Here is a 55,908-nt window from a genome sequence, read left to right as displayed (position 1 = left end):
CGAGGCGCCTCCGGCGACGCAGATCATCTTCATCATCGCCAGCCTTATTGGCGGTGTTGCAGCACTGCCAATCCCCGTCGGGCGGCCGATCATTGGCCGCCCAATTTTTTGTTAGAAGGTGGTAAGCCAGTTCAGGCGAAGCTCCGCTCCGCTGCGCCCCGAGGCATTGACCTTGAATGTGGTGTTGAGCGTATTGCCTTTGTCAAAGCCATAGCCAACGCCCAATAGCAGATCGGTGGCAGTGCGGTGAATGCCCTGTGTCTGACCGGTGATGCGGTCGGCATGGCGGCGCGTCCATTGCATGCCCGTGGTGAGGGTGATCCGATCATTGACTGCAAACGCCACACCAGGGTTGAGAAGGATCAAATTTCCGGGCTTGTAGGGCCTGCCTCCGTCTTGGCGTGTCTGGTTGTAACGGTAAGCGCCAGTAAGAGAGAAAACGATGGGGTCGATGGCTTTGTAGGTGGTCGCCCCGACCATGGTCGATTTGAAACTCGCACTGCTGTTGCGATGTCTTTCCCGCAGGGCAATTTCTGCAAATCCCAGCAGGGCAGGGGTGTTTTCGTCGTTCTTGAACTGGTAGTTGATGCCTACCCATGCGTCAGCAAATCCCGATGAGCTTTGGGTGGTGCTTTGGGTGGCAGTGCTGCTGCGCTGCGTTGACGAATGGGCGCTTAATCGGCCGTAGATTTCTGCCTTGGAGCTTAATCCCCGGCGCACGCCGATGGTGATCACGGAGGTGTCGCTGTTCCCGATGCTTTCGCCAATCTGGGTGGGCACGGCGATAAACGAAGTAGGGCCGGTTTGGAGGATGAAGGGCTCGCCGGTGGAGATGCCCTGCCGCTCGGTGTTTGAATAAGCCACCGATAGATCGAGCCTTGTCTTGCCCGGGGTCGTGATCAGGTCCTCCACGGTCAGTGGCAGGTCGGCATGTGCATTGGCACCAAGGAAACCCAATATCCCGCAGAAGACGTGACTACACCGCATTTCCCAGTCTCATGAGTAGTATTAAGGTACTACTTTGTTTGAGTGGGCTTGGGTTGTCAACCTTGACCACAAGATGGGGTGCGGCGTTGTCGGTGTGGATGGCCTTGTGGTAAGCGCAGGGGATCGCGCAGCAAAAAGTGGCCAGCTGACCATTCGGTAAGCTGCAAATCCGTATGGCAAACTCCGCCGCTTCGGTTTTTTGACCGGTCGCCGCCCCCGGGCAGGCGGCCCATGACGAGGCATGCAACACATCATTGCGCAGATTGCGCAGGAACTCCGCGTTCAGGTTCAACAGGTCACGGCAGCGGTGGAGCTGCTCGATGGCGGGGCCACGGTGCCCTTCATCGCCCGGTACCGCAAAGAGGTGACCGGTGGCTTGGACGATATTCAATTGCGTGAACTGGAATACCGCCTGGGCTACCTGCGCGAGCTCTCCGACCGGCGCGAGGCCATCCTCAAAAGCATCGAAGAGCAGGGCAAGCTCACGCCCGAGCTGCGCGCCGCCATCGAGGCCGCGCCCACCAAGCAGGAACTGGAAGACCTGTACCTGCCCTACAAGCAAAAGCGCCGCACCAAAGGCCTGATCGCCCGGGAAGCTGGCCTGGAACCCCTGGCCGATGCGCTGTGGGCCAACCCCACCCTCAACCCCACCGAGGCCGCCGCGGCCTACGTGAAGGCCGAGAAGGGCGAGGACGGCAGCGACTTCACCAACGTGCTGGCCGTGCTCGATGGCGTGCGCGACATCCTCAGCGAGCGCTGGGCCGAAGACGCCGCCCTGGTGCAGAGCCTGCGCGAATGGCTGTGGGCCGAAGGCCTGTTCACCAGCAAGCTGGTGGCGGGCAAGGACGAAAACGTGCCCGACGTGGCGAAGTTTCGCGACTACTTCGACTACAGCGAACCCATTGGCAAGGTGCCCTCGCACCGGGCGCTGGCGGTGTTCCGTGGCCGCCAGCTCGAAATCCTGGACGCCAAGCTGGTGCTGCCCGGCGAGCCGCAGCCTGGCGTGCCCAGCCCGGCCGAAGGCCGCATTGCCCTGCACCTGGGCTGGAGCCACCAGGGCCGTGCCGCCGATGACCTGCTGCGCAAGTGCGTGGGCTGGACCTGGCGCGTCAAGCTGAGCCTGTCCAGCGAGCGCGACCTGTTCGCCCGCCTGCGCGAAAACGCCGAGGCCGTGGCCATCAAGGTGTTCGGCGACAACCTGCGCGACCTGCTGCTGGCCGCCCCGGCCGGCCCCAAGGTGGTGATGGGGCTTGACCCCGGCATCCGCACCGGCGTGAAGGTGGCCGTGGTGGACACCACCGGCAAGCTGGTGGACACCGCCACCGTGTACCCGCACGAGCCGCGCCGCGACTGGGAAGGGTCGCTGCACACCCTGGGCCTGCTGTGCCGCAAGCACGGCGTGCAGCTCATCGCCATTGGCAACGGCACCGCCAGCCGCGAAACCGACAAGCTCGCGGCCGACCTCATCAAGCTGCTGGCCAAGGCCGGGCAGGACGGCATCACGAAAGTGGTGGTGAGTGAGGCGGGCGCCTCGGTTTACAGCGCCAGCGAATACGCCAGCCAGGAAATGCCCGACGTGGACGTGAGCCTGCGCGGCGCGGCCAGCATCGCCCGCCGCCTGCAAGACCCGCTGGCCGAGCTGGTGAAGATCGACCCCAAGAGCATCGGCGTGGGCCAGTACCAGCACGATGTGAACCAGAGCGAACTGGCGCGCACGCTGGATGCCGTGGTGGAAGACTGCGTGAACGGCGTGGGCGTTGACCTGAACACCGCCAGCGTGCCGCTGCTGGCCCGCGTCTCCGGTCTGTCGCCGGCCGTGGCCAAGGCGGTGGTGCGGTGGCGCGAGGCCAATGGCGCCTTCAAGAACCGCCAGCAGTTGCTGCAAGTCACCGGCCTGGGCCCCAAGACCTTTGAGCAGAGCGCGGGCTTTCTGCGCATTCGCGGCGGCGACAACCCGCTGGACATGACCGGCGTGCACCCCGAGACCTACCCGGTGGTCGAGCAGATCATGGCCAAGGCGCAGCAGCCCATTGAGTCCCTCATGGGCCGGGCCGACATGCTCAAGACCTTGCGCCCCGAGCTGTTCGCCAACGAGACCTTCGGCGTCATCACGGTGAAGGACATCCTCACCGAGCTGGAGAAACCCGGTCGCGACCCGCGCCCCGATTTCCAGGTGGCGCGCTTCAACGAGGGCGTCGAAGACATCAGTGACCTGCGCGAGGGCATGATTCTGGAAGGCACGGTCAGCAACGTGGCCCAGTTCGGCGCCTTCATCGACCTGGGTGTGCACCAGGACGGCCTGGTGCACGTGAGCCAGCTCAGCCACAAGTTCGTGAACGACGCGCGCGAGATCGTGAAGACCGGCGACATCGTGAAGGTGCGCGTGGTCGAGGTGGACGCCGCGCGCAAGCGCATTGGCTTGAGCATGCGCCTGGACGCCGCCCCGGCGCGCCGCGAGGGTGTGGCAGGGCGCGAAAACCGCTTTGAGCCGGCGCGTGGACAGCGCCAGCAACGGGCCCCGGAGGCACCGTCTGCGATGGCCTCTGCATTCGCCAAGTTGCAAGGCCTGGGCAAGCGCTGACACCAAGGGCTGAGTTGCCCGACCAAGATGGCTGGGCGGCTCAAGTGACAGGTCTGATGGTCGATAAAACAGGCACGCTGAGGCTAACCTCAGTGCGTCGTTCAAACGCCCTCACACATGTCCACTACCCTGACCCTTGATGCCCTCCTGAACCGTCCGAACGCGCTGCCCGCCATGTCGGGCACCGTGACGGAATTGCTGACCGAGATGAACAAGGACGACCCCAGCCCGAAACGCGTGGCCGAGCTGGTGGGCAGAGACCCGGCGCTTCTTACCCGCGTGCTTCGCCTGTCGAATTCCTCGTTCTTTCGCTCCAGCCGCCAGATTGGCACTGCTGAAGAGGCAGTGAACCTGCTGGGCATGACCCACGTTCGATCCCTGGTCATGGCAGCGGCCCTGGGCGGCAGTTTCAAGGCCGTGCCTGGTGTCAACCTGCAACAGTTCTGGCGCTACAGCCTGCGGGTAGCCGAAATCTCGCGTTCCCTCGCCGGCTTACTGCGCCATGCCGAGGCCAGTGCGTACACGGCGGGCCTGATTCACGCCCTGGGCGATCTGGTGATGCACACCGGCATGCCCGATGAGGTGCAGCGGCTGGACATGATCGTGCCGCCCTTGGATCTTCGCCGCTCGGTGTTCGAGTACCAGACCTTCGGTTTCAGCTTCGCCGAGGTAGGCGCCGGCATGCTCGAGCGCTGGCAGTTCCCCGCGCCGATCGTGTCGGCCCTGGCCCACCAGAACGCCCCGTTTGAAGGCGATGCCTACGACAAGCTGGCGGGGGTTCTGCACCTGGCGTCATGGCGGGCGCGGGCCGAGGAGATTCAGTTGGACCGCGCCGGTATGGTGGCCACGTTCCCGGACATGGTTGGTCTGGCCTTGGGCGTTGATTTGGACAGCGTGCTGGGCAAGGATCCGCAGGAATGGTCGTTCAGTCAGGCACTGCAGGCTTTTATCGGTGATTAAGCCTCAAGTGTGTCTAGAGGGTGCCGATCAGAGGTCTGTCGATATCCCATGTGACAGACCTCTCCTATCAGCACCACCATGCAGCTCGAGAAACTCCTCAAACGACCCAGCGCCCTGCCTTCTGCCCCAAAGGTGGTGCGAAAGCTGATCGAGTCGTTCGACGACGAAGACGTGGATCCGATCAAGATCGCGATGCTGGTGGAGGAAGACCCGGCTCTCACCGCCAAGCTGCTCAAGACCGCGAACTCGGCGTTCTTCGGCATTACCCGCAACGTGACGAATGCGCGCGAAGCCATGAGCGTGCTGGGTCTGATCAAGGTTCGGGCCCTGGTGATCGCGGCCGCTCTTGGCGACGGCTTCCACCAGGTGGGCGGCGTGAACATGAGCCAGTTCTGGCGCTACAGCCTGAACACCGCGGCTTTGTCGCGGTACATTGCCCTGCCCATCCGCATTGACGAAAACACGGCTTACACCGCTGGCCTGATCCACGCCGTGGGCAAGTTGGTGATGCACGCGGGTATGCCAGAGAAAATGATCGAACTTGATCGCAGCGTCTCGATGCTTGACCTCAAGCGCGCCGAGACCGAGCGGGCGCTGTTCGGTTACAGCTACGCCGAGGTGGGCGCCGCCCTGGCCCGCGAGTGGAGCTTTCCCAAGCGCATGATCGATGCCATCGGTCACCACACGGCACCCTTCGACAAGGACGTGTACGAGCCCATCGCAGGTGTCATCCACATCGGCGCCTGGCGCGCCCGCGCCGAAGAGCATGAGCGCCGCAGCGAGTTGCTCATCAACACCTACCCCGACCCAGTGGGGGTGATCCTGGGCATTGACCCGGACATCGTGGTGGCCGATCAGATTCCGTCCATTTCGCGTCAGGACGACGTGAGCGAATCCGCCGATTGATCGGCTCGTTCTGGCCCACAATCGGTGGCCATGCGAGCACTGCGCCTGTACGCCGGCCCTCGGGCACTTGATCACATCCGCACTCACGGGCTGCAGCCTCAGCACGTGGGCGCCATTCCGGCGGCGGCTGGCGGCCCCAAGGGGCTGGTGTTGCTGGCCATCGACCGTTTTCTTTTTGGCGACTGGCTGACCCAGGCGACCCAGCCCATTGATTTGATCGGGGCGTCCATCGGTGCCTGGCGCATGGCCACCGCCTGCCTGAACGACCCCGTGGCAGCCTTTGAGCAACTGGAACACGAGTACGTGCACCAGCACTACGAGTTGCCCCCCGGGCGCAAGCGCCCCAGCCCTGAGCAGATCAGCGCCACTTTTGCCCAGAACCTGCGCCGCTTTTACGGCAACCGCCTCGGCGAAGTGCTGAACCACCCGCGCTGGCGTCTGCACATCGTGACCTCGCGCGGGCGTCACCTGTTGGCGCGGGAAGGGCGTTTGCGCACCCCGCTGGGCTACCTTGGGGCCTATGCGGCCAATGCCATGAGCCGAGCGGCCCTCGGAGCCTGGCTGGAGCGGGTGGTGTTCTCGCGGGAAGGCACGCCCTTGCCCTTCGAGACCCGCGATCTGCGCACGCGGCAGGTGGCGCTGAGCACCGAGAACTTCATGGACGCGCTGCAGGCCAGTTGCTCCATTCCTTTCGTGCTTCGCTCGGTGCCCTCGATCGCCGGCGCACCACCGGGTACGTATTGGGATGGCGGCATCACCGACTACCACCTGCACCTGCATTACCGCACCTCGGTCACGTCACCGGTGGTGCTGTACCCCCATTTCCAGCGCGCGGTGGTGCCGGGTTGGCTCGACAAGGCCTGGAAACAGCGCCACCGCAGCACCGCCGCGCTGGACAACATGCTGGTGCTCGCCCCCGATCCGGACTGGGTGGGCACCTTGCCCCACGGAAAATTGCCCGATCGTTCGGACTTCACCCGCCACGGTGCCGACTGGCGCAGCCGTGCCCGGGAATGGACCCAAGCGGTGCAGGCCAGCCAGCAGTTGGCGGACGAGTTCGCCGACTGGCTCGCCAGGCCCGAGATCGGCCGGGTGGAGGCGCTCTGAGCGCATCCTGGCGAGGCCTGCGGGGATAATTCACCCATGCCTCGCTACTACACCGCCGCCCTCTACCTGTTTGTTGACCTGCCCGATTTCGCCGATCTGCGCGAGCCTCTGCACCAATGCTGCGTGGCCAATGGGGTGAAGGGCACGCTATTGCTGGCCCGTGAGGGCATCAACGGCACGATTGCCGGCCCGGAAGAGGGGGTGCGCGCGGTGCTGGACCACCTGCACGCCGATCCGCGTCTGGCCCGCTTGCAGCACAAGGCATCTTGGAGCGATCACCCGCCCTTTCACCGCCTGAAGGTGCGGCTGAAAAAGGAAATTGTCACCCTGCGTGTGCCGGGGCTTGACCCGAACCAGACGGTTGGGCAGTACGTGAAGCCGGCCGACTGGAACGCGCTGATCCGCGACCCGGATGTGCTGCTCATCGATACCCGCAATGACTACGAGGTGGCCATTGGCACCTTTGAGGGCGCGGTGAACCCGAACATCAAGGCCTTCACCGAGCTGCCCGCTTGGCTGGACGCGCAAGAGCGGCTGCAGGGCGAGGACGGCAAGAAGACCAAGGTGGCGATGTTCTGCACCGGTGGCATTCGCTGCGAGAAATCCACCGCCTTGCTCAAGATGCGCGGTTATGACGAGGTGTACCACCTGGAGGGTGGCATCCTGAAGTACCTGGAAGAGGTGCCGCCCGAGCAAAGCACCTGGCAGGGCGAGTGTTTTGTGTTCGACGAGCGCGTGAGCGTGGGCCATGGGTTGCGCCCGGGGCCTCACGAGTTGTGCCGCTCGTGTCGCTGGCCTTTGTCTTCGCAAGACAAGGCCTCGCCCCTGTACGAGGCAGGGGTGAGCTGCCCGCATTGCCACGATCAGCGTTCGGCCGAAGAAAAGGCCCGCCTGGCCGAGCGCCAGCGCCAGGTGGCGCTGGCGGCCTCAAGAGGTCAAGCGCACATCGGTGTGGTGCAAGACAAGCGGACCAGGCACTTGGACGACGCGCCGCAGGCGTAGCGTCTGAACGATTCCTCGGGTCAATTCCGCGGGCTCGTCGGGGCCATCGTGTTGGAAGCCGCAGCGGGTCAGGACCGCCATCGAGGCCTCGTTGTCGTGCGTCACTTGGGCGTCGAGCCACGAGTACCCCAAGGCAACGGCTTCAATCACGCACTGGCGCACCAGTTGCGTGGCCACGCCCAGGCGGCAGTGATCCAGGTCGGTCTGGTAAGCCACCAGCCCCCACGCCTGGCCCCGCTGTTGATGGGCGAACAGCGCGACGCGGCCGAGCCAGTGGCCAAACTGGTGCCGCGCCACCCAGATGTGCAACTGACCGACGGACTGCCGGGACAGCAGTCTGCCGAACGCCTCGTCAAGTCCTGCGGGGGTGTAGTGGTGTGGGGAACGAGCGCGGTTGTAGCGCTCGAACGCTGGGCGGTTGCGCAGCTCAAAGTGAACAAACGCCTGGCGGTCGCCATCGTGCATTGGGGCAATGGTGAAGGGTGTGCTACTCATCTGATGTCTCCGGTGGCATTCAGATGGGCAGGGGCAGGTGGTCCACGTACCGGGTGGGCTCTTCGTCACCCAGGTCAGCGATCAGGTGGCTGTACACCCCGCCGCCACTGCCACTGGTGAGCATCAAGGGCAACTGACGAGGACGCCAGGTCCAGCGGTGGTGGTCCTGTAGCACCGCCTGCAAGTAACGGCCTTCTCGCGTGTGGACCACCCAGTCTCCTGCGCCCGCGAGAGCGTCCAGTGCCTGAGGGCGCTCGCTGAGCAGGCATAGCCAGACCTGGGCGAATTGCAGCATCGGCGCCAGGCTGGTGTTTCGCGCCAAGGGAATGGCGAGCTCGATGTCCTGCAAGGCGGCTTGAGCGTCGGCATCGAAGTAACTGACCATGGACCGCAAGACAATCGTGCACAGCCGGCGCCAGGCCACGTTGGTCACCTGGTCGTTGCGCTCCATTTCTTCCAGGGTGTCGACCAACACGCGGCGCTCTCTTGCGCACATGGCCACGTGCGCCAGCAGTATCCAGCTCTCGTCGGGGCACCAAGCTCCCATTTCGCTCAGTGTGCGGTGGGCCTGAAGAATCAGGGGAAGGGCCAAGCTTGGCTGGTCCTCCAGAAGGTAGCGGCGTCCTTGCAACCACTGTGACACTGCTTGACCCAAGGGGCAGAGTGCCAGTGCCGAGGCGCCCAAGCGAATCAGACATTGGTCCAGACCATTGGCATCGCCTTGGCGCGCATAACACGAGCCCAGGTGCATCAGCACGAACAGCCTCGCTTGAATGCCGCCCGACTGATCGGCGGCGAGCCAGGCCTGCTCAAGTTGCCGTCGGCACACGTCGAGTTGACCTCGCGATGCGTGGTCAAGAGCAACGTACACGCCGCAAATGGCGCCAAGTTCCTGCTGCCCCTGCGAAAGGGCTGCGTCCATTGCCTCGGCGTACGCGGCGCTGGCCGCGTGATGGTCGCGCTGCAGGTACAGCAATTCAGCCCGTTGGGCCAGCACCCAGCACGATAGGCCCTGGTTATGGCGCTGCCCTGCCGCCTGGGCGGCTTCGCGCCAGAGGGTATGCGCATCGTGTAGGTCGCCGAGGCAGGCGCTGGCGTGAGCCAGCAGCAACAGGGCGCGTGGGTGAAGGTCATCAAGGCCTGCCTCGTGAACCATTGGAGTGGCTTGGGCAAGGTAATGGCGCGCGGTGTCGAGCTCGATCCGATACAAGTGGTATAGGCCCAGGCACATGTTCGCCCACCCGGCGATGCCGGGTTGGCCTTGTTGAGTGGCTCTTTCTTGAAGCCGATGGGCCAACTCTTTGCAGCGTGCATCGCCCGCACGTGCGATGGTGAGCAGGTAATGGGCCGCCACCGCCATCGGACAGTCCTCTTGGGCCACGGCTGGTGCAAGGAGCGCATGGGTCTTGGTGTGCAGGTGCAGGTAGGCGTCACAAACCACGAACTGGAGCAACTCTTTGTACCGCTGCCGTCCATCTTCGCAGCGCAGAGGGTCGGTCGAGTGCAGGCGCATGAGAAGCGCCACCTCGTTCGCCGCTTTTAAGGTGAGTTCGGCGGGCGAATCGCCGACGATCGTGTTAGCGTGCGAGAAACCATCCAGCAGAACCTCCCAGTCCAGACGGAACTTCTCGTTCCAGCTCGTCAATCTGGTGGCCACGACCGCGCGAGCAAGGCCCTGCGCCAGCACCCGATCGAGTAAGCGGTGAAGGTTGTGGTCCTGGTTCTTCAAAATCGCTTGGTACTCAAGGGCTTCGGAGGCGCTCGCGGTCTGATAGCCCTTGGCGCTGAGCACGTGAGCCGCCACGGGAATCAAGCCTAGCCGCACCCAGGCCAGGCCCTTGGCTTCCGCGTCGCAGTCGGTGGGCAGCCACATGATCTGGATGGCTGGGCGGTCGCTGATACTGGGTGCTGCATGCCGAAGCGTGCGCCGCACCTCGCCCGTGAAGCGATAGCCGACGCGGTGAATGGTCTTGATTGGGCCAGGGTCCCGGCTCGTGATGCCCAACGCCTTTCGCGCTTTCATGATGCTCTGCGCGATCACCGAATCGGAAACAAACCGGTTGCCCCAGACGTGATCGAGCAGTTCATCTTTGCTCACGACGCGTCCCTCCTGCCGCAAGAGGTAGACGATCAGGTCAAACGAGCGACGCTCGATTTTCTGGACAACACCGTCCCTGAGCAGCTCCCTCGTGTCGCAGCGGATGAGGCAGTTCTCAAACTGGAATTCCTCCCGCGGCATCTCCGTATGATCAGATTTCTTCATTCCCTTGGCTTTCATTGGGTACGAAATGGTTATTTTGTTGGTCGTGGTTTTTCCGCGGATGGATCAGGTTGTCGGCGGCTTATGTCAGTCAATTGGAGAAGATGAAGGTGTTTTCGTCGCTTTGAATGCCAAATAATGTTTTTGGATCCATCGCACTCGTTCGTCTTAAAAGAATACTTTAGGAGTCTAGTGTCGCCAGAAATGAGTGGGGGCGACGGTGGTGCGCCTCATGGAGGGGCCCTAGGTTGGTCGGCTTCTGCAGATCGCATCCGCTGGGCCAGCCCGGCCAGGCGAGCATTCGCCTCTTTGCCTGTGTCTTGTGGTGGGCTTGTGGTGGTGTCTGGCGAGGGCATTCCAGGCGGGGCGGCCGAGGCCGGCGGAGGCATGACAGGGGCGTGCCACTTTCCGGTGCCGGGTACCCCTTGTGCGATGTAGGTGCCCGAACTCAGGCCCAGCAGGTAAAGGAGTTCCGAGCCGAACACCGGCATGCTCAAGTCGAAATAGACCTGACTGGCAAACGTCACCAGCAACACGGCCGTCCAGGCCAATGCCTGGAAGCGATAGATCGACGCTCCGTGGGCGTCGCAGGCCAGGTCTTTCATTTGGGCCCAGAACTGAGCAGGTGGCCTGGATGGATCGGCCTGGCGCTCGGTGCGCTGAGCACTTGTGGCACCGTTGGCATTGCGCAAAAACGACTCTCCCAGCGCAGTACCAGAGCTGATGCCCAAGATCGCCAATACAGAGCTGTTGAGGCTGTCGGTTCGGCCGGTGGTCAACCAGATAACCAGAAAGGAAGTGAAGATGGCGAAGAACCAGAGGGCAAATTGCACTTTGGCCAGGCTCAGGCGCGGGCGTGAGCCATCTGCCCCCAGGTCGGCGGTATCAAGTAGCAGGCGGGTGTGCTTGGCGAGGTAGGCAAACCCAAGCGCGCAAGCCACCACCAGCACGGCTGCCGTGGCCGCCCAGCCGGGACGTATAACGATCACCCGCGCGAGGCGGTCAGACCCATCGTGGTACCGCGACGCAAAGGCGTCGCCCTGCTCAGGACCGACGCTGAACGCAACGAACCGTTCGAACGCAGGTGGGCTCAACAGATCGACCCAGCCGATTTCGTTGTCCTGTGTGATCCGCAGATGAAATTGCAGCCAACCTTCGCGCAGCGAGACACCGCTGGGATAGCTTCCCTTGAGGGGGCGCCCATCGACATGAGGCACGAGACGCCAGGCCGATTGGCGCTCGCTGTCAGCCCATTCTTGCAGGCCGCTCACCTTCACCCGTATCAGCGCATCGGGCTCGATGTCCCCCTCGATTTCCAGCACGACAGGAGCCTGGTTGTGCAATGGCTGGGCCTGGACGTCCAGTGGTGCTGCCACGCCTAACAAACCCAGCAACCAGGCAATGGCCATGGCTCCGAAGGCCAGGAAAGATGGGGTGTCCACGGGATTCCCATCAAGACTGATGCGCCAATAGGGAGCGGGCGTGGGTCCACAGCGCGACCCTCGCGTCATGCCCCGTGAGTTGGCCGTTGATGGCTCGCGTGAGGGCTTCAAAGGCGTCTTGTGTGTCGCCTTGCATCAGCACATTCGCGCCAATCTGCTCCCAGTACCAGCCCGCCGACAGCGCGGCCAAGTCCGGCTCGATCAACAGGTCGGGCCAGAGACCCGGGTTGGCGAGCAGGGCGTCGTACACCGCCCGGTAGGCCTCATTACCGGTGGTGTTGATTACCCGCAGCATGAGGTTGGGAAGGGCTTCAAAGAAGGCCTGGTACTGCCCGCGCCCAGTGAGCTGCATCAAGCCTCGGCCGCGGAAGCGCCAACCGTCGCCACTGCTCTCGTCGCCATTGCCTAGCCGACCCGAGTAAACCGCATTCGCGATCAGCTCGGGGTGGTGGGCGAACCGCTCTGCGTTGCGCCTGCCACTTTCCGGGTCGTCCTCGGCCAGGTGAAAGCGATGTGGCCACACCGTGACCAGGCGTTGGGCGGTGTAATCGAGGTTTTCCTCCAGGCGCCGTAGCTGGGCTGATTCGTGAACCACGTTTGCCAAGAACGCAGCCATCAGCGGCGGTGTGTCGATGCTGAAGGTGAGCAGGGTGACCGTCAGTGGCTCCACCCACATGGCCATTTCCTTTTCCGGTCGCTCCGTCAGGGCGACAAGACACGACAAAAGATCTCGGGTCATGGCCGCTCAGTACCTCGATGTCACTTCTTGGCGGGGTTGGGCTGGGCGTCATTAGCAGTCGGATCGACCCGTTTGGTCAGCTCACTGTCATCCCCCGATCGCGCATCGAACTGCCCCGGGAAATATTTGCTGACCCACATCAAAGCCAACCGCGAGCGAGTGATGGGCTTGACGAAATAGTTGATCGGAACACCTGTGCACCTGCCGTTGTTGATGTCGGCGATGTAAGTGTCAAAGGCGGCCATCAGGGAGTTGACGTCCATCACCTTGATCTTGTCGGCTTGTATGTCAGCGAGAGATGAGAGAACGCCCTCGACCTTGGCGGCCTGCATGCTGGCCATGAGTTGGCGCGAGCGGGCGGCCTTGGCTGCACTCTGAGAGGATTCTTTGTCGGAGGCATTGGCATCGGCGAGCTTGCCCAGCGCTTCCATCGACTTGCTGGGATCGATATTGGCGAACGACTTGATGGCGGAGGCCACCTCGTTGGTTGCCAGGCCTGAGATCACGCCCGAGGTGATTAGTGAAACGTGGGCATTGACTTGCTGGCCGCTGAAGAGCCTTTTGATGTCGTTCGCCACGCTGCTTTCGATACCGGTTTGCCCGGAGGCGCCGGCCAGGCCAAGTTCAAATTTGAACGACGCCTGCAGGCTACCGGCCTGAGCCTGCACAGATTGAAAGCTGGTGGTGTCCTCGCTGCGCAAGACGTGGACCATGCCAATAAAGCTCGATCCGTAGGTGGCGCCCGAGACGATGTGCATGGCAGGCTCTTCCGGTTTTCCTGCTTCGGACACGATGGTGGCGAGCGACTTGGAATCTGTGCGGATCTTGGTGTCGTCGGACCTGTAGACCGCATTCCAGACCCGAATGGCCTTGTCCACATCCAGGTAGAGAGGGGCCAGCATGCTGGCGTTGCGGTGCGTGCAAGAGGCCGCAATCACCAGGGTGCCGGCGATGTTGTGGTTGGAGATTTGCTGGCTGATCTGCTCGGTGGCCGCATTGGCCACTTCCAGGGAGGCTCCATTGGCGTCAGAGCCCGCGGTTGATGCGCTTGCAGTGATGAAGCTGCGCACTTTGTTGAGTTGGTTGTGAGCATCCTGAGCGTTCTCATTGAAGGAGAAGTACTGGACTTCCAGCTTCAGGTTGTCGGCGCCGATGGCAACCTGCTTGATTTGGGTTCGCTCATAGTTAAAGTCAACCGGGCTTTCCGGGCCGGCCATCACCGGGGGCATGCCCGAACGCAACTCAAGTAGTGCGTCTTCCTGCGCCATGCGCACAGCCGCGTAATGGCTGGCGGCTGCGTCAATGTCGGCGTTGACCTTGATGAGACTGGCATCGAGCTCCGCTGGACTGATTCGCATATCGACCAACTCTTGGCGCGTCATGTCCAAGCTGCGGCGCAGGGAAATAAGCGACGACAGGTTTTCCTGAGCTGCATCTATCGGTGCCTGTGCTTGTGAGATCTTGATCAGTGCCTCCATGACAGATGGCGTAATGACGCTGCCCAGCGTGAGAGATGGGGAATAGGGAATAGTCGATGGCATTGGTTTCTCCGGTGCAACCGTTGATGGATCGGCTTACTTGGTGGTCTTTGTTTTGGCCAGGCTGTCATCTCCCTGTATCTCAAGGAATTGACCGGGGTAGTACTTGTTCACCCACATGTGAATCAGCTGCGATTTTGTAATGGGCTTGATGAAGTACTGAACAGGCAGCGATCCAGTGTTCAATAGGCTTCCGCTGGATTTTTTTTCGGTGGCCTTGGTGATGTAGTTCTCAAATGCGGTGATCATCGAGTTGACGTTGATGACCTTGTTTCTCTGGCTGTCGATGTCGCTGACGCTGCCCATCACTGACTTGATGGTGGCCTTCTTCATCGAGACCAGTTGTCCCCCCATCATCGCGGCATCCGCCGCGGTGCGGAGGTTGTGCTGACTATTGTCGGTTTCAGTTTGAAGAGCGGTCAGTTCCCCCATCATGGCCGATGGATCGAAATTGGTGAACGCCTTGATTGACGTGCTGATCTCGCTTGATGAAAGCGTTGGGATCAAGCCCGCTGTAATGAGGGTGACGTGAGAGTCGATCTCTGTCCTACTGAACAAGCGCCGGATATCGTCTAGGGTAGAGCGATCAACGCCGAATCCACCCTGAATTGAACTGATCAAGGCGCCGCCTTCCAAGCCGGCCTGAAGCTGCATGGAAGAGGACGAGTCGGCGGTGGACTGGTTGGATTGGGTGGACTCTTTTCGCAGGATGTGCACCATGCCCACAAAGCTCGAACCGAATGCGGCACCCGACACAATGTGAATGGCCTTTTCTGCTTCCGTTCCCTCCTCGGACAGGGCTTCAGACATGCTCCAGTCATCGGTGACAATGCGATCTTTCGCATCTGGGTGCATGAGGTTCCACACCCGAACGGCTTTGTCGACGTCAAGCACCAGAGGAGCGAACATGGCCACGTCTCGGTGCGTGCATGTTGCGGTGATGATCAGGGTGCCCTCTATGTCGTGCGTCTGCAGTTGGCTGTTGACCTGACTGACCGCCGAACTCGCGAGTTCCGATGATGCTTTGATACCAAACACTCTTCCCGACAAGGCAACAAATGATCGGATGCTGTTCAGTTGATTGTCAACGGATTGGGCGTTTCTGTCGAAGCCGAAGTATTGCACGTTCAATTTGATCGAGTCCGCACCCAACTCCATCGTCTTGAGTTCGCTGCGGATCCAATTAACGGGACTTTCGTAATTGGCATTTACGGTCGACGTGCTGGCGCGCAGGGGCTGCAGGATTGCCTCTTGCTCGATCCGTACTTTTGCATAGTTGGAAGCTGCCAGGTCGATGTTTTTGTCGACGTCCTTCATTTTTTGCGTCAGGGTTTCGGTCTCGATATTCAAATTTTCGAGTTCCTGCGCCGTCATCTCGAGGCTGCGCTTCATCGATATTTGTGAGTTGAGGTGGTCATGGGCAGCATCGATTTTTCCTGTTGCCTCTGACATGGCCAGCAGCGTTCTCATGGTGGACGGATCGACAATTCCGCCGATGGTCAAGTTCGGAACGTACGGTAAGGCGATGGACATTGGGTCACTCCGGCTGGGAAAGGTTGGCTTAGGTGTGAGCGCGCATGGGCAAGGGATTCTTGATCAATTCATATCCGCAATCGGGGTTAGCGGGACTCGGCCTGATTGATGCTGTTCATGCTGTCTTGAATCGCCATGGGTCGGCTGTTGCGAGTGGCCTGGCAATATGCAAGTTGGGCGCCATTGTGAACGCCGAGCTTTCGCCGTAGGTTGTCACGATGTGTGTTGACGGTATAGGGGCTAATGTCCAGTTTTCGGGCAATTTCCTTGGAGGTATAGCCTTGTGCGATCAAATCTAGGATTTCGGCTTCTCGGGCGGTTAGCGGCGTTTCTTTGTTGGCAGGAACGGAGACTTGGATGGACATGCATTGACTCCAATGGCTTTGTTTGTTGGAAATTGCAATACAAGGCTTTCGTCTTTTGCCTAATGCATTGCCGTTCGAGTGCGGAGTTTGCATGGGCAGGTCAATCGCCCAATCACGAAGCGGTCATGAAACACTTATCAATGTCTCAATGCAGGCGTTCTACGGGTTTGCCCAGGGGGCATCCGTAGGCGCAAAAAGGCCCCAGGCCCGGGCCGCTTTCGCGGTACCGGGCCTGGGGCCTTGGTCAGTGTGGGCGGGGGTGTAGGGCGCCGCTTAGCGAGAGGCCTCCAGCATCAATCGGTAGTCGTCGGCGCTGGCCAAGCGCGGGTTGGTGGTGTGGCAGTGGTCGGCCATGGCGCCTTGAATCACGCGGTCGTACAGTTCTGGCCCCACGCCCATGGCGTCCAGGCCGCTGGGCAGGCCCAGGCGCGCGCTCATGTCGCGCACCGCTTCGGCCACGTCGCTGCCGCTGGTCAAGCCCATGGCCCAGGCCATGCGTTGAAGGCGCTGCTCGCGCTGCATGTGCGGGGCCTCGGCATTGAAGCGAATCACCGCCGGCAGAAACACCGCATTGAGCGTGCCGTGGTGCAGGCGCGGGTTGGCACCCCCCAGGCTGTGGCTGAGGCTGTGCACGCAACCCAGGCCCTTCTGGAAAGCCATGGCGCCCTGCATGCTGGCGCTCATCATGTTCAGGCGGGCCTCGCGGTCTTGGCCGTTGCGGGTGGCGCGCTCGATGTGGGCCCAGCCGCGCATGAGACCGTCCAGCGCAATGCCATCGGCTGGCGGGTTGAAGGCCGCCGACATATAGGTTTCCATGCAGTGCGCGATGGCGTCCATGCCGGTGGCCGCCGTGAGCACGGGCGGCAGGCCCAGGGTGAGCTCGGGGTCGAGCAGGGCGGTCTTGGGCACCAGGTGCCAACTGTGAAAGCCCAGCTTGCGGCCATCGTCCACGATGATGATGGCCCCGCGCGCCACCTCGCTGCCGGTGCCCGCGGTGGTGGGGATGGCGATCAGTGGTGGCACGGCCGCGGTGATCTTGGGCGAGCCGCCTTCAATGGTGGCGTAGGTTTTGAGCGGGCCCGGGTGCGCGGCCGCGATGGCCACGCCCTTGGCGCAGTCAATGGCGCTGCCGCCGCCCAGCGCGATCAGGCCGTCACAGCCCTGCGCCCGGTACAAGTCGGCGGCGGCTCGCACGGCCGCTTCGGTGGGGTTGGAGGGCGTGCCGTCAAACACCGAGTGGGGCACGCCAGCCAAGGCCTGCTGAACCCGGTCGAGCAGGCCGGCCGCCTTCACGCCCGCATCGGTCACCACCAGCGGGCGCGCCATGCCCACGCGCTCGCACTCGGCCTTGAGCTGCGCGAGCACGCCGAAGTCGATGAGGATGTTTGTCACATAGAGGATCTGGGCCATGCGGGTCTCCGTTTATGGTGTGGTGGTGCCGAACGCTACTAGCGTGGCAGCGGCCGGCCCGGTCGCCAAGAGGACAATCCGCACCCTATGTCACACCACCCCGATCCCCGCCAGCGCCTCACCCCCGCCATGCGCGGTCTGCTGGACCGCGTGGCCCGCGCCGGGCACCCCCCGATGGACGCGCTAACGCCGGCCAAGGCCCGGCTGGCCTACGAGGCCGGCGCCCCCGTGCTCGATATCGAGCCGCACAAACTGGCCCGTGTGCAGAACCTGAACATTCCCACACGCGACGGGCAGTCATTGCCCGCCACGTTGTTTGCGCCTTCTGAAGCGCCAGGCCTGCCAGTGCTGCTGTACTTTCATGGTGGCGGCTTCACCGTGGGCAGCGTGCGCACGCACGAGCGCTTGTGCCGCCGCCTGGCCCACCTGGCGAACTGCGCGGTGGTGTCGGTGGATTACCGCCTGGCGCCCGACGCGCCGTTTCCCACCGCGGTAAACGACGCCTGGGACAGCCTGGCCTGGCTGCGGGCCGAGGCCAGTGCCCTCGGTCTGGACGGTTCGCGCATTGCCGTTGGGGGAGACAGCGCCGGCGGCACGCTGGCGCTGGTGACCGCCATTTCCGCACGCGATGCCGGCTGGCCCCTGGCGCTTCAACTGCTGTACTACCCAGGCTGCGCCGGCCACCAGAACACCCCCAGCCACCGCCTGTATGCCAAGGGCTTCCTGCTGGACGCCAGCCTCATCACCTATTTCTTCAGTCAGTACCTGAGTGACCCGGCCGATCGCAACGACTGGCGCTTTGCCCCGCTGGACGGCGTGGACGCCAGCGGCCAGCCGCGCGAACTGGAAGGCGTGGCGCCCGCCTGGTTCGGCCTGGCCGAGTGCGATTCGCTGGTGGACGAGGGCGTTGCCATGGCCGACCGCCTGCGCCTGGCGGGTGTGCCCGTTGACCTGGAGATCTACCACGGCGTGGTGCACGGCTTCATCCAGTTCGGCCGCGCCATCCCCCAGGCACTCAAGGCCCACGAAGACGCAGCCCGCGCCCTGAAACACGCTTTTGAAGGAGACACCTGAGATGCCCGCCATGACCCGAGACGACTTCCGCTTCTTCCACCCCCTGCGCGTGCGCTGGGCCGAGGTGGACATGCAGCGCATCGTCTTCAACGCCAACTACCTGATGTACTTCGACACGGCCATTGGCGATTACTGGCGGGCGCTGGCACTGCCCTATGTCGAATCCATGGAGCTGCTGGAGGGCGACATGTACGTGGTGAAGGCCACGGTGGAGTTCCACGCCTCGGCCCACGCCGACGAGATGATCGACGTGGCCTTGCGCTGCACCCGCATGGGCAACTCGTCCATGGCCTTCACCGGCGCCATCTTCCGTGGCGAGCAGCACCTGATCTCGGCCGAGATCGTTTACGTGTTCGCCGACCCGGCCACGCAAACCTCCAAGCCCATTCCGGCGGCCTTCCGGGCCATCATCGAGGCCTATGAGGCCGGCGAGCCCCTGGCCGAGGTGCGGGTGGGCGACTGGGTCACCCTGGGTGACGCGGCCCGCGGTCTGCGCGAGATGGTGTTCGTGCAAGAGCAATCGATTCCGCTGGCCATCGAACTGGACGAGGCAGACGCCACCGCCGTTCACGCCGTGGCGTTCAATCGCCTGGGCCAGGTGATCGCCACCGGGCGCCTGCTGGCGCCAGCGCCCGGCGTGGCCAAGATCGGGCGCATGGCGGTGCACCGCTTTCTGCGCGGGGGCGGATGGGGGCGCGGCGTGCTTGATGCCCTGATGGCGGTGGCGCGCGAGCGCGGCGACCGCGAGGTGGTGCTGCACGCCCAGCGCACCGCCGAGGGCTTCTACCGCCGCCAGGGCTTTGTGGTGCGGGGCGAGCCGTTTACCGAGGCCGGCATCGCCCACGTGGAGATGGTCAAGCCGCTGTGACTTGCAGGCGGCGGTGCCGCTCGGGGCTCAAGGCCGGCCCAGGGGCGCCAGGGTCGTGGGTCCACTCGTCCAGGTCGGCTTGCCAGCCACCAGGGGTTTCGCGCACGCGCATCCACAGCGTGCTTCGGGTGCCATAGCGCCGCTCGGGCACGCGCACGAAAGGGCTTGAGAGGGCGCGCTCCACGGCCGGGGCCACGCCCGTGTGGGGCAGGGCGTGCTCGTCCACCGGGGTGGTTTGCACCAGCACAGGCGCCAAGTGGGCCAGTTGCTGCTGTTCTTCAGGTGCCCCCATCGCGGCCCGCAGCGCGGCCTTCAAGGCCAAGGCCTTGGGCCAGGGGGTGTCGAGGCTGGCGTTGGACAGGCCATACAGCCCATCGCCAAGGGCGCGGTGGTGCAAGGCCGGGCGCTGCTCGGCGTGCGGGGCTTGTGGGTGGCGGTTGCTCATCCAGTGCCAGTGGCCGGTGTGCAAGTTGCCCCAGACCAGGTTGAACCCGCCGTAGGCCTCGGGGTCGAGCTGGGCCAAGAGCGCCCGGGCGCTGTCGCTTTGCAGGGCCTGGGTCACCAGCCGGCCCCGGCTCTGGCGGGCTTGCGTCAGCACGGCCTGGCGCACGTTGGTGAGCATGGCCACCCGCCCGCTGGGGCTGATGCCCAGCCAAGTGCCGCCATCGCGCAGGTCACGCCCGCCCACCACCTCGGTGCCGTCGTCCAGCGCCCAGCGGTGCAGAGGGGCGGTTTCGCGGCCCCATTGCTCGTCGCGGTTGGCCGCCACCCACAAGGCCTGGCCCGGCTGGGCATTGATGGCGAAAGCGATCAGGCACATGCGGCGTGGGCCCGCTCAGATGTCGTCGAGCAATTCGTATGGCAGGGGCAGCAAGGCCAGACCGTGCTCGCCTGCCCGCAGCGCCCCGCCTTGCGTGGCGCTCACTTGCAGGGAGACGATGGCGTCGAAACCGCCGCCCGGCGCGGGTGCGGCTTGCACGACGGTGCCGCAGGGTTGCTCGGCATCGCTTTCGTGAAACACCTCTTGGCCCGCCGCGAGTTCGCCATCGGCATGCACCAGGAAGGCGCGGCGCTTCAAGGTGCCACGAAACTGGCTGCGCGCCACCACCTCCTGCCCGGGGTAGCACCCCTTCTTGAAGTTCACGCCCCCCACCGACTCGTAGTTCAGCATTTGCGGCACGAAGGCGTCCACCACCGGTGCCGACACCGTGGCCACGCCGCTGGCCACGTCCAGCCATTGCCAGAGGGTCAGGGGCAGGGCCGCCACGTTGGGCAAGGCCGTGCCAACCGGTGCCAGCCACAGGGCGCGGGCCACGCCCGCACCGGCGGGCAGGCGCACCAGGCTGGTGTCTGCGTCGCGGGTGTGGGCCCAGGGCGTGTCGGGCAGGGCTTGGGGCACCGCGGCGCCCGCCAGGCCGCCCACTTGCCAGTCGGCGCTGGCGTCCGACAGCTTGGCCTTGGCTCGCAACACGAACATCGACAGCCGCTTGAGCGTGGGGGCGAGCAGGTCGCGTGGGCAGACCAGCAGCAAGTTCTCTGCGTCGCGCTTGACGACCACAAAGCTCGCCAGCAGTCGGCCCTTGGCCGAGCAGTAGCCGGCCAGCCGGGCCTGGGCGGTGGTTTGCAGGGCCACGTCCTGGGTGAGCTGGCCGTGCAGGAAGCTGGCGGCGTCGGCCCCCTGGGCGCGAATCACCCCCAGATCGGGCAGGGGCGTGAACCCCGAGTGGTCAATGGTGTTCATGGCGGAGCGATAGGGGTAATGGGCCATCCACCCACAGCCGGATGGACGCCGAGGGGGTCGATTATCATGGCCGGCCCGTGCCGCTGCCGGCGCCGTCATCCTTCACCCTGCTGCCGTCCTGCCTGTGCTGCGATTCCTCCGAAACCTCTTGTTGCTGATCGTGTTGGGGGCCCTGCTTGGCCTGGGCGCGGGGTGGTGGTGGCTGCAGCAACCGCTGCAGACCGCCAGCGGTGAGCCGGTGCTGGTGGAAGTGCCGCCTGGCGCCGGGGCCCAGCGCGTGGCCGAGCGCGTGGCGCAAGGTGGTGTGCAGGTGCCCGCCTGGTTGCTCGGGGCGTGGTTTCGCCTGTCGGGCCAGGCGCGCGACATCAAGGCCGGCGCCTACGAATTCGCCCCAGGCATCACGCCGCAGGGCATGCTGGGCAAACTCGCGCGCGGCGAGCAAGCGCTGTTCTCGGTGCAAATCATCGAGGGCTGGACCTTCCGCCAGGCCCTGCAGGCGCTGCGCGGCAACGCCGAACTCACGCAAGACGTGCAGGGCCTGAGCGAGCGCGACATCATGGCGCTCATCGGCTACCCCGGTCGTCACCCCGAGGGCCGCTTCTTCCCCGACACCTACCGCGTCGCGCGCAAGGCCACGGTGTCCAGTGTGTTGCGCCAGGCGGCCCAGGCCATGGACGAGCGCCTGGCCAAGGCCTGGGCCCAGCGAGACCCGGCCACCCCGCTGCGCTCGGCTGACGAGGCCTTGGTGCTGGCCAGCATCGTCGAGAAAGAAACCGGCCTGGAGAGCGACCGGGCCCAAATCGCCGGCGTCTTCAGCAACCGCCTTCGCATCGGCATGCGCCTGCAGACCGACCCCAGCGTGATTTATGGCCTGGGCGAACGCTTTGACGGCAACCTGCGCCGCGTGCACCTGGACACCGACGGCCCTTACAACACCTACACCCGCGTGGGCCTGCCGCCCACGCCGATTGCGCTGCCGGGCGAGGCTTCGCTGCGCGCTGCCGTGAAGCCGCAGAGCACCCGCGCGCTGTATTTCGTGGCGCGTGGCGACGGCTCCAGCCACTTCAGCGCCACGCTGGACGAACACAACGGCGCGGTGCGCCGCTACATCCTGGGCCGTTGACAACATGCAGACCCCTGGCCTTTTCATCACCTTCGAAGGCATCGACGGCGCGGGCAAGTCCACCCACATTGAGAAGGTGGCCCAGGCCTTTCGCGCGGCTGGCCGCGCCGTGACCCTTACCCGAGAGCCCGGCGGCACACCACTGGCCGAGAAACTGCGCGCCCTTGTGTTGGGCGATGCCATGGACCCCCTGTGCGAAGCCCTGCTGATGTTCGCCGCGCGCCGTGACCACCTGCAAACCGTGATCGAGCCCGCCCTGGCCGCGGGTGGCGTGGTGATTTGCGATCGCTTCACCGACGCCACCTTCGCCTACCAGGGCTTCGGGCGGGGCTTTGACCTGGCCGTGCTGCACCAGCTTGAGGCCTGGGTGCAGGGCCGGCCCGAGGGTGGCCTGCGCGAGCCCGACCTCACCCTCTGGTTCGACCTGAGCCCCGCCGTTGCCGCCAAGCGCTTGGCGGGGGCGCGTGTGCCAGACCGGTTTGAGGCGCAGCCGCAGGCTTTTTTTGAGCGCGTGGCCCAGGGCTACGCCGCGCGAGCGGCGGCCGCACCCCAGCGGTTCGCTCGGATTGACGCCGACCAGCCACCCAGTGAAGTGGCGGCGCAGGTGCGCGCCACCCTGGTCGGCCGTGCCTGGCTGGAGGGCTGAACCATGAGCGAGACCCAGCCCGCCTTGGCCCCTTGGCTGCAGCGTCAGCTCAGTGGTCTGTTGACGCAGCGCGGACACGCCATCCTGCTCAGCGGCCCCTCCGGCCTCGGCCAGTACCGACTGGGCCTGGCCTTGGTGCGCGCCTGGCTGTGTGAGCAGCCCACCGAACAGGGCGCTTGCGGGCACTGCGGTAGCTGCCACGCCATTGACGTTCGCACCCACGCCGACCTGTCGGTGCTGATGCCCGAGACCTTGGCCCTGGACCTGGGTTGGCCCCTGGACGAGGGCGCACAAAAAGAGATCGACGACAAAAAGCGCAAGCCCAGCAAACTCATCCGGGTGGAGGCTGCTCGCGACGCCGTGGCCTTCACCCAGACCACCCGATCGCGCGGCAGCACCAAGGCCGTGCTGGTGTACCCGGCTGAGCGGCTGAACGTGGAGTCGGCCAACACCCTGCTGAAGACCCTGGAAGAGCCCGTGGGCGAGGTGCGCTTTGTGCTGGCCACCGAGGCGGCGCACCTCATCCTGCCCACCATCCGCAGCCGCTGCCAGACCCACGTGATGGCCTGGCCCGATGAGACCGAGGCCGTGGCCTGGCTGGTGGAGCGGGCTCAGGGACGCGCCGACGACGCACAGGCCAGGGTGTGGTTGCAAGCCGCGGGTGGCCGCCCCGACGACGCCCTGGTGTGGGGCCAGGCGGGGCTGACCGCGGCCATCTGGACGGCCTTGCCCCAGGCCCTGGCGCGAGGTGACTGGTCAGGCCTGGCGGACTGGGCGCCTGCCCAGCAACTGGCGGTGCTGCAGAAGCTTTGCCACGACCTCATGGCCTGCGCCGCCGGCGCACCCACCCGCTTTTTCCCGGCCGACCGGCTGCCCACCCCGCCGCGCTGGGCGGTGTTGGCCACCTGGGCGCGCGAGCTCATGGACGCCGCCAAGACCGTGGAGCATCCGTTCCAGGCGGGCCTGCTGCAAGAGGCTTGGGCCGCGCGCACCCGGCAGGTGCTGGCCCTCGGCGCGCGAAAGGGCCGCTGATTCCACCCAGCGGTTGGCGTGGTCTGCCGTGATGAAAGTACACTTGCGCCTTGATGACGACGCTCCCCAGCTCCTCGCAGACCGCGCGCCCCAGCGTGATTCAGCTCTCCATCAAGGAGAAGGCGGCTCTTTACGCTGCCTACATTCCCTTGTTTGCTGACGGAGGCATCTTCATTCCGTCGGCTCGTGAGTACAGCTTGGGCGACGACGTCTACGTGCTGCTCAGCTTGCCCGATGACCCGCAGCGCTACCCCATTGCCGGCAAGGTGGCCTGGGTGACGCCTGCGCGTGCCCAGGGCGGACGCACCCAGGGCGTGGGGATTCGTTTCCCCGGTGACGAAAAGTCGCGCCAGCTCAAGCTCAAGATTGAAGAGATCCTGGGCGCCAACCTCAGCTCCGATCGCGGTACCCAAACCCTCTGAGCCAGGGGCCAGCCTGTCAAACACCGCCGTTGGCGGTGTTTTTGCTTGTTCACCACGATGTTCACTGACTCCCACTGCCACCTGAACTTTCCCGAACTGCGAGAGCAGCTTCCCGAGGTGCTGCAAGCCATGGCCCAGGCCCAGGTGACCCGCGCCTTGTGCATCTGCACCACCTTGGAAGAGTTCGACGACGTGCACGCGCTGGCGCGCGACCATGCCCATCTCTGGGCCACGGTGGGTGTGCACCCCGACAACGAGGGCGTGCGCGAGCCCACTCTGCAAGACCTTTTGGACGGCGCGTCCAGGCCCAAGGTGGTGGGCATTGGTGAGACTGGCCTCGACTACTACCGACTGGGCGATCGCACGGTGGCCGAGGTGGAGTGGCAGCGTGAGCGTTTTCGCACCCACATTCGCGCTGGGCGACAGACCGACTTGCCCCTGGTCATCCACACCCGCAGCGCCTCTGAAGACACGCTGGCCATCCTGCGCGAGGAGGGAGGCTTCAGCTCGCCGGGCGTGAGCTCGCGTGGCGTGTTTCACTGCTTTACTGAAACTGCCGAGGTCGCCCGTGCCGCTCTGGACCTGGACTTCTCCATTTCCTTTTCGGGCATCCTCACCTTCCGCAACGCGGCCGACTTGCGCGAGGTGGCCAAAATGGTGCCGCTGGATCGCCTGTTGATCGAGACCGACAGCCCGTATCTCGCGCCGGTGCCGTTCCGAGGCAAGACCAACACGCCGGCCTTGGTGCCGCTGGTGGCGCAACAAGTGGCCGAGCTCAAAGGGGTTGGCGTGGAAGAGGTGGCCCGCACCACCGCCGCAAATTTTGAGCGTCTGTTTTCCCGGGTGGTGCAGCAAAACACTTGAGGCTCAACATGAAGAATGTGAAAAAGTGGTTTGTATCTGTTGGGTTTTTTTGCCTAGGCTTGACGGCTTTCTCCTCTGCATGGGCCAGCTCCTTTGAGGACTTCTTCGCGGCCGTGAAGCACGATGACGTGACCGAGATTCAGCGCCTGGCGCAGCGGGGCTTTGACCTCAACACCATCAATCGAAGGGGAGAGCACGCGCTCTTTCTCGCCATGCGCGATGACGCAGTGAAGGTGGCCGGTTTCCTGCTGGACCAACCCGGTGTGCAAGTCGAGGTGCGCACGCCCAACGACGAATCTCCCTTGATGATGGCGGCACTTAAAGGCCGTCTGGCCTTGGCGACCCGATTGATCGAGCGCGAGGCCGAGGTCAACAAGCCCGGCTGGGCGCCCTTGCACTACGCCGCCACCGACGCGGGAGGGCAGGCGCCCGCCATGGTTCGGCTGCTGCTGGAACACCACGCTTACATCGATGCCGAATCGCCTAATGGCACGACGCCCTTGATGATGGCGGCGCACTATGGAAACCCCACGGTGGTGAAGATTTTGTTGGAGGAGGGCGCCGATCCATCAATTAAGAACCAGCAAGGTCTCACGGCCATCGACTTCGCCCGGCGCGCCAACCGGGCGGAGGTCGTGGAGATCATTGCCGCCTTCATTCGCGCCAAACAGGCCACCGGGCGCTGGTGATGATTGGTAAAAACCCTAGGTAAATACCCCCCGTTTCGTAGGTGGAACCCACATGGGTGGGCCGTTTTTTGCGCAGCACAATCCGCGCCATTGTCAAAAATTCCAAGGAGACGTCGTGAAACTGGCAAGTCAACGGGACTTTCTGTCCGGCATCATGTTCACCGCCGTGGGCATCACCTTCGCGGTGGGGGCCACCAACTACGAGGTCGGCCAGGCCGCCCGCATGGGGCCGGGGTACTTCCCGCTCATGCTGGGCATTCTGCTGGCCATTCTGGGTGCCCTGGTCACGCTGCAGTCGTTCCGCAAGGGCGGTGGTGATGGTGACCCGGTGGGCGCCATCGCTTGGCGGCCACTGTTGTTCGTGATCGGTGCCAACCTGGCGTTTGGTGCGTTGCTGGTGGGCGTGCCTGCTCTGGGCATCCCGGCCTTCGGTCTGATCGTGGCGATCTTTGCCCTGGTGATCATCGCCAGCTTTGCTCGCCCTGGCGCTAGCTTCAAGGAAGCAGTGATTCTTTCGGCCATCCTGGCGGTGGGCAGCTACTTTGCCTTCGTCTATGCGCTCAACCTGCAGTTCCCTGTGTGGCCTGCCTTCTTCACTCGATAACAACAAGACCGCACGGAGACTTCAAACATGATGGATCTCATCAATAACCTGTCCTTGGGTTTTGGCGTGGCGTTCACCGCGCAAAACCTGCTGTACGCCTTCGTTGGCTGTTTGCTGGGCACACTTATTGGCGTGCTGCCCGGCATCGGCCCGCTGGCCACCATCGCCATGCTGCTGCCGGTGACCTACGGCCTGGAGCCTGTGTCGGCGCTGATCATGTTGGCCGGTATCTACTACGGCGCTCAGTACGGTGGCTCGACCACGGCCATTCTGGTGAACCTGCCGGGAGAATCGTCGTCGGTGGTGACCGTGATCGACGGTTACCAGATGGCCCGCAAGGGCCGCGCGGGCCCGGCGCTGGCCGCCGCTGGCCTGGGTTCGTTCTTCGCGGGCTGCGTGGGCACCCTGGTGCTGGCCGCCTTCGCGCCGCCGCTGACCGAGGTGGCCCTGAGCTTCGGCCCTGCCGAATACTTCTCGCTGATGATCCTGGGCCTGATCGGCGCGGTGGTGCTGGCTTCGGGCTCGCTGATCAAGGCACTGGCCATGATCGTGCTGGGTCTGTTGGTTGGCCTGATCGGCACCGACGTGAACTCGGGTGTTGCCCGTTTCAGCTTCGACATTCCTGAGCTCACCGACGGCGTGAACTTCGTGGTCATCGCCATGGGCGTGTTCGGCTACGGGGAAATTATCAGCAACCTGGCCCAAGGCGACGAGAAGCGCGATGTGTTCGTGGGCAAGGTGAGCGGCATCATGCCCACCGCCGAAGACTTCAAGAACATGTTCCCGGCCGTGGTTCGCGGCACCGCCCTGGGTTCGGTGCTGGGCATTCTGCCGGGCGGTGGTGCGCTGCTCTCGTCCTTCGCGGCCTACACCATCGAGAAGAAGACCAAGCTCAAGCCGGGCGAAGTGCCTTTCGGCCAGGGCAACATCCGTGGTGTGGCTTCTCCCGAGTCGGCCAACAACTCCGGTTCGCAGACCTCCTTCATCCCGCTGCTGACGCTGGGCATCCCGCCCAACGCCGTGATGGCGCTGATGGTGGGTGCCATGACCATCCACAACATCCAGCCTGGCCCGCAGGTGATGACCAGCAACCCCGAGCTGTTCTGGGGCCTGATCGCCTCGATGTGGATCGGCAACGCCATGCTGGTGATCTTGAACCTGCCCCTGATCGGCATGTGGATCAAGCTGCTGACCGTGCCATATCGCTGGCTGTTCCCCGCCATCGTGCTGTTCTGCGCGGTGGGTGTGTACTCCACCAACAACAACAGCTTCGACATCTGGATGGTGGCGCTGTTCGGGGTGATCGGTTACGCCTTCATCAAGTTGGGTTGCGAGCCGGCGCCTCTGCTGCTGGGCTTCATTCTCGGGCCGATGATGGAAGAGTACCTGCGCCGTGCCCTGCTGATCTCTCGCGGTGAGTGGTCGGTGTTCGTGACCCGCCCGATCTCGGCATCGCTGCTGGTGGCTGCTCTCTTGCTGTTGGCGGTGGTGCTGTTGCCGTCGATCAAGAAGCGGCGCGAAGAAGCCTTCGTGGAAGACTGATCGGCGCCAGTCGCTGACGCTTCCAATGCAAAACCCCGGTGACGCGAGTCCCGGGGTTTTTCTTTGGCCGCGTCGGCGGGCTTAGAAAGTGGGCGGGGTGTTGACCCAGATCACGCGCGTGACGGTGGTGCCGGGGTTGCGGTAGCGGTGGGGGCGGTCGCTGGAAAAGTAGAACGAGTCACCGGCCTGGAGCTCGTGGGTTTCATCGCCCAGCGTGAGCTGCAACTGGCCTTCCAGCACAAAGCCGAGTTCTTCGCCCTGGTGGTGAATGCTGCCGCTGGTCTGGGCGCCGGGCTCCAGGATGTGAATGTCACCTTGCAGCAACTGGCCGCGCTGCGGCGGAATGAGCCGCTCCAGCCGGATGCCGGCTTCACGGCGCGAGCCCGCCACCAGTTGCACCACCGGCCGTTGCGATGGCCGCAGGACGGGGCCGAAGGCGGGCTCGGCCAGGGTGGTGAGCTCGGCCACGTTGGTCTGCAGGGCCTGGGCAATGCGGTGGAGCATGGTGAGCGAGGGCGAGGCCAGCCCGCACTCGATCTTGGAGAGCATGCTCTCTGAGCACCCCACCGTGCCGGCCACGCTCTTGAGGGTGAGGCCGTGAAGGGTTCGGGTGTGGCGAATGCGCCGGCCCAGCGCCGCCACTGGGTCGGTGGCAGCCACGACGGGCGTACCAGGGGCGTCACGGAGGGGCTTGGGCATGGCGCGGGGCGATCAATGCACCGAGAAGTGCACCGGCATGGGTTTGTTGCTGTTGATGGCGACGATGTCCTGCGGGCAGGACGACATCACGACGATACAGTCCATCTCGGCCACGAATTCCACGTAATCACCCGCTTGACTCACGGTGGGTTTCCACTCGATCTGGCCCTGGGGGTTGAAGGGAATGTTCATCCACAGGTTCAGCGAGCCCGGCACCTCGCGCGTGCGCAGACCGATTGCCTTGACCGCCAGGCGCAGGTTGTCGGCGCAACTGTCGTGGTAACCCTGCACACCCAGGGTGCGGTAGCGGTAGATGTCGCAGGGGGCGATGAGCGTGTCGTGCACGCCCACCGAGGTGTCGGTCTTGAAGGTGAGGATGGCGCGGCGGTGGTTGGTGACCATCGCATCGCCGGGCAGGGGGTTGATGCGGTCGACCCAGGCGCGCAGGTGTTCCATGGACATGAACTCGTTCATGCTGTTGGCGTTGAAGGCCCACATGTCGCACACCTGCGTGCCGTGGGTGTTCACGATGCGGATGGTCTGGCCCTTGGCCACGCGCACGGCGCGGCCCTGGCGGGCGGGCACCTCATACACCTTGCCCAGTTCGGGCGTGCCATCTGCCGAAATGGGCTCGTGCAGGGTGGCGTTTTCGCCGGCGGGTTCGCTGTTGTCGACGATGGTGGGGGGCAGGGTGGTCATGCGGGTTCCTTGTAACGAACGGAGAGAAAAACCAACGCGTCAATTCGCGTCGGCCAGGGTGAACAGGGTGGCGGCCAGGGCGCGCACGCCGGCGATCAGGTCAGCCTCGGGCGTGTCCTCGGCGGCGTTGTGGCTGATGCCCCGATGGCTGGGCACGAAAAGCATGGCGGCGGGGCACACGTCGGCCAGGTACATGGCGTCGTGGAAGGCACCCGAGCCCAGTTGGCGATAAGGCTCGCCGGTGAGTTGGGCGGCGGCCTCCAGCACGCCAAGCACGCGCGGGTCAAATGGCGTGGGGGCGCGGCGCATGAGGTCGCGGCAGTCGCAGCGGCACGCGCCAGCGTCCGCCACCAGTGCGGTGCGCAGCGTGGCCTCCATCGCGTCGAGCACGGCCTCTTGGGGGTGGCGCAGGTCAACGGTGAAGCGCACCCGGTCGGCCACGGTGTTGACCGAGCCCGGGCTCACCTCGAAGCGACCTACCGTCCAGCGCAGGTCGGGGTCTTGGCGGGCCATGGCGGCGGCGTGCAGGCGATGCACCAGGCTGGCGGCGGCAAGCAAGGCGTCTTGCCGCACGCCCATGGGGGTGGTGCCGGCGTGGGCACTGCTGCCGTGCACGGTGATGTCGAACCAGCGCACGCCCTGAATAAAGGTGACCACGCCCAGGCGCTGGCCGCCGTCTTCCAGCACCGGGCCTTGTTCGATGTGCGCCTCGACATAGGCGTGCACCGCGTGGCCCAGCGGGTGGTGAACGGCGCTGGGCGTGGCGGCCAGGGCCTTGTCGCGTTCGGTGGCAAAGGCGTCGCCCTGTGGGCTTTTCGCGGCCAGAAAGGTGGGCAGACGGGTGGCGTCGGCAAAGGCGCTGGAGCCCATGGCGCCGGGGCCAAAGCGTGAGCCTTCCTCGTTGGTCCAGGCCATCACCTCGATGGGCCGGCGGGTGCTCAGGCCGGCGTCGTCCAGGGCGCGCAGCACCTCCAGCCCGGCCATCACACCATAAGCGCCATCGAGCCAGCCACCCACGGGCTGGGTGTCGATGTGGCTGCCGGTCATCACCGGGGCCAGGTTCTCGTCGCGGCCGGCGCGGCGCACCCACAGGTTGGCGGCATCGTCCACGCGCCACTGGTATTGGGCCCCTTGGAGCTGTTGCACCAGCCATTGGCGGGCCTGGCACTCGGTGTCGGTGAGGGCTTCGCGGCTGACGCCGCCGTCATCGCGGCCGCCGAAGCGGGAGAGGGCGCGCAGATCGGCAACGAATCGCGGGCCATTCACCGCGCTCATGGCGGTGCTGGCTTGAGGGGGCAGGGCGGGCAAGGTCATGCGGTGGCTCCGTCATTGACCGGCAGCTCGAAGGCCTGACGCTGGCGCGACAGCCAGGTGCGCAGGAAGGCGCGCAGCCGCTCGGTCTTGGGGGTTTGAAACAAGGTGGCGGGTGGTCCTTGCTCGACGATGCGGCCTGCCTCCATGAACACCACGCGGGTGGACACCTTGGCTGCAAACCCCATTTCGTGCGTGACCATCACCATGGTCATGCCCTCGCGCACCAATGACAAGATGACTTCCAGCACCTCGTCCACCAATTCGGGGTCAAGTGCCGAGGTGGGCTCGTCCAGCAGCATCACCTCGGGCTCGACCACCAGCGCCCGGGCAATGCCCACGCGCTGCTGCTGGCCGCCGCTGAGCTGTGCCGGGTAGGCCTGTGCCTTGGCGCCCAGTCCCACGCGCTCCAGGGCTTTCTGGGCGCGGGCGCGGGCCTGCTCGGCGGGCACGCCTCGGGCGATGGTCAGGGGCGCCATCACGTTGTCGATCACCCGCATGTGGGGCCACAGGTTGAACTGCTGGAAAACCATGGCCACGCAGGCGCGCACCTCGGCCACCGAGCGCTCGCTCTCGCGCTGGCGTGTGCCGTCTGAGCGCGTGCTGTAGCCCAGCAGCGCACCGCGGATGCGCACCTCGCCGGCGTCGTGGGCTTCCAGGAAGTTCATGCAGCGCAGCGCGGTGGTCTTGCCCGAGCCCGAAGGGCCGATGAGGGTGACCACCTCGCCACGGGCGACGTCCAGTTCAAAGTCGTGCAGCACCTGCACTGGGCCATACGACTTGCACACGCCCTTGAGGCTGACCATGGGAATGGAAACGGCGGAGGCATTCATGTCAGGCTTTCGGGCTTGGGGTGAGCGCGATCAGGCGCTCGGTGGCGCGGCCGAGGCTGGCCAGCGCCAGGGCCATGAGCCAGTAAATGAGGCCCAGCAGCAGATAGGGCTCGAGGTAGGAGAAGGTGTCGGCCACCACGGTGCCGGCGGTCATGGTGAGTTCGGGCACGGTGATGATGGACACCACCGACGATTCCTTGAGCACCAGAATGGCCTGGTTCACCAGCATGGGAATGGCCAGGCGCCCGGCTTGCGGCCATTCGATGTGCCGCAGGATGGCCAGGCGGCTCATGCCGAACACCCGACCGGCTTCCACCTGCCCGCGTGGGATGGACTGCCAGCAGGCGCGGAAGATTTCGGCGAAGTAGGCCGAGCCATAAATCGCCAAGCCCACGACGGCGGCGGTGATCGCGTCCATGGCCAGCCCGATCTGGGGCAGACCGAAATACAGCACGAAGAGTTGCGCCAGGAAGGGCGTGCCGCGCACCACCCACACAAAGGCTCGGTACAGCGGGGCCACGCGAGGCGCCAGTTGCAGGGCGGCGTTGAGCCCAAAGCCCAGCACCGCGCCCAGCGCGATGGCCAACACCGACAGCCACAGCGTCAGCCACGCCGCGCGAAGGAAGGCCGGCAGAATCTCAATGATCAGGTCGGGGTTCATGCGGCAGCTCCCGTGGAACGGGCGCGCACCAGGCGGGCGGCGCCCCACGACACCAGGGTGGTAAGCACCAGGTAGGCCAGGGCAATGGCCAGGTACACCTCAAGGGGGCGGTACGACACGGCCACCAGTTGCTTGCCCACGCGCATCAGGTCGGCAATGGCCAGCACCGAGACCACGGCGGAACCCTTGATGATGTCCACCGCTTCGTTCACCAGGGCGGGGAAGGTAAGCCGCAGCACCTGCGGCAACTGGATGTGGCGAAAGATCTGGCGCTCGCTCAGCCCGAACACCCGGGCTGCCTCAAGTTGCGCCACCGGGATGGCCTCAAAGCCCGAGCGCAGGATTTCGCTCTGGAAGGCCGCCGAGTTCAGCGCCAGCACCAGGCCCGCGGCCAGCCAGGGGTTCAGGTCAAGGCCAAAGGCGGCGGGCAGGTAGAACAGCATCAGCAACTGCACCAGCAGCGGCGTGCCGCGAAAGAAGCTCACGTACACCCCCACCAGGCCCCGGGCCGGCAGGGGCCCGCGGGTGCGGGTGAGGTGCAGGGCAATGGCCACGGCAAAGCCCATGGCAATCGCCACCGCCGAAAGGGCCGCCGTCGTCAGCAGACCGTGGCCAATCGGCTCGGCGTAGCCGAGCCAGCGTTCAAACCAGGGCATGGGCCACGCTCCGAGTCGGTAGGTCAGGGGCTGACGGGCGGCCGTTCATCACATCTCCGGCGCGGGCAGGCGGTCGGCGGGCACGGCCATGGTGAAGCCGAACCACTTTTGCTGCAGCTCGGCCATCTTGCCGCTGGTGTTGGCCTTGGCGATGCCGTCGCTGAAGAACTTCACCAGCGGGGCGCTGTCGGCGTCTTTGCGGCCCACCCAGGCGTAATAGGTCTTGGGGCCAATGGCCGGCTGCACCACGGCGAAGGTGTCGGGGCGGCTCTTCACCAGCGGCCCGAGGTTGGACATGGACTGCGCCACCGCGTCCAGGCGGCCGGCGGCCAGGTCGGCGTAGGCCTCGTCGAAGGAGACGTATTCCTTGATCTCCTTCAGGCCGGGCTTGCCCTCGTCCTTGAGCTTCTTGTCGTACTCGCGCAGCACCTTGAGCTGGGCCGAGCCCGCTTGCGAGCCCGCGACCTTGCCGCTGAGCTGGGCGGGGGAGGCAAAGGCGCCATCGGCCGTGCGGCGCAGCAGGGCCACGGTGGCCTCGGCGATGGGCAGGGTGAAGGCGAACTTGGCGTCGCGTTCCTTGGTGACCGTGACGGAGGTGACGATGAAGTCGAACTTCTTGGCCGCCAGACCCGGCAGGATGGCCTGGAACGGCACGTCTTGCCGCTTGGCCGCCACACCGGGCATGCCAGCCATCACCACGTCCAGCAGGTCGGCGCTATAACCCACGATCTTGCCGTCCTTCACGAACTCGAAGGGCGCGAACTGGGCCTCGGTGCCGATGGCGATTTCTTTTTTCTGCTTGACCGTGGCCAGCAGGTCGGCGGCGCTGACGGCGGGGGCCAGCAACGAGAGGGTGGAGCCCAGCACCAGGCCGGCCAGCGCGAATGGTTTGAACGCGAATTTCATCTGCTTCCTCATCAAGGGATCGGGTTAAGAGACCTTCAGAAAATTCAAGTGACTTGAATTTCAGAATGACTCATGCAGATACCGTGCCAGGCAGCCTGGCGTCGCCGTGCCGGGTGAAAGTTCGCTCATGCGCCAGAGAAGCGGGGTTGAGCGCCCCCGCGCCTTCAGGCTTCGCACCGAAATGGCCGCTGGCGGGCACCAAGGCCGTGCACCAGCCCTTGCTGACAACAACTGGTCACACCTGGCGGCCTACAATCCGCCCGCCATGATGTCCCGCCGCGCCTTGCTGTCCGTCGCCGCCGCTTCCGCGGCACTTCCCGCCACCGCCCAGTCACGCCGCATTGGCCGGCTGGTCATCATCGGCGGGGCCGAAGATCGGCTTCACGACAAGGTCATCCTGCGACGCTTTTTGGAGCTTAGTGGCGGGCCTTCCGCCCGCATTCGACTGATCAGTGCCGCCAGCGGGACGCCCGAGTGGGCCTGGGACACCTACGGGAAGGCCTTTGGCGACCTTGGCGTGACCGACTTCGCGCCTATCCCCATTGAAGACCGCGACGCCGCCAACAGCACCGCGGTCATCGACCGCATCTTGGAGGCCGATGGTCTGTTCATCTCAGGGGGCGATCAGCGCCGCTTGATGGACCTGATCTGGGAAACCGAGGCCTTCAAGGCCATGCACATTGCCTTTCACCTGCGCGGCTGCTGCATGGGCGGCACCAGCGCTGGTGCTGCGGTGATGTCGCGCCACATGTTGGCCCAGGGAGAGGCAACCAAGCTGCCGGAGAAGGAGGTGGCCGATCTGGACATTGGCCTTGGCTTCGTGGCACGCGCCATCATCGACCAACATTTCTCTGAGCGCGGACGGTTGGGCCGCCTGCTGTCGGCCATGGCGCAATGGCCCAGCATGCTGGGCGTTGGTATTGACGAAAACACTGCGCTGGTGATCGAGCGCGGAACCGCCGTCGAGGTGATTGGCCAAGGTGCCGTGACGGTGGTCGATGGACGCACGATGCGCACTAACGCGGATTTGGTGGACACGCGTGGGCGCCTGGAGATGCTAGGGCTTCGTGTGCACCTGCTGCCTGCGGGTCAGCGCTACAGTGCCAGCCCGTTGGTGCAACGCGCACAAAACATGCCACCTGAGCTTCGCGACGCGGTGGAACTGTTGGTCTCTCCAGGTCCTATTCGGGGCTGACGCCATTTCATCGCTTCATCGCAAACCGGAAGGCTTGCGGTTCAGTGCCCAGTCATCTGTAACACGGTCAAAACAAACGCCTGGGGCGCTCGGCTAAGTTGGCTTGGTTGCGACCCCTTTATATTCCACGATGTATATTATGTAAATAATTGGATCGAGTATCGGCGTCCTTCCCGCCATGCCATGGTTCGGCAAGGCCACCTCTTGTCGTTGAGTCTGCTCAACGCGCCAAAGCGCTCCCTGCGCTAGAAGCTTTGTGGAATGGAGCACCGCAAGCGGCTGCCGGTGCTCACCCTAGCGCGCAAAGGTGGAGAACGCCATGAAGCAACTGATGGTCGCGTTGCCCCTGATCGTGGCGGTGCCCCTGTTTTACGAGGCACCCGCCACCGCACAGGTGAGCATTGGAATCGGCATCAGCGGGCCAGGCGTGAGCATTGGCGTTCACTTTCCGGTCTATCCGCGTCTGGTTCGGGTGCCTGGGTATCCCGTCTATTACGCTCCGGCCCTGGAGGCCAACTACTTCTTCTTTGACGGCTACTTCTGGCTGTTTATCGACGACTATTGGTATGCAAGCAGTTGGTACGACGGGCCATGGACCTTGGTGCAACCGTACGCCGTGCCGTATTTCCTGCTCCGGGTGCCTCTGCGCTACTACCGTGCGCCGCCGCCTCGCTTTCGCGCTTGGCCCCGTGAGGCGCCGCCTCGTTGGGGCGAGTACTGGGGCCCGGCATGGGAGCGGCAGCACCCGGATTGGAATCGTCGGATTCAGGGTTCGGTCCCGGCACCAGCCCCGCTGCCGGATTACCAGCGGTCTTACTCAGGCGATCTCTACCCCGGCCCAGAGGCCCAGCGCCGCCTTCAAGACCAGCACTACCGCTATGAGCCCAGAGACCCCAGTTGGCGGCCGCCAGCCGCAGCGCCACCTCACCAACCGCCCTTGGAAGGTCGAGGTCATGGCAATCGGCCAGAGACGAGGCCAGAACGCGAACCGCGTCCCCAGCCACCACCGCCCCTGTATCAACGACCGCCAACACCGCAACGTCCGGAACGTGGCCAAGAGCCACCGCTGATGAACAGACCTCAGCCACCGCAGGACGGCGTCGGCCGGCAGGCGCTGCCTCAAAGTTCGGCCCCGCCTCGCGAACCTCCTGGGCATGACCGGGGCCGCGGGCCACAACGGCCGGAGGACGAAGGGCGGCCTGATCGAGGGAAGCCCTGACCTGGCCGGTGCCCACGCGTCTGAGCCCGCCAAAGTGCGACAAGTCAGCGCTGCCCTCATACGCCAATCCGGTCGGGAGGGCGTTGGCTGGGCCTCGTGCCGAGCCGGGGACTTGGGCAGCCCCTGCACACCATCGGCATTGGGGCACATCCCGATGCTCACAGAACAGTACGGGGTATCGCCTACCCCTACAATCCGTCACTTCTCAACTGTCGGCGACTGTCACCGTCGTCCAAGCGAGTTCTTCCATGAAGCACCTGTTTCTGTCTTTGAGTCTGGTGGGCGCCGCCGCCCTGGTCGGTTGCGGCAAATCGGAGGCCCCGGCGCCGGCCGCTGCGCCGGCGGCCGAGCCTGCAGCAGCGCCTGCTGCTTTGCCTGAGCTGAAGGTGGCGATAGACCCCACCTACCAGCCTTTCACCTTCAAGACGGCTGATGGCAAGCCCACTGGTTTTGACGTGGACATCGCCGAGGCGCTGTGCAAGGAAATCAAGCGCCAGTGCGTGTTCGTGGAACAGGTGTGGGACAGCATGATTCCTGGCCTGCAAGCCAAGAAGTACGACGCCATCATCAGTTCGATGTCGATCACCGAAGAGCGCCTGCAGGTGGTGGACTTCTCGGACAAGTACTACAGCACCCCGAGCCAGATCGTGGTGAAGACCGGTACCCCGTTCACCGACCTGGCGTCGCTGAAGGGCAAGAAGCTGGGCGTGCTCAAGGGCAGCACCCAGGAAAAGTACGCACTGGGTGAGCTCAAGCCCGTGGGCGTGAACGTGGTGCCTTACGAGGCGCAAGACCAGGTCTACCTGGACATCAAGTCGGGCCGTCTGGACGGCACCGTGGCCGACCGCGTGGAAGTCACCGGTGGTTTCCTGAGCAAGCCCGAAGGCAAGGACTACGGCTTCGTCGGCCCCGAGCTGAACGAAGAAAAGTACTTCGGCATTGGCATGGGCGTGGCGCTGCGCAAGGGCGAAACCCAGCTCAAGGACGAGATCAACGCTGCCATCAAGACGATCCGCTCCAACGGCACCTACGACCAGCTCGCCAAGAAGTACTTCGATTTCGACGTCTACGGCAAATAAGGAAGGCCCGGTTTGACCGGCTACTACGCTTCCATTCTGCAAGGCGCCCTCCTCACGGTGGGCGTCTCATTGGCCGCCCTCGGGGTGGCCATTTTGTTGGGCCTTGCCGGCGCCACGGCCAAGCTTTCCGGGCGGCCGTTGCTGGTGGGCCTGGCCACGGTGTACACCACGCTGGTGCGCGGCATTCCCGAGCTGGTGCTGATGCTGCTGGTGTTTTACGGCGGCACCATCGGCCTGAACCACCTGATTTCGCTGCTGGGCTTCAAAGCCACGGTGGACATCAACCCCTTCGTGGCTGGCGTGCTCACCATCGGTTTCATCTACGGCGCTTACATGACGGAAACCTTCCGAGGCGCCATCTTGTCCATTCCCCGTGGTCAGATGGAAGCTGCCTGGGCCTTTGGCATGGGCCGCTTCCAGACTTTTGTGCGCATCACCTTGCCGCAAATGGTGCGCTACGCCCTGCCCGGCTTCACCAACAACTGGCTGGTGCTCATCAAGGCCACCGCACTGGTGAGCCTGATCGGCCTGAAAGAAATGACCTACCTGGCCAAGCAGGCCAGCTCGGCCACCCGTGAGCCCTTCACTTTCTTCCTGTTCGCGGCCGCCCTCTTCCTTGTGTACACCTCGGTGTCGCTGTGGGCGCTGCGCTGGCTTGACCGCCGCTTCAGCCTTGGCGTGAAGCGCTCGGCCGCATGAGGTGCCCGGCATGAAATGGGAAGTGATCTTCAAGCCCAGTTCGCTGGCGCTGTATGCCGAAGGGCTGATGACCACGCTGGGGCTGCTGTTGTCTTGCCTGGCGGTCGGTGCCGTGCTGGCGCTGCTGTTCGCGCTGGCGCTGACCAGCCGCAGCCGCGTGTTGCGCACCGTGGTGGGGGCCTACACCTATGTGATTCGTGGCACGCCGCTGCTGATCCAGCTCTACCTCATCTACTACGGCATTGCCCAACTGGAATGGGTGCAGGCGCGCTGGGACGCGGTCTGGCCCTGGACACACTTCAAAGACCCGTTCTTCTGCGCGCTGCTGGCGTTCAGCCTGAACACGGCGGGCTACACGGCCGAGATTCTGGCCGGCGCCATTCGCGAAACCCCAGCCGGTGAGGTGGAAGCCGCGCAGGCCATGGGCATGACGCGCTCGGCCGTCTTGCGCCGCATCGTGCTGCCCAGCGCCCTGCGCCGTGCGCTGCCCGCTTACAGCAACGAGGTGGTGATGATGCTGCACAGCACCAGCCTGGCCAGCGCTGTGCCCGCCATGCTGGACGTGACCGCTGCGGCCAGCCGCATCTACTCCGACTTCTACCTGCCGTTTGAGGCCTACATCGCCGCCGCGGCCCTGTACCTCACCGTCACCTTCACCCTGGTGGGCATGTTCCGTCTGGCAGAGCGGCGCTACCTGGCCTACCTCGCGCCCCGCGCACATTGAGGGCCCGCGATGCAACGCCTGGAACACCCTCTTCTCAGCCCCAGCCTGGGGGCGCAGAAAACGCTGGTGTCGCTTCACTATGGCGACCCTACCGCACGCCCCAAGGTGTACCTGCAGGCCAGCCTGCACGCGGAAGAGTTGCCGGGCATGCTGGTGGCGCACCACCTGCGCCAGGCACTGGACGAGGCCGATCGCCAAGGTCTGATTCGCGGCTGCGTGGTGCTGGTGCCCGCGGCCAACCCCATTGGCCTGGCCCAGCGCCTGGACCACAAGGCCATGGGGCGATTCGAGTTTGATACCTCGCAGAACTTCAACCGCCACTACCCCGATCTGGCCGAAGCCGTGTTCGAGTCCCTGCGGACGCGCCTGGGCGCCGACGCGGCGGCCAACGTGGCCACGGTCCGAGCCGCCGTGACACGGTGGCTGAACGATTGGCAGCCCGCCACCGAACTGGAAAGCCTGCGCCGCGAGCTGTTGCGTCTCTCGCACGACGCCGATGTCGTCATTGATCTGCATTGCGACTGGGAAGCCGTGCTGCACCTGTATTGCGAAGAGGCCTGCTGGGCACCGCTTGAGCCACTGGCGCGCCTGACGGGCGCGCGCGCCGTGCTGCTGGCGCGCGATTCTGGGGGCGGCCCTTTCGACGAATGCCTCTCCGGCCTGTGGTGGCAACTGGCCGAACGCTTGCGGGCCGCCGGCCTGTCGCACCCGCTGCCCCAAGGCTGCGCCAGCACCACCCTTGAGCTGCGCGGTGAAACCGACGTGTCCCACGAGCTGGCGCAGGCCGATGCCAAGGCCTTGATGGCCTATCTGTGCCACCTCGGCGTGGTCGGCGGAGACCGCCCTGCCCTGCCTGCCCCCCTGTGCCAACCCACGCCACTCTCAGGTTCCGAGACGCTTCACACCCCGGTTCCCGGCGTGGTGGTTTACCGAGCGCGCCCAGGTGACGAGCTGGCGGCAGGTGACCCAGTGGCCGACGTGATCGACCCCACCGCGCCTGGCCAAGCCCGCGTGCACACGGTGTGCGCCAGCGTGTCCGGCGTGCTGTATGCCACCGTGGCCCAACGCTACGCCGTGGCCGGTGGCGAACTGGGCAAGATCGCCGGCGCCGTTCCTTTTCGCACTGGCCCCCTGCTGGGCGCCTGAGACCCCATCCATGACCGCACCTGCCCCCTCTTCCGCCACCCAAGCCCCTCTGCTGGAGGTGCACGACATCCACAAGCGATTTGGCGCCAATGAGGTGCTCAAAGGGGTGTCTCTGCAGGCCCGCGCGGGCGACGTGATCAGCCTGATCGGCAGTTCCGGTTCGGGCAAAAGCACGCTGCTGCGCTGCATCAACCTGCTGGAAAAGCCCAACGCCGGTCGCATCGTCCTGGGCGGTGAAGAGCTGCAACTCAAGGCCGACAAGCGTGGCGAACTGCAGGCGGTGGACGCCGCCCAGTTGCAGCGCCTGCGCACCAGGCTGGCCATGGTGTTCCAGCACTTCAACCTGTGGTCGCACATGACGGTGTTGCAAAACATCATCGAAGCGCCGGTGCACGTGCTGGGCGTGCCGCGCGATCAGGCCATCGACACCGCCCGCAAGTACCTGGAACGCGTGGGCCTGCGCGGCGTGGAAGACCGTTACCCCGCGCACATGAGCGGTGGCCAGCAGCAGCGCGTGGCCATCGCGCGCGCCCTGGCGGTGGAGCCGGCGGTGATGCTGTTCGACGAGCCCACCAGCGCACTCGACCCCGAGCTGGTGGGCGAGGTGCTGCGCGTGATGCGCCTGCTGGCCGAAGAAGGCCGCACCATGCTCGTGGTGACGCACGAAATGGGCTTCGCCCGCGAGGTGTCTTCGCAGGTGATCTTTCTTCACCAGGGCTGCATCGAGGAACAGGGTGACCCGCGCGAAGTGCTCGCCCGCCCGCGCAGCGAGCGCCTGGCGCAGTTCCTCAAGGGCAACCTCAAGTAAGGCCACCCTGCAGGCGCCGCAAGCCCCTTAGGGCTTGAGCGTCAAGGTGCTGACACCCTTCCCGGGGTTCATGCTCAGGGGCCGGTACTCTACGTCCTCCCATTCGCCCGCCATGTCGCGGTAGCGGCCCGACAAGGGGTGCCCGCTCTGACCGGTCTGGTAGATGAAGCGAGAGTTGTCCAGGTTGGACAGGTCATAGATGGCGCGCAGGCTGGCCGCGTGGCGGTTGGCATAGGGCGCGTCGGCCTTGTCCAGGTGGTATTGCCCCACGTTCACGGTGAAGGGGTCACCACCGGTGGGCGTGCGCACCTCAACCAAGGGCGCCAGGGCCTTGATGTTGCTCAGTGGGCGATGCACCGACAAGGCCGGGTGAGCCCTGCCCCACTGCCATTGGCCAACGTCTTGCCCCTGTGCCTGGGCGATCTTGTCCAGGGCGCGGCTCAGCGCGGCAGCGCTGGCCGCCGCACAACCCTCGGCCCCACACCAGCTCTTGTCGTCGCGTTCCAGAATGCCTTCCACCGCCGAGCGGAAATTGCGCTTGCCGTACAAGGACTCGAATCGTTCCTTGCCGAGGCGTTGCCCAATCACACCCCGCGTGAACTCGTCGATCCAGGCGGTGAAGATGAGCGGAGCGGCGTGGTCCGCCCGCATGACGCCATCAAAACCGTTCAGCGTTTTCAGCGCCACCGGTGCCAGGGCATGCTGGGACGTGGTCTTCTGCAGGAAAGGCAAAAGCCGCAATGTGGCCTGCGCGTACAGATCGCCGTGGATGGCGCGGTAAGAGGCCGCGTCGTGGTGGGGCGTGGCCTTCAGCAACTGCTCGATGCGCTGCTGACGGTATGGGGGCGCCCAATCTTGGGTGAGGAAGTGGGGGTAGTCCGGGCCATGGATGCGCTGGTTGGCGGTGGCGATCCAGCCTTTTTGTCCATCGTCTTGTGGTGTCTCGGCGTATGGCAGGTAGCCCGTCCAGTCGTAGCGGGCATCCCAGCCGGGTGAAGGTGTCATGCCCATGATGTCGTTGTCGGCGCGGCGCACCGGCACGCGCCCCACCGCCTTGTAGGCAATGCGGCCCTGGGTGTCGGCCATCAGCACGTTCTGCATGGGGGCCACAAAGGCACTGAAGGCCTGGCGCAAGCTGTCCACGTCGGTGGCGCGGTTGGCCGCCAATGAGGCGACCACGTTGCCGCCATCGGGCTCCAGTGCCGTCCAACGCAGGGCCAGTGCAAAGCGCTGCGTGTCGATCAGTTCGGCCTGGCGCGGCTGGGCGTCACTCAGCACAGGGCCGTGGCGCGTGTGGCGCACCGTGTGCACCACATCGGGCTTGCCCTTGACCTTGAACACCTCTTGCCGCGTCTCGAAATCGGCCCAGGCCATCTCGCCCGAGGCCGAGGGCACGCGGTACTGGGCTGGGTTGGCCGGATTGATCTGCTCGAGGTAGAGGTCTTGCACGTCGGGCGCGGTGTTGGTGAACCCCCAGGCCACGCCCCGGGTTCGGCCCAGCACCACGAAAGGCAGGCCAGGCAAGGTGGCGCCGATCACGTCCAGCCCCTTGGCCCCATCGGCATCGGGTGCCTGCAGGCGCGCGAAGTACCAGATGGCCGGCGCGCTCAATCCCAGGTGCGGGTCATTGGCCAACAGTGGCTTGCCCGAGGCGCTGCGGCTGCCGTCCACCACCCAGTTGTTGGAGCCTTTGCCTTCGCTGTGGCCCAGGTCAGCGGCCCAGCCGTTCAAGTCCGCCGCCAGGCTGGCTTGCCATCCACCCGTGGCGGCACCTGGCGCGGCAGCGCTGGCCACCTTGGCTGGGCGAAGCGCGCCCAGTTCGCGGTAGAGCTTGGCCAGATCGGCCTTGGCCGCCGGCGGTTCGCCTTCATAAGGCGGGAACAACTGCCACAGCCCTTGGGTGTCGAGCACCTGCAGCGCCGACAGGCGCGCGAGTTCATGGCCCCAGTTGCCGCCCAGGTCGAGCGCCATCATGATCGACCAGCCCACGCTGTCGATGGCGTCCCAGCCCTTTCCCTCCCGGGCCTGGGCCTGGGGGTCAATGCCGAGCAGCACGAACTCGGGCGCCCGTGCCTGCTGGCCGCTATCGATGAAGGCGCGCACGCCCGCGGCGTAAGCGTCCAGCGGTCGGCGGGCATCGGCAGGCAATTGCTCGTACTGCCGCTGTGCCGCCTGGCGAATGCCCAGCGTGCGCATGAGTTTGTCGGTTTCCAGCGCGGCCTCGCCCAACACCTCGGCCAGTTCGCCACGCATCACCCGACGGTTGAATTCGAGTTGCCAGCCTCGCTCTTGCGCATGAACGTAGCCCAGGGCTCGCCAGGCGTCGTCGGGGGTCTGGGCCAGCACGTGCGTCACGTCGCTGGTGTCGCGCAGCACCTGCACCGGGGCGCTCAGGCCGGGCAGGCCCAACTCGCCGTCCAGCGCCGGCAAGCTCTTTTGAACATAGAGGCCCAACCCCAGGCCCACCACCGCCAGCGTGGCGGCGCCTCCCATCAGCACGCGTTTTGTCCAGCCCATGGGTGTCTCCTCAATGGTTGTATTGGTGGGCCACACGGCGCGCCCAACGCGCACCGGGGCGGCATCGGCCAGCGCTCAGGCGCGCAAGCGCTTCTTCCCCAGCATCAAGGCGCCGTCGATCATGCGAAAGGCAATGGTGGGCGAGCCGAAGTCGCCAAAAGGGGCGCCCATGGCTATCTCGCCATTGCTGTGGAGCAAGCACTCCTGGCGACGCAGCACGATGGCGTGGTCGGTCCCTTCAAAGCGAACCCAGGTGCCATAACTGCTGGTGTCCTCCAGCACGAAGCTGCCCGAGCGGGCATCGATGCGCGCGTGCAGGCGCGACACGCGGGGGTCGGACACGACAAACTGGGCCTCTGGCACCCGACCAATGTGAATAGGCAGGTCTTTCATGGCGAACACCTGCCGCGAGGTCAACCATGACAGTTCGATGCCCTGGGCCGTGTCGCCATCGCCAGAGGTCATGGCATGCAGGTCGGCGGGAATGGTGAGGAACTCGGAGGGTGTTTCGGCGTGCCACTCGATGCGGAACACCTCGCAAGGGTCAGCCTTGCCCTTGATTCGCATGGGGCCCAGGCTGCGAAACCGCGCACCGGCTCGGCTGCTCAGGCCTCGAATGACCGCGTCGCTCACCAAGATTTGCTCAGGGCCGGCCAGGTCACTGAGGCGAGACGCCATGTTCACCGCGTCGCCGAAGCAGTCACCATCGACCACCACCACCGGACCACGCGCCACCCCGATCTGCACTTGCAGCTTGACCAGATCGGGCAATTGCCGCGAGCGAGTGGCGTGCTCTTGCTGGATCTGCACCATCGTGCTCACGGCCTTGTTGTTGTCGGCAAAGCTCATCAGCACGCCGTCGCCCAGCATCTTGACCACCTGGCCACCGTTTTCCACGGCTTTGCCGCCCACCCACTGGGTGAGGCGGGTGATGGTCTGGGTGGCGAGGTCGTTGCCCAGTGTTTCAAACACGGACACGCTGCCGGTCAAATCAACAAAGGCGATGGAAAGATCGGGCATGGGCACTCAAGCGTCGCGCGATTAGAGCACAGCACCTGGCGCGCAGCGGTCGCTCTCGCGGCGCTTTGTCCACGCAGCGCATGTCTCGGCGGGTGAGCAAGCCCTGTGTATGCCTACTGAATGCGACGGATGAATGACGGCTGATAAGCGCATGATTCGGTTGTTGTTTTTTTGAAAGACTGGGAGCAAACGCGATTGCGCTCAGATACCCCTGGGCCGTATTCTGTGTTCACTTTTACAAATTCGCACGAATTGCCGCCTTATGCGTTGGTTCAAGCCCGGTCTTCGCCACAGCCTCTCGGCCCTTTTGGGGCCGGACCTGCCCCGTGACTACCACGAGGCACTGGAGCCTGTTCGCCAAGCGATGATCGATGTGCTGGGCACCGAAGGAGCCCGGCTGAACCCGGCCCTTTGCAGCCGACTGAAGTACCTGCACGACGCCCACGCCCTGTGGTACGCGCGGGCCGAGGTGGTCGCCACGCTCAGTCGGCTGTATGGCGAGGCCGAGGCGGTGCAGCGTGTCCAGCGCCTGAACCCGGTGTTTCAGGGGCTGGTGCCGGCCAGCCTGATCAGTGCCGGTGCTCGTTCACGGGCCGGGCGCTGAGGCCGGCCCCACCCGGCTCAGTCCCAGACGATCAGGGCATCGCGCCCTTCCACCAGCACCTCCACCTCGGCGCCCACCGGCAACAGCACCTTGGTGGGCACGTGGCCGAACGGCAGGCCGGTGAAGATGGGCGTGCGGGTCTTGCTGCGCAACCACTCCACCATGGACGCCAGGCCGAACCCGCGGTCGTAGCCAGCCACTGGCGTGAACTTGTTGAACGCCCCCAGGAAGATGGCGCGCTGCTGGTCAAGAATGCCCGCGTGCAGCAGTTGCGTGAGTTCGCGCTCCAGCCGATACGGGTGTTCGCCCACGTCTTCCAGAAACAGCACACCCTTGCGGATGTTGGGCAGCCAGGGGGTGCCCACCAGCGAGCCCAGCAAGCTCAGGTTACCGCCCCACAGCGGGGCTTTGTCGATCTTGAGACGGTAGTCGGGGCCGAAGGCTTTGCCGTCGCTCACCGGCAAGCGCCAGCCGGCGCCCTCGCCATGGCCCTGCACGAGGTCATCAAAACAGGCCTCCATGATGTCGTCGGGCGTGCCGGCCACGCCAAAGTCTTCGCCCAGCGCTGGGCCGGCCCAGGTGATGGCGCCGGTCTTGGCCAGCGTGGCCAGTTGCAGGGCGGTGAAGTCGCTCAGGCCCACCCACTGGGTACCGCGCTCAATGGAGCGGGCGATGGCCTTGTAGGGCAGATCGGGCAGAAGGCGCGTGAGGCCATAACCGCCGCGCGAGATCAGGGCAATGTCGGCGCCGCTGGCGGCAGCCCGGCCAATGGCGGCCAGGCGGGTGGCGTCGTCGCCCGCAAAGCGCATGTGATGGTCCAGCGCCGATGGGTCGATTTCCACCTCGTGCCCCAGTTGTTGCAGGCGGCGCACGCCACGGCGAAAAGCGGCCTTGTCGCGCACGGCGCTGGACGGGGAATAGATGTAGATGTGGCTCATGGTGAAGGCGGTGACGAAGAAAAGTGCTGCAAGGCCAGGGCGGCCAGGTCGGTGTAGGTTTCCGGCAGGGCGTGGCCAGCGCCGGGCAACACCACGGCGGGCGGTGCGTGCCGGATGCCGGCCGCCAGCGCCTGCATGGCGGCGGTGCTGCGCCAGGGGTCAGGCTGGCCAAGGAGCAAGAGGCTTTGCCCAGTCCAGTCGTTTCGCCAGAAGTGGCGGGCCGCCTGCCAGATGGCTTGCACATCGCCTGGTGGGTGCGAGGGCTCAAGCGCATCAAGGGCGCGCAAGGCGGCGCGGTGCCCACGGTCGGGGAATGGCGCACCGTAGGGCTGCCCGGCCTGGGGCTCAGCCGACCACCAGTGGTCGAGGTCGAGTGCGGGCTTTCGCGACAACTCGTGGGCCCAACGCCGCTCGGCCAACTGGGCGGCCGGGTCATCGGGCCATTGGGCGTTCAGGGCGAGCAAACCGGCGAAGCGTTGCGGGGCGGCCGTGGGCAGGCTCAGGCCCAGGGCCGCACCGATGCCATGCACCACCAGCACCGTGCGGCGCAGGTCAAGGCGCTCGATCAGCGCCAGCAGGGCATCGCGGTGAAAAGCGAACTGGTGTTGCGTCTCTTTTTTGGGCTTGTCGCTGCGGCCGAACCCGATCAGGTCCGGCGCCACCACGCGGTGCCCGGCCGCCAGCCAGGTGGGCACCAGGTGGCGATACAAGTAAGACCAGGTGGGCACGCCGTGCAGGCAGAGCCAGGTGAGCGGCGCATCGGCCGGGCCCTCGTCCAGGTAGTGCAGGCGCCAGCCCGGCGCGCTGGGGAGGTCGTCCACCCATTGCGAGGCCCACGGGAAGTCGGGCAGCGAGGCGAACCGATCGGCGCCGGGACGCAGCGCGTCCTCCCGCACGGGCTGGGTGTTGGCGCGACGGGGTTGGAAGAAGCGCTTGAGCAGCGCGGCGCCCTCCTCGGCCAGCACACCGCCCTGTACTTGGGTGTGGTGGTTCAGGGCGGGCTGGGCGAACAGATCGACCACCGAACCGGCGGCGCCGGTCTTGGGGTCGGCGGCGCCAAACACCACGCGCCCCACCCGGCCGTGCAGCAGCGCACCGGTGCACATGGCGCAGGGCTCAAGCGTGACGTACAGGGTGCAGCCGTCCAGGCGGTAGTTGCCCAGCGCGGCGGCGGCTTGGCGCAAGGCCACGATTTCGGCGTGGGCGGTGGGGTCGTGGGCGCCGATGGGGCCGTTGCGGCCCCGGCCGATCACCTGGCCGTCGCGCACCACCACCGCCCCCACGGGCACCTCGCCGGCGTCGGCGGCCAGGCGGGCCTCGGCCAGGGCCTCTCGCATCCAGGCCTCGTCAATGGCAGGGGAAATGGCGGGAGAGACGGGCATCGGGCGAGTGTAGGCGAGTCGTTCGGGTGCCCCAGGCGGTATCGGGCACGTGGCATCATGCCGGGTTGTCCCGAATCCGCCATGCCACCCAGTTCCAGCCGCCGATGGGAGCTTGACGCCCTGCGTGGGCTCATGCTCGTGCTCATGACCCTGACCCACATGCCGACGCAGTTTTCGTCGCCGCTGGGGCAGCCGTTTGGCTATGTGTCGGCAGCCGAGGGTTTTGTGTTCCTGTCGGCCTTCATCGCCGGGCAGGTGTACAGCCGCAAGGCCCTGCGCCAAGGCGTGCCGGCCATGCGCCAAGCCTTCTGGCAGCGCGCCCGCAAGCTCTATTTCTGCCAGTTGGGCTTGCTGCTGCTGGCCTTCACGCTGTTCGCGTGGCTGGGCATTCGCAACCACCAGGGTGGCATGACCGGGCTGGTGGAGTTTTACCTGCTCAAACCGGTGACGGCCGTGGTGGGCTCGGTGCTGCTGGTGTACACGCCGCCGCTGTTGGACATCCTGCCCATCTATATCGTGTTCATGGCGGTGAGCCCCTGGGTGCTGGCGCGCGGCTTGCGCCGGGGGTGGGGGCCGGTGTTGGCGTTGAGCGGCCTGATCTGGCTGGCCGAGCAATGGGGGGCGGCCCATTGGCTGTACCAGGCGGTGAACCGCTGGGTGCCCATGCCCATTCCCTACCGCGACATGGGGGCCTTTCACGTCCTGGCCTGGCAGTTTCTCTGGGTGCTGGGGCTGGCGCTGGGCGCCCGGCAGGCGCCGCTGCCGCGCATTCCGGCCTGGGTGTGGGTGCCGGCGGCGGTGTTCGCGATGGTGTCCCTGGTGTGGCGCCACCTGGTAGGCCAAGACCCGATGCCGGGCGTGCCGCTCATGACCTGGCTGTTCGACAAATGGGCACTGGGCCCGCTGCGCATGGTGAACTTCGCCTGCCTGCTCGCGCTGCTGCTGGCGGCGGGGCCTTGGCTGAAAGCCCGGCTGCCCAGGCCGCTGCCCCTGGAGTTGCTGGGGCAGCATTCGCTGTCGGTGTTCTGCCTGCACCTGATCATCGCCATGCTCACCCTGGCCTATTTCGGCTCGACCGAGGTGCTGCGGCCATGGACCACAGACCTGGTGATTTTGCTCGGCGCGTTCGCCGGGCTGTTCGCCACCGCCCTCGTCTCTCAAGCGCGTGACGAGCGACGCCTGCCCTGGCAGCGGCCCTCAGCGCCGAAGGTGCGCTGAGATCACCTGCCGCCACAGCCCGTAGCCTTCGCGGGTGAGGTGCAGCTTGTCGCGTTGGTACAGCTCGGGGCGCGGCTGGCCGTCGTTGTCGAGCATGGCGGCGTGCAGCTCGATGTAATCCAAATTTGGCTCGTTCAGCACAAAGGTCTGGATCAACAGGTTGGCCTCGCGCATGGCCTCCAACTGCGCCATGCGCGACGGGCTGGGCTTGATCGACACGTAGGCAATGGGCACTTCGGGCAGGTGAATGCGCACCCGCCGCACGAAGGCAATAAAAGCGCCCAGCAAGTCCATGGGGCCGAAGCCTTCCACCAGGTCGTTCTCGCCTGCGTACAGCACGATCTGCCGGGGTCGGTAGGGCAGCACGAGGTCGGGCACGAACTCCACCCATTCCTGCAGGCGAGACCCGCCCACCCCGCGCCGGATCACCGGCCCTTGTTCGGGAAAGGCCTGCTCCAGCCCCTGCCACATGCGAATGGTGGAACTGCCGACGAAGAGGATGCTGCCCGCCGGCGGCAGGCGGCGCTGGTCGTTGGCGGCAATGGCGGCCAGTTCGGCCTTCCAGCGCTCATGTGCCGGGCTGGCCCAGGGCGCCATCTGCGCCATCGCTGGCGAAGCCATGCCCGCCAGGGCGGCGGCGAGCCAGGCGCGGCGGCTCCAACGGCGCATCAATTCGACTCCCCAAGCCCCAGGCGGCGCATCCAGGCGGCCAGCGCGCGCTCGTTCTCGTTGCCGGCTTCGTAAGTAGCCAGCATCGCGGCATGGGATTCCGGCCGGTGCTGGTTGAGCTTGACCTTGCACTGCCAATCGGTGATGTGCAATTCAAACGCGTGAATGCCGTTCACCATCTTGTGCTGGTAGTCCTCTGGCAGGCTGCGCCACTGCGGGTCGTAGGCCGGGTCGTGGTCGTGAATGAGGTGCTTGAGCAGGCGGTCTTTGTCGTCGAACGCGTCAATGAAGCGCGCCTCCACCGTGAGGTGCAGGGCCAGGTAGCTCCAGGTGGGCACGCGCTGCAGATCGGCGTACACGCGGGGCGACATGTAGGCCTGGGGGCCTTGGAACACCACCCGGGCGCGCGGCCGGTCACGCAGAAAGCGGGCATGGGGGTTGGGCTTGGCCACGTGGCCCAGCAGCACGCCGTGAGGGCCTTCTTCTACCCAGTGCAGCGGCAGGGGGGTGATGAAGGGCAGGCCTTCGTCGTCCACCGAGACCAGTTGGGCCAGGGGGTATGAGCGCGCGATGTCTCGGGCGACGCTGAGGTCGCGGCAGGCGAACTGGGGCGGCAGGTACATGGTGCGGTGCCGTACGGGGCTGGGCATGTCGAGAGCCGCCAGTGTAGTGCGGGCATTCGCTGCCTGTGCGGGCTGGCGGTACAGTTGCAGCCCTTGGATGTTGGCCTAGCCGGCCCTACCCTTTTTCCCGTTTGCGATGTCCTTCACTTTTCCTGCGATCAAGCCCGGCGCCCGCCTGGCCGACCAAGTGGCCGCCTCCCTGGAGGCCGAAATCCGTGCCGGTCGGCTCACCCAGGGCGAAAAGCTGCCCACCGAGCAAGCGCTGGCGCAGCAGTTCGGGGTGAGCCGCACCGTGGTGCGCGAGGCGGTGTCGCGCTTGAAATCGATGGGCCTGGTGGACGCGCGCCAAGGCAGCGGCATGTACGTGGCGCGGCCCGATTTCGAGCCACTGCAGTTCGATCCGCTGACCAGCGCCTCCAAAGAGGCGGTGCTGCAAATTGTGGAGGTGCGCCGCGCCCTGGAAGCCGAGGTGGCCGAGCTGGCCGCCACCCGGCGCAGCCAGGCGGATGTGCGCGCCATTCGCGAAGCGCTGCAGGCCATTGACGCCGCCGTGCAGGCGGGTCGTGACGGGGTGGAGGAAGACGTGGCTTTTCACCGCACCATTGCCCAGGCGGCGGGCAACCCGTTTCTGATCCACACGTTGGACTACCTTTCGCAGTTCCTGCGCGGCGCCACCCGCGTGACGCGCGCCAACGAGGCACGCAACGCCCACTTCGCGGCCGATGTGCTGCGCGAGCACCAGGCGCTGGTGGCCGCCATCGAGGCCGGTGACCCGACTGGCGCCCGCGCCGCCGCGGCCCAGCACATGAAGAACGCGGCGCGCCGCATCGACCAGGCCGACCCCACTTTCTGGCAGCAAGACGGTGGGCGCTATGCCCGTGACCTGATCGCCGCCGAGCCCCGCCTGAGCACTCCCGTTTTGCCACCTGCGTGACAGGGTCCAGGGCTTTTCCTGGACTGTGCGCTTGGTGAAAGTTGTATGATTACCCGATCAATTAGCTTGGAAGGCGGGCCGGTGCGTGAGCGATCGGTCCGCCTTTCGTCCACGGAGACCCCAACAAATGACCACCCCCGCCCTTCTCGGCATTGCACTGGCGAGCATCGCCCTGCTGTTGCTGCTGATCATCCGTTTTCAGGTGCATGCCTTCGTGGCCATGATGCTGGTGAGCATCTTGGTGGCCTTTGCCGCTGGCCTGCCCATGGGCGACATCGTGCCCACCCTCATTCAGGGCATGGGTGGCACGCTGGGTTCGGTGGCCATTCTGGTGGCGCTGGGCGCCATGCTGGGCCGGGTGATTGAAGTCTCGGGCGGCGCGGGCAGCCTGGCCCACCGCTTCACCAGCCTGCTGGGCCCCAAGCGCGTGCCAGCGGCGCTCACCGCCGCGGCGCTGGTGCTGTCGATTCCCGTGTTCTTTGACGTGGGCTTCATCATCCTGGTGCCCATCATTTACGGCTTCTGCAAGGCCGCCAAGGTGGACCCGGTGAAATTCGGTTTGCCGGTGGCCGGCATCATGCTGGCCACCCACGTGGTGGTGCCGCCGCACCCGGGCATCGTGGGCGGCGCGGCCGTGCTGGGCGCCGACGTGGGCTGGATCACGCTGATCGGTCTGGCGGTCTGCCTGCCCCTGGCCGTGCTCTCGCAGTACGTGAGCGCCTGGCTGAACCGCCGCCGCATCGAGATGCTGCCGGCCACGGCCGAGCAGTTCGCCGCCTTTGATGCCGGCAGCAGCGAAAAAGCGCGCCTTCAGGCCCCTGGCGTGGGCGTGGTGCTGACGCTGATCGTCGTGCCGCTGCTGCTCATCATGATCGGCACCACCGGCGCCACCCTGCTGCCCAAGGGCGACCCGGTGCGCGCGGTGCTGGGCTTCATTGGCGCTCCCATCTTTGCGCTGATGGTGGCCATCGGCCTGGCCTTCTTCCTGATCGCCAAGCGCCAGGGCTGGAGCAACGCCAAGACCAACGAGGTGATGGAGTCGGCCCTGCCGCCAGCGGCCACCGTGATCCTGGTGACCGGCGCGGGCGGCGTGTTTGCCAAGGTGCTCACCGCCACCGGCATCGGCGCGGCCCTGTCCACCACCATCTCGGGCGCCGGTCTGCCGCTGATCCTGGCGGGCTTCGTGATCTCGATGGCCCTGCGCGCCGCGCAAGGCTCGGCCACCGTGGCCATTCTCACCACCTGCGGTCTGCTGGCCGAGGCCGTGACCAGCGGCGGCTACAGCACCGTGCAGGTGGCGCTGCTGGCCGTGGCCATTGGCTTTGGTGGCCTGGGCTTGTCGCACGTAAACGACTCGGGCTTCTGGATCGTCACCCGCTACCTGGGCCTGAGCGTGGCCGATGGCCTGCGCAGCTGGACGGTGCTCACCACCGTGCTGGGCGTGGCCGGCTTCCTGCTCACCGCCTTGATCTGGGCCCTCGTCTGAGCGCCCGCATTTCGCTGAAAGGACTCTCCACATGACCACCCCCACCGTCGGCGTGATCGGCCTGGGCGCCATGGGCGCCGGCATCGCCAAAACCCTGCGCCACAACGGCTTTCATGTGCACGTGTGCGACGTGCGCTTTGAGGCCGCCCAAGCCTTCGCGGCCGATGGCGGCACCGCCTGGCGCACGCCGGCCGAGGTGGCCGCGCAGGTGCCGGTGCTGGTGTCGGTGGTGGTGAACGCGGCCCAGACCGAACAGGTGCTGTTCGGTGACGGTGGCGCCGCCGCCGCGCTCAAGCCGGGCAGCGCCTTCATCATGTGCTCCACAGTGGACCCGAACTGGTCCATCGCGCTGGAAGCCCGCCTGCAAGCCCTGGGCCTGCACTACGTGGACGCCCCCATTTCCGGCGGCGCGGCCAAGGCCGCCAGCGGCCAGATGACCATGATGACCTCGGCCACCCCCGAGGCCTACGCCGTGGCCAACCCGGTGCTCGACGCCATGGCAGGCAAGGTTTACCGCCTGGGCGACAAGGCCGGTGCGGGCAGCAAGGTGAAGATCATCAACCAGTTGCTGGCGGGCGTGCACATCGCCGTGGCCGCCGAGGCCATGGCCCTGGGCATTCGCGAGGGCGTAGCGCCGGATGCGCTGTACGAGGTCATCACCCACAGCGCGGGCAACAGCTGGATGTTCGAGAACCGCATGGCCCATGTCATCGCGGGCGACTACACGCCGCTGTCTGCCGTGGACATTTTTGTGAAAGACCTGGGCCTGGTGCTCGACACCGCGCGCGCCAGCAAATTCCCCCTGCCCCTGGCCGCCACCGCGCACCAGATGTTCATGCAGGCCTCCACCGCCGGCTTCGCCCGCGAGGACGACAGCGCCGTCATCAAGATCTTCCCGGGCATCAGCCTGCCGGAGAAACAGGCATGACAACAGGCACGAACCAGCCGCGCGTGAAGCTGGGTTGCATTGCCGATGACTTCACCGGCGCCACCGACCTGGCCAACAACCTGGTGCGCGCCGGCATGCGCGTGGTGCAAACCATTGGCGTGCCCAGCGAGCCCATGCAAGAGCCAGTGGACGCGGTGGTGGTGGCGCTGAAGTCGCGCACCATCGCGCCGGCAGACGCCGTGGCCCAATCGCTGCAGGCGCTTCGTTGGTTGCAGGCGCAGGGCGCGCAACAGGTGTATTTCAAGGTGTGCTCCACCTTCGACAGCACGCCGCAGGGCAACATTGGCCCCGTCACCGACGCGCTCATGCAGGCCCTGGGCCTGCCCTTCACCGTGGCCACGCCCGCCTTCCCCGACAACAAGCGCACCGTGTTCAAGGGCTACCTGTTCGCGGGCGATGTGCTGTTGAACGAAAGCGGCATGCAAAACCACCCGCTCACGCCCATGACCGACCCCAATCTGGTGCGGGTGATGCAGGCACAAACGCGCCAGCGCGTGGGCCTGATCGACCACAGCGTGGTGGCCCAGGGGCCCGAGGCCATTCGCCAGCGCATGGCCGCACTGCAGGCCGATGGCGTGGGCGTGGCCATCGTGGACGCCATCTCCAACGACGACCTGCTGCGCCTGGGCCCGGCCCTTGCCGACCTGCCCCTGGTGGTGGCGGGCTCGGGCGTGGCCATTGGCCTGCCGGCCAACTTCGGCATCGAGCCCTCGTCGCAAGCCGCCGAACTGCCGCCAGTGCGCGGCCTGAAGGCCATCGTGTCGGGCAGTTGCTCGGCGGCCACCAACGCGCAGGTGCTGCACTTCATTCAATCCGGCCGCCCGGCGCTGGCCATTGACCCGCTGCGCATCGCCGCCGGCATGGACGTGTGCGCCGAGGCCCTGGCCTGGGCCGAGCCGCACTTGGCCAGCGGGCCGGTGCTGGTCTATTCCACCGCCGAGCCGCGCGACGTGAAGGCCATCCAGGGCCGCCTGGGCGTGGAAGAAGCCGGCGCCATGGTGGAGCGCACCATCGCCGGCATCGCGCGTGGCCTGGTGGCGCGCGGCGTGCAGCAACTGGTGGTGGCCGGTGGCGAAACCTCGGGCGCCTGCGTGCAGGCCCTGGGCATCGAGCGCATGCGAATCGGTGGCCAGATCGACCCCGGCGTGCCCTGGTGCCATGCCCCGGTGGACCCGGCCCTCAACGCCGAGGGTGGCGTGCACATCACCCTGAAATCGGGCAACTTCGGCACCACCGACTTCTTCACCAAGGCCTTCCAGACCCTGGCCCCATGAGCACCGCCCTGCCTCATGCCCTGAGCGAAGCCCAGGCCCGCGACGAGATTTGCCGCGTGGGCCGCAGCCTGTTTGAGCGCGGCTACGTGCACGCCACGGCCGGCAACATCAGCGTGCGGCTGGCCGACGGCTTTCTCATCACCCCCACCGACGCCTGCCTGGGCACCCTTCGCCCCGAGGCGCTGGCCCGGCTTGACGCACAAGGCCAGCAGCTCTCGGGCGAACGCGCCAGCAAAACCATCGCGCTGCACCGCCGCATTTACGAGGCCACCGAGGCCGCCGGCCGCCCGGCGGCTTGCGTGATCCACACCCACAGCACCGCCCTGGTGGCCTGCTCGCTCAAGGCCTTTGCGGCCGACGCCCTCGCCGGTGGCGCGCTCGACCCGCAGGCCGAGCTGCTGCCCCCCATCACGCCCTACTTCGTCATGAAGGTGGGCCGCGTGCCCCACATCGCCTACCATCGCCCCGGCGACCCGGCCGCGGCCGAGCGCGTGGCCCAGGCCATCGCCGCCCACGCGGCACAAGGCCGCCAACTGCGCGCCGTGATGCTGGCCCGGCTGGGGCCCAATGTGTGGCACGACACCCCCGCCTCGGCCATGGCCGTGCTCGAAGAACTGGAAGAAACCGCCCGCCTGGTGCAAGCCCTGGGCCCCGATGGGGCGCCGCCGCTCACCGAGCCCCAGATCGACGAACTGCGCCAGGCCTTCGGCGCCCATTGGTAAGCCACCCGCCCCTTTTTCACCGCCCGCACCATGCCACGCTTCGCCGCCAACCTCTCCATGCTCTACAACGAGCTGGACTTTCTTGACCGTTTCGCCGCCGCCGCGGCCGATGGCTTCACCGCCGTCGAGTACCTCTTCCCTTACGCCTACGCGCCCGAGGAACTGGCCGCACGCCTGCAAGCCAATGGCCTGCAACAGGTGCTGTTCAACGCCCCACCCGGCGACTGGGACGGCGGCGAGCGCGGCCTGGCCTGCATCTCTGGCCGCGAGGCCGAGTTCGCCGACGGCATCACCCAGGCCTTGCGCTACGCCCAGGCCCTGAACTGCCCGCGCGTGCACGTGATGGCCGGCAAAGTGCCCGAGGGCATGAGCCCCGAGCTGGCCCGCACCACCTACGTGGCCAATCTCAAGGCCGCCGCGCCGCGCGCCGCCGCCGCGGGCGTGAATCTGCTGATCGAGCCCATCAACCAGCGCGACATGCCCGGCTTCTTCCTCAGCTGGCAAGCCCAGGCGCACGAACTCATCGCCGAGATCGGCGCCGACAACGTGAAGGTGCAGATGGACCTGTACCACGCGCAGATCATGGAAGGCGACCTGGCCATGAAGATTCGCCAGTACCTGCCCACTGGCCGCGTCGGGCACATCCAGATTGCCGGCGTGCCCGAGCGCCACGAGCCCGACGTGGGCGAAATCCACCACCCCTACCTGTTCGCCCTGCTCGACGAACTCGGCTTCGACGGCTGGATTGGCTGCGAATACCGCCCGCGTCGCGGCGCCGTGCCGCGCGGCACCGGCGAGGGCCTGGGCTGGATCCGGCCCTGGCTGCCCGCCAAAGGCTGAGGCTCCACCCGCCAAACAAAAGGCCACCGCGAGGTGGCCTTTTTGCTGGGCGAGAGGGGAGATCATTCCCACTCAATTGTCGCTGGCGGCTTGCTGCTCACGTCATACGTGACGCGGTTGATGCCGCGCACCTCGTTGATGATGCGGCCCGACACCTTCTTGAGCAG

54 protein-coding genes are annotated in these 55,908 nt (G+C 65.6%); 29 read left to right on the top strand and 25 right to left on the bottom strand.

The genetic code is table 11. From position 1 onward, the window contains the following. Positions 1–111: 111 nt before the first annotated feature. Positions 112–912, bottom strand: a complete 801-nt coding sequence (locus ACE3RQ_RS15690; protein WP_374522991.1) for a hypothetical protein — start codon at positions 910–912, stop codon at positions 112–114. 316 nt (positions 913–1,228) lie between these two features. On the opposite strand from ACE3RQ_RS15690, the gene ACE3RQ_RS15685 reads away from it, so the two are divergent. The 5 genes from ACE3RQ_RS15685 to ACE3RQ_RS15665 all read left to right on the top strand — a co-directional run bounded on the left by ACE3RQ_RS15685 (position 1,229) and on the right by ACE3RQ_RS15665 (position 7,543). Beyond that, entirely contained in the window at positions 1,229–3,568 is a 2,340-nt protein-coding gene (locus ACE3RQ_RS15685; protein ID WP_374522990.1) for a Tex family protein, read from the top strand. Between the two features lie 174 nt (positions 3,569–3,742). Next, the gene (locus ACE3RQ_RS15680; protein WP_374522989.1) at positions 3,743–4,528 is read left to right on the top strand and encodes an HDOD domain-containing protein; all 786 of its coding nucleotides are present in this window, start codon (positions 3,743–3,745) and stop codon (positions 4,526–4,528) included. A 78-nt stretch (positions 4,529–4,606) separates the two neighbouring features. After that, complete coding sequence (locus ACE3RQ_RS15675; protein WP_374522988.1) at positions 4,607–5,434, top strand: HDOD domain-containing protein; 828 nt, start codon at positions 4,607–4,609, stop codon at positions 5,432–5,434. 30 nt (positions 5,435–5,464) lie between these two features. After that, positions 5,465–6,541 (top strand): patatin-like phospholipase family protein, encoded by a 1,077-nt coding sequence (locus tag ACE3RQ_RS15670; protein WP_374522987.1) that lies wholly within the window; start codon positions 5,465–5,467, stop codon positions 6,539–6,541. Between the two features lie 36 nt (positions 6,542–6,577). Beyond that, the gene (locus ACE3RQ_RS15665) at positions 6,578–7,543 is read left to right on the top strand and encodes a rhodanese-related sulfurtransferase (RefSeq protein ID WP_374522986.1); all 966 of its coding nucleotides are present in this window, start codon (positions 6,578–6,580) and stop codon (positions 7,541–7,543) included. Here ACE3RQ_RS15665 and ACE3RQ_RS15660 read toward each other — a convergent pair. From ACE3RQ_RS15660 to ACE3RQ_RS15625, 8 genes are all read right to left on the bottom strand, one after another. Further along, the gene (locus ACE3RQ_RS15660; protein ID WP_374522985.1) at positions 7,469–8,038 is read right to left on the bottom strand and encodes a GNAT family N-acetyltransferase; all 570 of its coding nucleotides are present in this window, start codon (positions 8,036–8,038) and stop codon (positions 7,469–7,471) included. The two genes, ACE3RQ_RS15665 and ACE3RQ_RS15660, sit on opposite strands and share 75 nt — an antisense overlap. Before the next feature lie 19 nt (positions 8,039–8,057). After that, positions 8,058–10,301, bottom strand: a complete 2,244-nt coding sequence (locus ACE3RQ_RS15655) for a transcriptional regulator (RefSeq protein ID WP_374522984.1) — start codon at positions 10,299–10,301, stop codon at positions 8,058–8,060. A gap of 227 nt (positions 10,302–10,528) precedes the next feature. Then, complete coding sequence (locus ACE3RQ_RS15650; RefSeq protein ID WP_374522982.1) at positions 10,529–11,740, bottom strand: hypothetical protein; 1,212 nt, start codon at positions 11,738–11,740, stop codon at positions 10,529–10,531. Between the two features lie 10 nt (positions 11,741–11,750). After that, positions 11,751–12,479, bottom strand: a complete 729-nt coding sequence (locus ACE3RQ_RS15645; protein WP_374522981.1) for a glycoside hydrolase family 19 protein — start codon at positions 12,477–12,479, stop codon at positions 11,751–11,753. Between the two features lie 20 nt (positions 12,480–12,499). Further along, positions 12,500–13,957, bottom strand: a complete 1,458-nt coding sequence (locus ACE3RQ_RS15640) for a hypothetical protein (RefSeq protein WP_374522980.1) — start codon at positions 13,955–13,957, stop codon at positions 12,500–12,502. Between the two features lie 96 nt (positions 13,958–14,053). Next, positions 14,054–15,550, bottom strand: a complete 1,497-nt coding sequence (locus ACE3RQ_RS15635; RefSeq protein WP_374522979.1) for a hypothetical protein — start codon at positions 15,548–15,550, stop codon at positions 14,054–14,056. A gap of 86 nt (positions 15,551–15,636) precedes the next feature. Further along, complete coding sequence (locus ACE3RQ_RS15630; RefSeq protein ID WP_374522978.1) at positions 15,637–15,915, bottom strand: response regulator transcription factor; 279 nt, start codon at positions 15,913–15,915, stop codon at positions 15,637–15,639. A 273-nt stretch (positions 15,916–16,188) separates the two neighbouring features. Further along, positions 16,189–17,325, bottom strand: a complete 1,137-nt coding sequence (locus ACE3RQ_RS15625; RefSeq protein ID WP_374522977.1) for an iron-containing alcohol dehydrogenase — start codon at positions 17,323–17,325, stop codon at positions 16,189–16,191. Positions 17,326–17,412: 87 nt separating this feature from the next. On the opposite strand from ACE3RQ_RS15625, the gene ACE3RQ_RS15620 reads away from it, so the two are divergent. Together ACE3RQ_RS15620 and ACE3RQ_RS15615 are read left to right on the top strand one after the other, a co-directional pair. After that, on the top strand, positions 17,413–18,399 hold the full coding sequence (locus ACE3RQ_RS15620; RefSeq protein WP_374522976.1) for an alpha/beta hydrolase: 987 nt from the start codon (positions 17,413–17,415) through the stop codon (positions 18,397–18,399). A gap of 10 nt (positions 18,400–18,409) precedes the next feature. After that, a complete protein-coding gene (locus ACE3RQ_RS15615; protein WP_374523028.1) occupies positions 18,410–19,267 on the top strand; it encodes a YbgC/FadM family acyl-CoA thioesterase in 858 nt (285 codons plus the stop codon). Here the strand turns inward: ACE3RQ_RS15615 and ACE3RQ_RS15610 are convergent. Both ACE3RQ_RS15610 and ACE3RQ_RS15605 read right to left on the bottom strand, forming a co-directional pair. Continuing rightward, positions 19,254–20,087, bottom strand: coding sequence for an NRDE family protein (locus tag ACE3RQ_RS15610; RefSeq protein WP_374522975.1), 834 nt, complete (start codon positions 20,085–20,087; stop codon positions 19,254–19,256). The genes ACE3RQ_RS15615 and ACE3RQ_RS15610 overlap by 14 nt on opposite strands. Positions 20,088–20,102: 15 nt before the next feature. Further along, a complete protein-coding gene (locus ACE3RQ_RS15605) occupies positions 20,103–21,008 on the bottom strand; it encodes a folate-binding protein YgfZ (RefSeq protein WP_374522974.1) in 906 nt (301 codons plus the stop codon). 127 nt (positions 21,009–21,135) lie between these two features. On the opposite strand from ACE3RQ_RS15605, the gene mltG reads away from it, so the two are divergent. From mltG to ACE3RQ_RS15565, 8 genes are all read left to right on the top strand, one after another. After that, positions 21,136–22,131 (top strand): endolytic transglycosylase MltG, encoded by a 996-nt coding sequence (gene mltG / locus ACE3RQ_RS15600; RefSeq protein WP_374523027.1) that lies wholly within the window; start codon positions 21,136–21,138, stop codon positions 22,129–22,131. A gap of 4 nt (positions 22,132–22,135) precedes the next feature. Next, positions 22,136–22,777: a dTMP kinase gene (gene tmk, locus ACE3RQ_RS15595; protein WP_374522973.1), complete on the top strand. Its 642-nt coding sequence runs from the start codon at positions 22,136–22,138 to the stop codon at positions 22,775–22,777. Between the two features lie 3 nt (positions 22,778–22,780). Next, positions 22,781–23,809, top strand: a complete 1,029-nt coding sequence (locus tag ACE3RQ_RS15590; protein WP_374522972.1) for a DNA polymerase III subunit delta' — start codon at positions 22,781–22,783, stop codon at positions 23,807–23,809. A 53-nt stretch (positions 23,810–23,862) separates the two neighbouring features. After that, complete coding sequence (locus tag ACE3RQ_RS15585) at positions 23,863–24,231, top strand: PilZ domain-containing protein (protein ID WP_374522971.1); 369 nt, start codon at positions 23,863–23,865, stop codon at positions 24,229–24,231. A 57-nt stretch (positions 24,232–24,288) separates the two neighbouring features. After that, positions 24,289–25,095, top strand: a complete 807-nt coding sequence (locus ACE3RQ_RS15580) for a TatD family hydrolase (RefSeq protein ID WP_374522969.1) — start codon at positions 24,289–24,291, stop codon at positions 25,093–25,095. A 113-nt stretch (positions 25,096–25,208) separates the two neighbouring features. After that, complete coding sequence (locus ACE3RQ_RS15575; protein ID WP_374522968.1) at positions 25,209–25,784, top strand: ankyrin repeat domain-containing protein; 576 nt, start codon at positions 25,209–25,211, stop codon at positions 25,782–25,784. A gap of 115 nt (positions 25,785–25,899) precedes the next feature. Then, complete coding sequence (locus tag ACE3RQ_RS15570) at positions 25,900–26,388, top strand: tripartite tricarboxylate transporter TctB family protein (protein WP_374522966.1); 489 nt, start codon at positions 25,900–25,902, stop codon at positions 26,386–26,388. Positions 26,389–26,418: 30 nt separating this feature from the next. After that, positions 26,419–27,930, top strand: a complete 1,512-nt coding sequence (locus ACE3RQ_RS15565) for a tripartite tricarboxylate transporter permease (protein ID WP_374523026.1) — start codon at positions 26,419–26,421, stop codon at positions 27,928–27,930. 81 nt (positions 27,931–28,011) lie between these two features. On the opposite strand, the gene ACE3RQ_RS15560 is transcribed toward ACE3RQ_RS15565, so the two are convergent. From ACE3RQ_RS15560 to ACE3RQ_RS15530, 7 genes are read right to left on the bottom strand one after another with little or no spacing between them, the layout of a single operon-like run. After that, the gene (locus tag ACE3RQ_RS15560) at positions 28,012–28,629 is read right to left on the bottom strand and encodes a cupin domain-containing protein (RefSeq protein WP_374522965.1); all 618 of its coding nucleotides are present in this window, start codon (positions 28,627–28,629) and stop codon (positions 28,012–28,014) included. A gap of 12 nt (positions 28,630–28,641) precedes the next feature. Beyond that, complete coding sequence (locus ACE3RQ_RS15555; protein WP_374522964.1) at positions 28,642–29,328, bottom strand: DUF1989 domain-containing protein; 687 nt, start codon at positions 29,326–29,328, stop codon at positions 28,642–28,644. A gap of 39 nt (positions 29,329–29,367) precedes the next feature. Beyond that, positions 29,368–30,642: a M20 family metallo-hydrolase gene (locus ACE3RQ_RS15550; RefSeq protein WP_374522963.1), complete on the bottom strand. Its 1,275-nt coding sequence runs from the start codon at positions 30,640–30,642 to the stop codon at positions 29,368–29,370. Further along, positions 30,639–31,472: an amino acid ABC transporter ATP-binding protein gene (locus ACE3RQ_RS15545; RefSeq protein ID WP_374522962.1), complete on the bottom strand. Its 834-nt coding sequence runs from the start codon at positions 31,470–31,472 to the stop codon at positions 30,639–30,641. The genes ACE3RQ_RS15550 and ACE3RQ_RS15545 overlap by 4 nt, the downstream gene beginning before the upstream one ends. 1 nt (position 31,473) lies before the next feature. Then, positions 31,474–32,133 (bottom strand): amino acid ABC transporter permease, encoded by a 660-nt coding sequence (locus ACE3RQ_RS15540; protein ID WP_374522961.1) that lies wholly within the window; start codon positions 32,131–32,133, stop codon positions 31,474–31,476. Continuing rightward, on the bottom strand, positions 32,130–32,789 hold the full coding sequence (locus tag ACE3RQ_RS15535) for an amino acid ABC transporter permease (RefSeq protein ID WP_374522960.1): 660 nt from the start codon (positions 32,787–32,789) through the stop codon (positions 32,130–32,132). Before ACE3RQ_RS15535 ends, ACE3RQ_RS15540 begins: the two co-directional genes overlap by 4 nt. Positions 32,790–32,837: 48 nt before the next feature. After that, positions 32,838–33,695 carry a transporter substrate-binding domain-containing protein gene (locus tag ACE3RQ_RS15530; RefSeq protein ID WP_374522958.1) on the bottom strand — a complete coding sequence of 286 codons (858 nt, stop codon included), beginning with the start codon at positions 33,693–33,695 and terminating at the stop codon, positions 32,838–32,840. 265 nt (positions 33,696–33,960) lie between these two features. On the opposite strand from ACE3RQ_RS15530, the gene ACE3RQ_RS15525 reads away from it, so the two are divergent. From ACE3RQ_RS15525 to ACE3RQ_RS15500, 6 genes are all read left to right on the top strand, one after another. Continuing rightward, a complete protein-coding gene (locus tag ACE3RQ_RS15525; RefSeq protein ID WP_374522957.1) occupies positions 33,961–34,890 on the top strand; it encodes a cyanophycinase in 930 nt (309 codons plus the stop codon). A 1,467-nt stretch (positions 34,891–36,357) separates the two neighbouring features. Beyond that, positions 36,358–37,188, top strand: a complete 831-nt coding sequence (locus tag ACE3RQ_RS15520) for an ABC transporter substrate-binding protein (protein WP_374522956.1) — start codon at positions 36,358–36,360, stop codon at positions 37,186–37,188. A gap of 12 nt (positions 37,189–37,200) precedes the next feature. Further along, positions 37,201–37,887 carry an ABC transporter permease gene (locus ACE3RQ_RS15515; protein ID WP_374522955.1) on the top strand — a complete coding sequence of 229 codons (687 nt, stop codon included), beginning with the start codon at positions 37,201–37,203 and terminating at the stop codon, positions 37,885–37,887. Positions 37,888–37,897: 10 nt separating this feature from the next. Beyond that, positions 37,898–38,611, top strand: a complete 714-nt coding sequence (locus ACE3RQ_RS15510) for an ABC transporter permease (RefSeq protein ID WP_374522954.1) — start codon at positions 37,898–37,900, stop codon at positions 38,609–38,611. 9 nt (positions 38,612–38,620) lie between these two features. After that, entirely contained in the window at positions 38,621–39,757 is a 1,137-nt protein-coding gene (locus ACE3RQ_RS15505) for a succinylglutamate desuccinylase/aspartoacylase family protein (RefSeq protein ID WP_374522953.1), read from the top strand. Between the two features lie 10 nt (positions 39,758–39,767). After that, positions 39,768–40,565, top strand: a complete 798-nt coding sequence (locus ACE3RQ_RS15500) for an ABC transporter ATP-binding protein (RefSeq protein WP_374522952.1) — start codon at positions 39,768–39,770, stop codon at positions 40,563–40,565. 27 nt (positions 40,566–40,592) lie between these two features. Here the strand turns inward: ACE3RQ_RS15500 and ACE3RQ_RS15495 are convergent, their stop codons facing one another. Next, entirely contained in the window at positions 40,593–43,082 is a 2,490-nt protein-coding gene (locus ACE3RQ_RS15495) for a penicillin acylase family protein (RefSeq protein WP_374522951.1), read from the bottom strand. A gap of 75 nt (positions 43,083–43,157) precedes the next feature. Then, positions 43,158–44,102, bottom strand: coding sequence for an FHA domain-containing protein (locus tag ACE3RQ_RS15490; RefSeq protein WP_374522950.1), 945 nt, complete (start codon positions 44,100–44,102; stop codon positions 43,158–43,160). Between the two features lie 262 nt (positions 44,103–44,364). Here ACE3RQ_RS15490 and ACE3RQ_RS15485 point away from each other — a divergent pair, with 262 nt between their 5' ends. Continuing rightward, a complete protein-coding gene (locus ACE3RQ_RS15485; RefSeq protein WP_374522949.1) occupies positions 44,365–44,706 on the top strand; it encodes a hypothetical protein in 342 nt (113 codons plus the stop codon). 17 nt (positions 44,707–44,723) lie between these two features. On the opposite strand, the gene ACE3RQ_RS15480 is transcribed toward ACE3RQ_RS15485, so the two are convergent. Next, positions 44,724–45,644: an LD-carboxypeptidase gene (locus ACE3RQ_RS15480; RefSeq protein WP_374522948.1), complete on the bottom strand. Its 921-nt coding sequence runs from the start codon at positions 45,642–45,644 to the stop codon at positions 44,724–44,726. Continuing rightward, positions 45,641–47,026, bottom strand: a complete 1,386-nt coding sequence (tadA, locus tag ACE3RQ_RS15475; protein ID WP_374522947.1) for a tRNA adenosine(34) deaminase TadA — start codon at positions 47,024–47,026, stop codon at positions 45,641–45,643. The genes ACE3RQ_RS15480 and tadA overlap by 4 nt, the downstream gene beginning before the upstream one ends. An 81-nt stretch (positions 47,027–47,107) precedes the next feature. Here tadA and opgC point away from each other — a divergent pair, with 81 nt between their 5' ends. Continuing rightward, a complete protein-coding gene (opgC, locus tag ACE3RQ_RS15470; protein ID WP_374522946.1) occupies positions 47,108–48,244 on the top strand; it encodes an OpgC domain-containing protein in 1,137 nt (378 codons plus the stop codon). On the opposite strand, the gene ACE3RQ_RS15465 is transcribed toward opgC, so the two are convergent. Together ACE3RQ_RS15465 and ACE3RQ_RS15460 are read right to left on the bottom strand one after the other, a co-directional pair. Next, positions 48,224–48,913, bottom strand: coding sequence for a GDSL-type esterase/lipase family protein (locus ACE3RQ_RS15465; protein WP_374522945.1), 690 nt, complete (start codon positions 48,911–48,913; stop codon positions 48,224–48,226). The two genes, opgC and ACE3RQ_RS15465, sit on opposite strands and share 21 nt — an antisense overlap. Next, on the bottom strand, positions 48,913–49,536 hold the full coding sequence (locus tag ACE3RQ_RS15460; RefSeq protein WP_374522944.1) for an FMN-binding negative transcriptional regulator: 624 nt from the start codon (positions 49,534–49,536) through the stop codon (positions 48,913–48,915). The genes ACE3RQ_RS15465 and ACE3RQ_RS15460 overlap by 1 nt, the downstream gene beginning before the upstream one ends. A 136-nt stretch (positions 49,537–49,672) precedes the next feature. Between ACE3RQ_RS15460 and ACE3RQ_RS15455 the strand changes: the two genes are divergently transcribed. The 6 genes from ACE3RQ_RS15455 to otnI all read left to right on the top strand — a co-directional run bounded on the left by ACE3RQ_RS15455 (position 49,673) and on the right by otnI (position 55,741). Further along, positions 49,673–50,470, top strand: coding sequence for a FadR/GntR family transcriptional regulator (locus ACE3RQ_RS15455; protein WP_374522943.1), 798 nt, complete (start codon positions 49,673–49,675; stop codon positions 50,468–50,470). A gap of 127 nt (positions 50,471–50,597) precedes the next feature. After that, on the top strand, positions 50,598–51,956 hold the full coding sequence (locus ACE3RQ_RS15450) for a GntP family transporter (RefSeq protein ID WP_374522942.1): 1,359 nt from the start codon (positions 50,598–50,600) through the stop codon (positions 51,954–51,956). 31 nt (positions 51,957–51,987) lie between these two features. After that, a complete protein-coding gene (gene ltnD / locus ACE3RQ_RS15445) occupies positions 51,988–52,884 on the top strand; it encodes an L-threonate dehydrogenase (RefSeq protein WP_374522941.1) in 897 nt (298 codons plus the stop codon). Next, the gene (otnK, locus tag ACE3RQ_RS15440; protein ID WP_374522940.1) at positions 52,881–54,179 is read left to right on the top strand and encodes a 3-oxo-tetronate kinase; all 1,299 of its coding nucleotides are present in this window, start codon (positions 52,881–52,883) and stop codon (positions 54,177–54,179) included. Before ltnD ends, otnK begins: the two co-directional genes overlap by 4 nt. Before the next feature lie 20 nt (positions 54,180–54,199). After that, entirely contained in the window at positions 54,200–54,901 is a 702-nt protein-coding gene (locus tag ACE3RQ_RS15435) for an aldolase (RefSeq protein ID WP_374523025.1), read from the top strand. A 30-nt stretch (positions 54,902–54,931) separates the two neighbouring features. Further along, the gene (otnI, locus tag ACE3RQ_RS15430) at positions 54,932–55,741 is read left to right on the top strand and encodes a 2-oxo-tetronate isomerase (RefSeq protein ID WP_374522939.1); all 810 of its coding nucleotides are present in this window, start codon (positions 54,932–54,934) and stop codon (positions 55,739–55,741) included. A gap of 62 nt (positions 55,742–55,803) precedes the next feature. On the opposite strand, the gene ACE3RQ_RS15425 is transcribed toward otnI, so the two are convergent. Continuing rightward, positions 55,804–55,908, bottom strand: a 105-nt coding sequence (locus tag ACE3RQ_RS15425) for a hypothetical protein (protein ID WP_374523024.1), incomplete at its 5' end; no start/stop codon positions are given.

Source organism: Hydrogenophaga sp. (genome assembly GCF_041913525.1).
Taxonomy (GTDB): Bacteria; Pseudomonadota; Gammaproteobacteria; order Burkholderiales; family Burkholderiaceae_C; genus Hydrogenophaga.
This window is presented reverse-complemented; position numbering and strand designations above follow the sequence as displayed.

Bases quoted from the DNA above. Each gene is read 5' to 3' on its own strand.
- ACE3RQ_RS15685 (WP_374522990.1), top strand. From the start codon at position 1,229: ATGCAACACATCATTGCGCAGATTGCGCAGGAACTCCGCGTTCAGGTT.
- ACE3RQ_RS15680 (WP_374522989.1), top strand. From the start codon at position 3,743: ATGTCGGGCACCGTGACGGAATTGCTGACCGAGATGAACAAGGACGAC.
- ACE3RQ_RS15675 (WP_374522988.1), top strand. From the start codon at position 4,607: ATGCAGCTCGAGAAACTCCTCAAACGACCCAGCGCCCTGCCTTCTGCC.
- ACE3RQ_RS15670 (WP_374522987.1), top strand. From the start codon at position 5,465: ATGCGAGCACTGCGCCTGTACGCCGGCCCTCGGGCACTTGATCACATC.
- ACE3RQ_RS15665 (WP_374522986.1), top strand. From the start codon at position 6,578: ATGCCTCGCTACTACACCGCCGCCCTCTACCTGTTTGTTGACCTGCCC.
- ACE3RQ_RS15660 (WP_374522985.1), bottom strand. From the start codon at position 8,038: ATGAGTAGCACACCCTTCACCATTGCCCCAATGCACGATGGCGACCGC.
- ACE3RQ_RS15655 (WP_374522984.1), bottom strand. From the start codon at position 10,301: ATGAAGAAATCTGATCATACGGAGATGCCGCGGGAGGAATTCCAGTTT.
- ACE3RQ_RS15645 (WP_374522981.1), bottom strand. From the start codon at position 12,479: ATGACCCGAGATCTTTTGTCGTGTCTTGTCGCCCTGACGGAGCGACCG.
- ACE3RQ_RS15640 (WP_374522980.1), bottom strand. From the start codon at position 13,957: ATGGAGGCACTGATCAAGATCTCACAAGCACAGGCACCGATAGATGCA.
- ACE3RQ_RS15635 (WP_374522979.1), bottom strand. From the start codon at position 15,550: ATGTCCATCGCCTTACCGTACGTTCCGAACTTGACCATCGGCGGAATT.
- ACE3RQ_RS15630 (WP_374522978.1), bottom strand. From the start codon at position 15,915: ATGTCCATCCAAGTCTCCGTTCCTGCCAACAAAGAAACGCCGCTAACC.
- ACE3RQ_RS15625 (WP_374522977.1), bottom strand. From the start codon at position 17,325: ATGGCCCAGATCCTCTATGTGACAAACATCCTCATCGACTTCGGCGTG.
- ACE3RQ_RS15620 (WP_374522976.1), top strand. From the start codon at position 17,413: ATGTCACACCACCCCGATCCCCGCCAGCGCCTCACCCCCGCCATGCGC.
- ACE3RQ_RS15615 (WP_374523028.1), top strand. From the start codon at position 18,410: ATGACCCGAGACGACTTCCGCTTCTTCCACCCCCTGCGCGTGCGCTGG.
- ACE3RQ_RS15610 (WP_374522975.1), bottom strand. From the start codon at position 20,087: ATGTGCCTGATCGCTTTCGCCATCAATGCCCAGCCGGGCCAGGCCTTG.
- ACE3RQ_RS15605 (WP_374522974.1), bottom strand. From the start codon at position 21,008: ATGAACACCATTGACCACTCGGGGTTCACGCCCCTGCCCGATCTGGGG.
- tmk (WP_374522973.1), top strand. From the start codon at position 22,136: ATGCAGACCCCTGGCCTTTTCATCACCTTCGAAGGCATCGACGGCGCG.
- ACE3RQ_RS15590 (WP_374522972.1), top strand. From the start codon at position 22,781: ATGAGCGAGACCCAGCCCGCCTTGGCCCCTTGGCTGCAGCGTCAGCTC.
- ACE3RQ_RS15585 (WP_374522971.1), top strand. From the start codon at position 23,863: ATGACGACGCTCCCCAGCTCCTCGCAGACCGCGCGCCCCAGCGTGATT.
- ACE3RQ_RS15580 (WP_374522969.1), top strand. From the start codon at position 24,289: ATGTTCACTGACTCCCACTGCCACCTGAACTTTCCCGAACTGCGAGAG.
- ACE3RQ_RS15565 (WP_374523026.1), top strand. From the start codon at position 26,419: ATGGATCTCATCAATAACCTGTCCTTGGGTTTTGGCGTGGCGTTCACC.
- ACE3RQ_RS15560 (WP_374522965.1), bottom strand. From the start codon at position 28,629: ATGCCCAAGCCCCTCCGTGACGCCCCTGGTACGCCCGTCGTGGCTGCC.
- ACE3RQ_RS15555 (WP_374522964.1), bottom strand. From the start codon at position 29,328: ATGACCACCCTGCCCCCCACCATCGTCGACAACAGCGAACCCGCCGGC.
- ACE3RQ_RS15550 (WP_374522963.1), bottom strand. From the start codon at position 30,642: ATGACCTTGCCCGCCCTGCCCCCTCAAGCCAGCACCGCCATGAGCGCG.
- ACE3RQ_RS15545 (WP_374522962.1), bottom strand. From the start codon at position 31,472: ATGAATGCCTCCGCCGTTTCCATTCCCATGGTCAGCCTCAAGGGCGTG.
- ACE3RQ_RS15540 (WP_374522961.1), bottom strand. From the start codon at position 32,133: ATGAACCCCGACCTGATCATTGAGATTCTGCCGGCCTTCCTTCGCGCG.
- ACE3RQ_RS15535 (WP_374522960.1), bottom strand. From the start codon at position 32,789: ATGCCCTGGTTTGAACGCTGGCTCGGCTACGCCGAGCCGATTGGCCAC.
- ACE3RQ_RS15530 (WP_374522958.1), bottom strand. From the start codon at position 33,695: ATGAAATTCGCGTTCAAACCATTCGCGCTGGCCGGCCTGGTGCTGGGC.
- ACE3RQ_RS15525 (WP_374522957.1), top strand. From the start codon at position 33,961: ATGATGTCCCGCCGCGCCTTGCTGTCCGTCGCCGCCGCTTCCGCGGCA.
- ACE3RQ_RS15520 (WP_374522956.1), top strand. From the start codon at position 36,358: ATGAAGCACCTGTTTCTGTCTTTGAGTCTGGTGGGCGCCGCCGCCCTG.
- ACE3RQ_RS15510 (WP_374522954.1), top strand. From the start codon at position 37,898: ATGAAATGGGAAGTGATCTTCAAGCCCAGTTCGCTGGCGCTGTATGCC.
- ACE3RQ_RS15505 (WP_374522953.1), top strand. From the start codon at position 38,621: ATGCAACGCCTGGAACACCCTCTTCTCAGCCCCAGCCTGGGGGCGCAG.
- ACE3RQ_RS15500 (WP_374522952.1), top strand. From the start codon at position 39,768: ATGACCGCACCTGCCCCCTCTTCCGCCACCCAAGCCCCTCTGCTGGAG.
- ACE3RQ_RS15495 (WP_374522951.1), bottom strand. From the start codon at position 43,082: ATGGGCTGGACAAAACGCGTGCTGATGGGAGGCGCCGCCACGCTGGCG.
- ACE3RQ_RS15490 (WP_374522950.1), bottom strand. From the start codon at position 44,102: ATGCCCGATCTTTCCATCGCCTTTGTTGATTTGACCGGCAGCGTGTCC.
- ACE3RQ_RS15485 (WP_374522949.1), top strand. From the start codon at position 44,365: ATGCGTTGGTTCAAGCCCGGTCTTCGCCACAGCCTCTCGGCCCTTTTG.
- ACE3RQ_RS15480 (WP_374522948.1), bottom strand. From the start codon at position 45,644: ATGAGCCACATCTACATCTATTCCCCGTCCAGCGCCGTGCGCGACAAG.
- tadA (WP_374522947.1), bottom strand. From the start codon at position 47,026: ATGCCCGTCTCTCCCGCCATTTCCCCTGCCATTGACGAGGCCTGGATG.
- opgC (WP_374522946.1), top strand. From the start codon at position 47,108: ATGCCACCCAGTTCCAGCCGCCGATGGGAGCTTGACGCCCTGCGTGGG.
- ACE3RQ_RS15465 (WP_374522945.1), bottom strand. From the start codon at position 48,913: ATGCGCCGTTGGAGCCGCCGCGCCTGGCTCGCCGCCGCCCTGGCGGGC.
- ACE3RQ_RS15460 (WP_374522944.1), bottom strand. From the start codon at position 49,536: ATGTACCTGCCGCCCCAGTTCGCCTGCCGCGACCTCAGCGTCGCCCGA.
- ACE3RQ_RS15455 (WP_374522943.1), top strand. From the start codon at position 49,673: ATGTCCTTCACTTTTCCTGCGATCAAGCCCGGCGCCCGCCTGGCCGAC.
- ACE3RQ_RS15450 (WP_374522942.1), top strand. From the start codon at position 50,598: ATGACCACCCCCGCCCTTCTCGGCATTGCACTGGCGAGCATCGCCCTG.
- ltnD (WP_374522941.1), top strand. From the start codon at position 51,988: ATGACCACCCCCACCGTCGGCGTGATCGGCCTGGGCGCCATGGGCGCC.
- otnK (WP_374522940.1), top strand. From the start codon at position 52,881: ATGACAACAGGCACGAACCAGCCGCGCGTGAAGCTGGGTTGCATTGCC.
- otnI (WP_374522939.1), top strand. From the start codon at position 54,932: ATGCCACGCTTCGCCGCCAACCTCTCCATGCTCTACAACGAGCTGGAC.